This window comes from Rhodoferax sp. OV413 (assembly GCF_945881795.1).
Lineage (GTDB): Bacteria > Pseudomonadota > Gammaproteobacteria > Burkholderiales > Burkholderiaceae_C > Allorhodoferax.
The window spans coordinates 1-57,075 of sequence record NZ_CAMCVG010000003.1 but is presented as its reverse complement, the minus strand read 5'-3'; the positions used below and the strand labels follow the sequence as shown (position 1 = coordinate 57,075).

Annotated in this window: 51 protein-coding genes and 1 pseudogene; 24 read left to right on the top strand and 28 right to left on the bottom strand. The window is 61.2% G+C overall.

Annotated features, from left to right (window positions below; translation table 11 throughout):
• From Q0O05_RS00950 to Q0O05_RS00935, 4 genes are all read right to left on the bottom strand, one after another.
• The coding region (locus Q0O05_RS00950) for a MoxR family ATPase (protein ID WP_293659906.1) at positions 1-612 on the bottom strand (612 nt) is incomplete at its 3' end.
• Between the two features lie 113 nt (positions 613-725).
• On the bottom strand, positions 726-1,517 hold the full coding sequence (locus Q0O05_RS00945) for a xanthine dehydrogenase family protein subunit M (protein WP_293659901.1): 792 nt from the start codon (positions 1,515-1,517) through the stop codon (positions 726-728).
• 18 nt (positions 1,518-1,535) lie between these two features.
• Positions 1,536-3,908: a xanthine dehydrogenase family protein molybdopterin-binding subunit gene (locus Q0O05_RS00940; RefSeq protein ID WP_293659900.1), complete on the bottom strand. Its 2,373-nt coding sequence runs from the start codon at positions 3,906-3,908 to the stop codon at positions 1,536-1,538.
• A 12-nt stretch (positions 3,909-3,920) separates the two neighbouring features.
• Positions 3,921-4,391, bottom strand: a complete 471-nt coding sequence (locus Q0O05_RS00935; protein ID WP_293659899.1) for a (2Fe-2S)-binding protein — start codon at positions 4,389-4,391, stop codon at positions 3,921-3,923.
• A 208-nt stretch (positions 4,392-4,599) separates the two neighbouring features.
• Between Q0O05_RS00935 and Q0O05_RS00930 the strand changes: the two genes are divergently transcribed.
• Positions 4,600-5,718, top strand: a complete 1,119-nt coding sequence (locus tag Q0O05_RS00930) for a helix-turn-helix domain-containing protein (protein ID WP_293659898.1) — start codon at positions 4,600-4,602, stop codon at positions 5,716-5,718.
• On the opposite strand, the gene Q0O05_RS00925 is transcribed toward Q0O05_RS00930, so the two are convergent.
• The 17 genes from Q0O05_RS00925 to Q0O05_RS00845 form a co-directional block, all read right to left on the bottom strand.
• Positions 5,715-6,116, bottom strand: a complete 402-nt coding sequence (locus Q0O05_RS00925) for a group II truncated hemoglobin (RefSeq protein ID WP_293659897.1) — start codon at positions 6,114-6,116, stop codon at positions 5,715-5,717. The genes Q0O05_RS00930 and Q0O05_RS00925 overlap by 4 nt on opposite strands.
• A 12-nt stretch (positions 6,117-6,128) precedes the next feature.
• Positions 6,129-6,629, bottom strand: a complete 501-nt coding sequence (locus tag Q0O05_RS00920) for a PilZ domain-containing protein (RefSeq protein WP_293659896.1) — start codon at positions 6,627-6,629, stop codon at positions 6,129-6,131.
• A 23-nt stretch (positions 6,630-6,652) separates the two neighbouring features.
• Positions 6,653-9,169, bottom strand: coding sequence for an FtsX-like permease family protein (locus Q0O05_RS00915; protein ID WP_293659895.1), 2,517 nt, complete (start codon positions 9,167-9,169; stop codon positions 6,653-6,655).
• A gap of 91 nt (positions 9,170-9,260) precedes the next feature.
• Positions 9,261-10,526, bottom strand: coding sequence for a gephyrin-like molybdotransferase Glp (gene glp, locus Q0O05_RS00910; RefSeq protein ID WP_293659894.1), 1,266 nt, complete (start codon positions 10,524-10,526; stop codon positions 9,261-9,263).
• A 99-nt stretch (positions 10,527-10,625) separates the two neighbouring features.
• Positions 10,626-11,474 (bottom strand): formate dehydrogenase accessory sulfurtransferase FdhD, encoded by an 849-nt coding sequence (locus tag Q0O05_RS00905; RefSeq protein ID WP_293659904.1) that lies wholly within the window; start codon positions 11,472-11,474, stop codon positions 10,626-10,628.
• A 26-nt stretch (positions 11,475-11,500) separates the two neighbouring features.
• Positions 11,501-11,857 carry a hypothetical protein gene (locus Q0O05_RS00900; protein WP_293659893.1) on the bottom strand — a complete coding sequence of 119 codons (357 nt, stop codon included), beginning with the start codon at positions 11,855-11,857 and terminating at the stop codon, positions 11,501-11,503.
• A gap of 24 nt (positions 11,858-11,881) precedes the next feature.
• On the bottom strand, positions 11,882-12,982 hold the full coding sequence (locus Q0O05_RS00895) for a formate dehydrogenase subunit gamma (protein ID WP_293659903.1): 1,101 nt from the start codon (positions 12,980-12,982) through the stop codon (positions 11,882-11,884).
• Positions 12,983-13,029: 47 nt separating this feature from the next.
• Positions 13,030-13,251 (bottom strand): hypothetical protein, encoded by a 222-nt coding sequence (locus tag Q0O05_RS00890; protein WP_293659892.1) that lies wholly within the window; start codon positions 13,249-13,251, stop codon positions 13,030-13,032.
• Complete coding sequence (gene fdh3B / locus Q0O05_RS00885; RefSeq protein ID WP_293659891.1) at positions 13,248-13,880, bottom strand: formate dehydrogenase FDH3 subunit beta; 633 nt, start codon at positions 13,878-13,880, stop codon at positions 13,248-13,250. The genes Q0O05_RS00890 and fdh3B overlap by 4 nt, the downstream gene beginning before the upstream one ends.
• A 10-nt stretch (positions 13,881-13,890) precedes the next feature.
• Positions 13,891-16,854, bottom strand: coding sequence for a formate dehydrogenase subunit alpha (locus Q0O05_RS00880; protein ID WP_293659890.1), 2,964 nt, complete (start codon positions 16,852-16,854; stop codon positions 13,891-13,893).
• 11 nt (positions 16,855-16,865) lie between these two features.
• Complete coding sequence (locus Q0O05_RS00875; protein WP_293659889.1) at positions 16,866-17,096, bottom strand: formate dehydrogenase; 231 nt, start codon at positions 17,094-17,096, stop codon at positions 16,866-16,868.
• 188 nt (positions 17,097-17,284) lie between these two features.
• Positions 17,285-17,902: a molecular chaperone TorD family protein gene (locus tag Q0O05_RS00870; protein WP_293659888.1), complete on the bottom strand. Its 618-nt coding sequence runs from the start codon at positions 17,900-17,902 to the stop codon at positions 17,285-17,287.
• Positions 17,903-17,910: 8 nt separating this feature from the next.
• A complete protein-coding gene (locus tag Q0O05_RS00865; RefSeq protein ID WP_293659887.1) occupies positions 17,911-20,010 on the bottom strand; it encodes a 4Fe-4S binding protein in 2,100 nt (699 codons plus the stop codon).
• The gene (locus tag Q0O05_RS00860; RefSeq protein WP_293659886.1) at positions 19,937-20,563 is read right to left on the bottom strand and encodes a DUF3306 domain-containing protein; all 627 of its coding nucleotides are present in this window, start codon (positions 20,561-20,563) and stop codon (positions 19,937-19,939) included. The genes Q0O05_RS00865 and Q0O05_RS00860 overlap by 74 nt, the downstream gene beginning before the upstream one ends.
• Complete coding sequence (locus Q0O05_RS00855) at positions 20,553-21,143, bottom strand: DUF3305 domain-containing protein (RefSeq protein WP_293659885.1); 591 nt, start codon at positions 21,141-21,143, stop codon at positions 20,553-20,555. Before Q0O05_RS00855 ends, Q0O05_RS00860 begins: the two co-directional genes overlap by 11 nt.
• 7 nt (positions 21,144-21,150) lie before the next feature.
• Complete coding sequence (gene apbC / locus Q0O05_RS00850; protein WP_293659884.1) at positions 21,151-22,242, bottom strand: iron-sulfur cluster carrier protein ApbC; 1,092 nt, start codon at positions 22,240-22,242, stop codon at positions 21,151-21,153.
• A 109-nt stretch (positions 22,243-22,351) separates the two neighbouring features.
• Complete coding sequence (locus tag Q0O05_RS00845) at positions 22,352-23,452, bottom strand: substrate-binding domain-containing protein (RefSeq protein ID WP_293659883.1); 1,101 nt, start codon at positions 23,450-23,452, stop codon at positions 22,352-22,354.
• Positions 23,453-23,511: 59 nt separating this feature from the next.
• Here Q0O05_RS00845 and Q0O05_RS00840 point away from each other — a divergent pair, with 59 nt between their 5' ends.
• The 7 genes from Q0O05_RS00840 (at position 23,512) to Q0O05_RS00810 (ending at position 29,036) form a co-directional block, all read left to right on the top strand.
• Complete coding sequence (locus Q0O05_RS00840) at positions 23,512-24,252, top strand: ABC transporter permease (protein WP_293659882.1); 741 nt, start codon at positions 23,512-23,514, stop codon at positions 24,250-24,252.
• Positions 24,249-24,962 carry an ATP-binding cassette domain-containing protein gene (locus Q0O05_RS00835; RefSeq protein ID WP_293659881.1) on the top strand — a complete coding sequence of 238 codons (714 nt, stop codon included), beginning with the start codon at positions 24,249-24,251 and terminating at the stop codon, positions 24,960-24,962. Before Q0O05_RS00840 ends, Q0O05_RS00835 begins: the two co-directional genes overlap by 4 nt.
• Positions 24,959-25,792: a substrate-binding domain-containing protein gene (locus Q0O05_RS00830; protein WP_293659880.1), complete on the top strand. Its 834-nt coding sequence runs from the start codon at positions 24,959-24,961 to the stop codon at positions 25,790-25,792. The genes Q0O05_RS00835 and Q0O05_RS00830 overlap by 4 nt, the downstream gene beginning before the upstream one ends.
• A gap of 4 nt (positions 25,793-25,796) precedes the next feature.
• Positions 25,797-26,648, top strand: a complete 852-nt coding sequence (locus tag Q0O05_RS00825; RefSeq protein WP_293659879.1) for a molybdate ABC transporter substrate-binding protein — start codon at positions 25,797-25,799, stop codon at positions 26,646-26,648.
• Complete coding sequence (locus Q0O05_RS00820; RefSeq protein ID WP_293659878.1) at positions 26,620-27,144, top strand: molybdopterin-dependent oxidoreductase; 525 nt, start codon at positions 26,620-26,622, stop codon at positions 27,142-27,144. The genes Q0O05_RS00825 and Q0O05_RS00820 overlap by 29 nt, the downstream gene beginning before the upstream one ends.
• 184 nt (positions 27,145-27,328) lie before the next feature.
• The gene (gene mobA, locus Q0O05_RS00815) at positions 27,329-27,967 is read left to right on the top strand and encodes a molybdenum cofactor guanylyltransferase MobA (protein ID WP_293659877.1); all 639 of its coding nucleotides are present in this window, start codon (positions 27,329-27,331) and stop codon (positions 27,965-27,967) included.
• Positions 27,968-28,016: 49 nt separating this feature from the next.
• The gene (locus Q0O05_RS00810) at positions 28,017-29,036 is read left to right on the top strand and encodes a DUF6352 family protein (protein WP_293659876.1); all 1,020 of its coding nucleotides are present in this window, start codon (positions 28,017-28,019) and stop codon (positions 29,034-29,036) included.
• On the opposite strand, the gene fdhF is transcribed toward Q0O05_RS00810, so the two are convergent.
• A complete protein-coding gene (gene fdhF / locus Q0O05_RS00805; protein ID WP_293659875.1) occupies positions 29,031-31,937 on the bottom strand; it encodes a formate dehydrogenase subunit alpha in 2,907 nt (968 codons plus the stop codon). The two genes, Q0O05_RS00810 and fdhF, sit on opposite strands and share 6 nt — an antisense overlap.
• Before the next feature lies 1 nt (position 31,938).
• A complete protein-coding gene (locus Q0O05_RS00800) occupies positions 31,939-33,741 on the bottom strand; it encodes an NAD(P)H-dependent oxidoreductase subunit E (protein WP_293659874.1) in 1,803 nt (600 codons plus the stop codon).
• 256 nt (positions 33,742-33,997) lie between these two features.
• Between Q0O05_RS00800 and Q0O05_RS00795 the strand changes: the two genes are divergently transcribed.
• The 12 genes from Q0O05_RS00795 (at position 33,998) to Q0O05_RS00740 (ending at position 49,998) form a co-directional block, all read left to right on the top strand.
• Complete coding sequence (locus Q0O05_RS00795; protein WP_293659873.1) at positions 33,998-35,248, top strand: patatin-like phospholipase family protein; 1,251 nt, start codon at positions 33,998-34,000, stop codon at positions 35,246-35,248.
• Between the two features lie 47 nt (positions 35,249-35,295).
• A complete protein-coding gene (metG, locus tag Q0O05_RS00790; protein ID WP_293659872.1) occupies positions 35,296-37,476 on the top strand; it encodes a methionine--tRNA ligase in 2,181 nt (726 codons plus the stop codon).
• Between the two features lie 27 nt (positions 37,477-37,503).
• A complete protein-coding gene (locus tag Q0O05_RS00785) occupies positions 37,504-39,177 on the top strand; it encodes a SulP family inorganic anion transporter (RefSeq protein WP_293659871.1) in 1,674 nt (557 codons plus the stop codon).
• 55 nt (positions 39,178-39,232) lie between these two features.
• Entirely contained in the window at positions 39,233-40,855 is a 1,623-nt protein-coding gene (gene nadB / locus Q0O05_RS00780; RefSeq protein ID WP_293659870.1) for an L-aspartate oxidase, read from the top strand.
• 40 nt (positions 40,856-40,895) lie between these two features.
• Positions 40,896-42,266 carry a chromate efflux transporter gene (gene chrA, locus Q0O05_RS00775; protein ID WP_293659869.1) on the top strand — a complete coding sequence of 457 codons (1,371 nt, stop codon included), beginning with the start codon at positions 40,896-40,898 and terminating at the stop codon, positions 42,264-42,266.
• A gap of 332 nt (positions 42,267-42,598) precedes the next feature.
• Positions 42,599-44,938: an ATP-binding protein gene (locus tag Q0O05_RS00770; RefSeq protein WP_293659868.1), complete on the top strand. Its 2,340-nt coding sequence runs from the start codon at positions 42,599-42,601 to the stop codon at positions 44,936-44,938.
• 92 nt (positions 44,939-45,030) lie between these two features.
• Positions 45,031-45,693, top strand: coding sequence for a methyl-accepting chemotaxis protein (locus tag Q0O05_RS00765; RefSeq protein WP_293659867.1), 663 nt, complete (start codon positions 45,031-45,033; stop codon positions 45,691-45,693).
• 16 nt (positions 45,694-45,709) lie between these two features.
• Positions 45,710-46,237 (top strand): hypothetical protein, encoded by a 528-nt coding sequence (locus Q0O05_RS00760; RefSeq protein WP_293659866.1) that lies wholly within the window; start codon positions 45,710-45,712, stop codon positions 46,235-46,237.
• A gap of 17 nt (positions 46,238-46,254) precedes the next feature.
• Positions 46,255-47,229 (top strand): chemotaxis protein CheX, encoded by a 975-nt coding sequence (locus Q0O05_RS00755; protein ID WP_293659865.1) that lies wholly within the window; start codon positions 46,255-46,257, stop codon positions 47,227-47,229.
• 20 nt (positions 47,230-47,249) lie between these two features.
• Positions 47,250-47,615, top strand: coding sequence for a response regulator (locus Q0O05_RS00750; RefSeq protein ID WP_293659863.1), 366 nt, complete (start codon positions 47,250-47,252; stop codon positions 47,613-47,615).
• A gap of 211 nt (positions 47,616-47,826) precedes the next feature.
• Positions 47,827-49,443 carry a methyl-accepting chemotaxis protein gene (locus Q0O05_RS00745; RefSeq protein ID WP_293659862.1) on the top strand — a complete coding sequence of 539 codons (1,617 nt, stop codon included), beginning with the start codon at positions 47,827-47,829 and terminating at the stop codon, positions 49,441-49,443.
• Between the two features lie 54 nt (positions 49,444-49,497).
• Positions 49,498-49,998 carry a protein tyrosine phosphatase gene (locus tag Q0O05_RS00740; protein ID WP_293659861.1) on the top strand — a complete coding sequence of 167 codons (501 nt, stop codon included), beginning with the start codon at positions 49,498-49,500 and terminating at the stop codon, positions 49,996-49,998.
• A gap of 80 nt (positions 49,999-50,078) precedes the next feature.
• On the opposite strand, the gene nadA is transcribed toward Q0O05_RS00740, so the two are convergent.
• Both nadA and nadC read right to left on the bottom strand, forming a co-directional pair.
• Positions 50,079-51,182, bottom strand: a complete 1,104-nt coding sequence (nadA, locus tag Q0O05_RS00735) for a quinolinate synthase NadA (RefSeq protein ID WP_293659859.1) — start codon at positions 51,180-51,182, stop codon at positions 50,079-50,081.
• Complete coding sequence (gene nadC, locus Q0O05_RS00730; protein WP_293659858.1) at positions 51,182-52,051, bottom strand: carboxylating nicotinate-nucleotide diphosphorylase; 870 nt, start codon at positions 52,049-52,051, stop codon at positions 51,182-51,184. Before nadC ends, nadA begins: the two co-directional genes overlap by 1 nt.
• Before the next feature lie 113 nt (positions 52,052-52,164).
• Here nadC and Q0O05_RS00725 point away from each other — a divergent pair, with 113 nt between their 5' ends.
• The 4 genes from Q0O05_RS00725 (at position 52,165) to panC (ending at position 55,119) form a co-directional block, all read left to right on the top strand.
• Complete coding sequence (locus tag Q0O05_RS00725; RefSeq protein ID WP_293659856.1) at positions 52,165-52,371, top strand: DUF3460 family protein; 207 nt, start codon at positions 52,165-52,167, stop codon at positions 52,369-52,371.
• Positions 52,372-52,493: 122 nt separating this feature from the next.
• The gene (locus Q0O05_RS00720; RefSeq protein WP_293659902.1) at positions 52,494-53,291 is read left to right on the top strand and encodes a ScpA family protein; all 798 of its coding nucleotides are present in this window, start codon (positions 52,494-52,496) and stop codon (positions 53,289-53,291) included.
• A 90-nt stretch (positions 53,292-53,381) separates the two neighbouring features.
• Positions 53,382-54,281, top strand: a complete 900-nt coding sequence (gene panB / locus Q0O05_RS00715) for a 3-methyl-2-oxobutanoate hydroxymethyltransferase (protein ID WP_293659855.1) — start codon at positions 53,382-53,384, stop codon at positions 54,279-54,281.
• A gap of 13 nt (positions 54,282-54,294) precedes the next feature.
• Positions 54,295-55,119 carry a pantoate--beta-alanine ligase gene (gene panC, locus Q0O05_RS00710; protein ID WP_293659854.1) on the top strand — a complete coding sequence of 275 codons (825 nt, stop codon included), beginning with the start codon at positions 54,295-54,297 and terminating at the stop codon, positions 55,117-55,119.
• Positions 55,120-55,228: 109 nt separating this feature from the next.
• On the opposite strand, the gene Q0O05_RS00705 is transcribed toward panC, so the two are convergent.
• The 3 genes and pseudogenes from Q0O05_RS00705 to Q0O05_RS00695 all read right to left on the bottom strand — a co-directional run.
• Positions 55,229-56,200 carry a porin gene (locus Q0O05_RS00705; RefSeq protein WP_293659853.1) on the bottom strand — a complete coding sequence of 324 codons (972 nt, stop codon included), beginning with the start codon at positions 56,198-56,200 and terminating at the stop codon, positions 55,229-55,231.
• Positions 56,201-56,341: 141 nt separating this feature from the next.
• Positions 56,342-56,833 carry a DUF1854 domain-containing protein gene (locus Q0O05_RS00700; RefSeq protein ID WP_293659852.1) on the bottom strand — a complete coding sequence of 164 codons (492 nt, stop codon included), beginning with the start codon at positions 56,831-56,833 and terminating at the stop codon, positions 56,342-56,344.
• Positions 56,830-57,075: pseudogene (locus Q0O05_RS00695) on the bottom strand (ABC transporter); the annotation flags it as partial. The gene Q0O05_RS00700 and the pseudogene Q0O05_RS00695, both read right to left, overlap by 4 nt.

Below are 57,075 nucleotides of genomic sequence, written 5' to 3'. Positions count from 1 at the left end.
CTCACGCTCGGGGTAGTCCAGCCAGTGGTAGAGGCAGCGGCGCTTGACCGCGTCGTTGAGTTCGCGGGTGCGGTTGCTGGTGAGCAGGGTCACCGGCGGAACCTGGGCACGCACCGTGCCCATTTCGGGAATGCTGATCTGGTATTCGCCCAGGTATTCGAGCAAGAAGGCCTCAAAGGGCTCGTCGGCACGGTCTACCTCATCAATCAACAGCACGGCGCCGGGCGCGGGGGCCTGCAGCGCCTGCAGCAAGGGGCGGCGTATGAGGTAGCGGTCCTGGTACACCTCGCGCTCCACGTCGGCCACGCCGGTGCCGCTCTTGGGGGCCAACTCTGCGGCGCGCATGTGCAGCAGCTGGGCCGCATAGTTCCACTCATACAGGGCCTCGCGCTGCTCCAGCCCGTCGTAGCACTGCAGGCGGATGAGGGCGCGCTTAAGCGCGGTGGCCAGCGCCTTGGCAAGCTCGGTTTTTCCCACGCCGGGCTCGCCTTCGAGCAACAGCGGGCGTTGCAATTTGAGGGCCAGAAACACGGCGGTAGCCAAGCGGCGGTCTGCGTAGTAACCCGCGGCCCGCAGCGCGTCGATCAGCGCGTCGACCGAAGAAAACACCATCATGGAAGCCTTGTTGCTATATTTTTAGGAGCTGCTGGCGCAGTATCCACCAGCGAAAAGGGCAAAAAAAGCCCCGCGTCCAGAGGACTGCGGGGCTTTATTGCGTACCGGCTTTAGCCCAGGAGCTTTGCCACAGCGCGCTGGGTTTGCACGCTGATCAGGTTGGCGCGGTAGGCGGCCGTTGCGTGGATGTCGGCGTTGAGTTCGCTGTCATCGATCTTCACCGACGCGGCGGACTCCACACTGAAGCTCTTGTTCAGAGCGTCTTCCAGGCCCTTGTGGCGAAACACGCAGGTAGCGGCGGCGGTCACTGCGACACGCACGCCGTTGCCGGTTTGCGCCAGATACACGCCCACCAAGGCAAAGCGGGAGGCAGGCTGGTTGAACTTCATGTACACGCTGCGCTGCGGGATGGGGAAGCTGATCGCGGTGATCAGTTCGCCGTCCTGCAGGGCGGTGGTGAACATGCCGACAAAGAAGTCGTCTGCAGCGATGGTGCGCTTGTTGGTGTGGATCGTGGCGCCCAAAGCCAGCACCGCGCTGGGGTAGCAGGCAGCGGGGTCGCTGTTAGCCACCGAGCCGCCCAGAGTGCCCATGGCGCGAACTTGCTTGTCCCCGATGTGGGCGGCCAGTTCAGCCAGGCCGGGGATGGAGGCCTTGACCTCGGCGCTGTTGGCCACGTCGATGTGACGGGTCATGGCACCGATGACGATGGCATTGCCTTCCTTCTTGATGCCAGCCAGCTCGGGGATGCCGCTCAGGTCGGCCACCGCGCCGGGCTGCGACAGGCGCAGCTTCATGGAAGCGAGCATGGTTTGCCCGCCGGCCAGCACCTTGGCTCCGCCCGCAGCCAGCTCAGCGGCTGCCTGCACGGTCGAGGGACGCTCGAGAGTAAATGCGTACATGGTCTTGTTCTCCTGTGCTTATGCCTTGGCGGCTTGAATGGCTTCCCACACGCGGTGCGGGGATGCGGGCATGTCGAAATCGCTCACGCCGACTTCGCGCAGTGCGTCCAGCACCGCGTTGATGACGGCCGGTGGCGAGCCGATTGCGCCCGCTTCTCCGCAGCCCTTGGTGCCCAGAGGGTTGTGGGTGCAAGGGGTGCAGATGTTTTCGATCTTGAATTCGGGGAAGTCATCCGCGCGGGGCATGGTGTAGTCCATGAAGGAGCCGGTCAGCAGCTGGCCGGTTTCCTTGTCGTAGACGCAGTTCTCGAGCAGCGCCTGACCGATACCTTGCACCAGACCGCCGTGAACCTGGCCTTCCACAATCATCGGGTTGATGATGGTGCCGAAGTCGTCGACCGCGGTGAACTTGTCCACACGGGTCTTGCCGGTCATGGGGTCAATTTCCACTTCGCAGATGTAGGTTCCGCTGGGGAAAGTGAAGTTGGTGGGGTCGTAGAACGCGGTTTCGTTCAGGCCGGGCTCCAGCTTGTCGAGCGGATAGTTGTGGGGCACATAGGCGGTAAGCGCCACCTGACCAAAGGTCACCTTCTTATCGGTGCCCTTGACAGTGAACTCACCATTGGCGAACTCCACGTCAGCGTCGCTGGCTTCCATCAGGTGGGCTGCAATTTTCTTGGCCTTGGTCTCGATTTTGTCGAGCGCTTTCATGATGGCCGCACCGCCCACCGAGATGGAGCGTGAGCCGTAAGTGCCCATGCCGAAGGGAACGCGGCCGGTGTCTCCGTGCACCACGTCCACTGAATCCACCGCAATGCCCAGGCGTGCTGCCACAACCTGCGCAAAGGTGGTTTCGTGGCCTTGGCCATGGCTGTGCGAACCGGTAAACACGGTCACGCTGCCGGTGGGGTGCACGCGAACTTCGCCGCACTCAAACAAACCGGCACGTGCTCCCAAAGCGCCAGCGATGTTGCTGGGGGCCAAACCGCAAGCTTCGATGTAGCTCGAGTAGCCGATGCCGCGCAGCATGCCCTTGGACTTGCTGGCCGCCTTGCGGGCTTCGAAGCCGGCGGTGTCGCCCAGCGTTTGCGCCTTGGTCAGGCAGCCGAGGTAGTCGCCGGCGTCGTATGTCAGGGCCACAGGGGTCTGGTAGGGCCAGCTGTTGATGAAGTTGCGCTTGCGGATCTCGTCTTGCGACAAGCCCAGCTCCCAGCCGCAGCGGGTCACCAGACGCTCGACCAGGTAGGTCGCCTCGGGGCGACCGGCGCCACGGTAGGCATCCACGGGTGCAGTGTTGGTGAACCAGGCGTCCACTTCGACATGGATCAGCGGGCAGGTGTACTGGCCGGCGAGCAATGTGGCGTAGAGGATGGTGGGAACCGCGGTGGCAAAGGTGGACAGATAGGCGCCGAGGTTGGCGTCGGTCTGCACCCGCATGGCCAGGAACTTGCCGTCCTTGTCCATGGCCATTTCGGCGTGGCTCACGTGGTCGCGGCCGTGGGCATCGGTCAGGAAGGATTCGCTGCGCTCGCAGGTCCACTTGATGCTGCGGTTGGTTTGCTTGGAGGCCCAGGTCAGTGCGACGTCTTCTGCGTACAGGTAGATTTTGGAGCCGAAGCCGCCACCCACATCGGGCGCAATCACGCGCACTTTGTGCTCGGGCAGGCCCAACACAAAGGCGGTCATGAGCAAGCGCTCTACGTGCGGGTTCTGGTTGGAGACGTGGAGCACGTACTCTTCCGTGGCGCGGTTGTAGGTGCCGATGGCTGCGCGCGGCTCCATGGCGTTGGGCACCAGGCGGTTGTTGGTCAGGTCGAGCTTGGTGATGTGGGCAGCGCTTGCAAACGCTGCGTCCACAGCAGCCTTGTCGCCCAGGCCCCACTTGTAGCAGTGGTTGTTGGGCGCTTGCTCATGCAGCTGGGGGCCGGCGGCTGCATCACGCACGTCCACCACGGCTGGCAGCGGGTCGTAATCAACCTCCACGGCTTCGGCCGCGTTCTTGGCTTCTTCGAGCGAATCCGCAATAACCATGGCTACCTGATCGCCCACGTGGCGGGCCCTGCCCAGCGCCAGCACGGGGTGGGGCGGCTCTTTCATGGGTTGGCCGTTCACGTCGGTGATCAGCCAGCCGCAGGGCAGTCCGCCCATCTTGCCTTCGAGGTCTTTGCCGATAAACACTTCCACCACACCGGGCATGGCCTTGGCGGCAGCAACGTCGATGCTCTTGATGATGGCGTGGGCGTGCGGGCTGCGGACGAACACCGCATAGGCCTGACGGTCCATGGTGATGTCGTCGGTGTATTGACCGGCGCCGGTGAGGAAACGGTAGTCTTCCTTGCGGCGGACGGACTCACCGATATGCGGAAGCTTGGAAAAATCTGATGCACCCATGGCATTGTCTCCTTAAGAATTGGCCATAGCAGCTTGACCCTGCTGCACGGCTTTGACGATGTTTTGGTAACCGGTGCAGCGGCAGATGTTGCCCTCCAACAGTTCGCGGATTTCGCCGGCATCGGCTTTGGGATGGTGGTTGCACAGGTCCACTGCGCTCATCACCATGCCGGTGGTGCAATAACCGCACTGCAGGCCGTGGCACTCTTTGAATGCGGCTTGCATCGGGTGCATGGTGCCGTCGGGTTGGGCCAGACCTTCAATGGTGGTGATCTCCGACCCGTTGGCCTGCGCGGCCAACACGTGGCAGGACTTGATGCTGCGGCCGTCTTTGATGACGGTGCAGGCACCGCACTGGGCCGTGTCGCAACCCACATGGGTGCCGGTGAGGTGGAGGTGTTCGCGCAGCAACTGCACGAGCAATGTGTGGGGAGCAACATCCACCGAAGTGGGCTTGCCGTTGACCTTGAGCTGAACCTGCATGGAATAAGTCTCCGTTGTGATGGATGTAGGGTACCGAAGCAAATTATTGAAGTGGCGCCCCGGATACGACTCAGGAGAAACCCTTGATCACTTGCCACTTCTGCTAGAAATTCTCAAAATGAAACACTTGCTTTGAAACACTCGCGGCATTCCCCTGTGAGCCATCGGCGCATTCCAACCCTCCCTATTGCCTCTTCAGATTCTCCCTATGCGCCCACCGCCCTCCAGCAGCTCTGAACAGCGCCTGAGCCACATCGGAGCGGCGCGGCAAGCCATGCTGGTGGAGGGCCGGGCGCTGAATGCGCCGCTGTCGGCCCCGTGGATACAGGGCAGCTGGCAACGCTGCCTGACCATGGGATTTCGTCCCCAGGAACACCCGAGCTTTGACATGGTGGCCAAAGAGGCACTGCAACGCATTGAAGAGGCCAACCACACCCTGTTGAGCGTGGCAAGGCCCTTGCTCGGGCGGCTGGGGCAGGCGATTGCTGACACGCGGTATTTCGCCATCCTGACCAATGCAGAAGGCATCGTGGTCGATGTGAGCGGCAATATTGACCGCAGCGACCCGCGCGCCGACGTGATTGCGCGGGTGGGGGTCGACCTGTCCGAGCGGCGTGTGGGCACCACCGCCATTGGCGCGGCGCTGACCGAGCTGCGGCCGGTGTGGCTGCACCGCGGGGAACACTTTTTTGACGCCAATTCGGCCTACAGCTGCGCTGGCGCCCCGCTCTTCGGACCGGATGGTGCCTGTGTCGGCATGCTCGACCTGACCGGGGTAGACGCGATGGAGCGGCCCGAGCTGCGGCATCTGGTAGCGCGCACCGCCAGCAAGATCGAGAACGCCCTAGTGATGGCCAAGCCGCATTGCCTGCTGGTACGGCTGAACTGGCCAGGTTACGCCCTGGGCAGCGAGGGGGACGGCATGCTCTGTCTGGACGGCGATGGTTGGGTCACCGCCGCCAACACGACTGCCACGACCATGCTGGCGAACCCTGCTTCCCTGCGGGACATGCCGCTGCATGCAAACGATGTGTTCGGCTTTAGCCACCACCTGCTGTTTGACGCCGCCAAGCGGGCAGAAACACTGCCCGACGTGCCCCTGCGCAGCGGCCTGCATGTGCAGGCGATGCCGGTGTACAGCGCCGATGAGTTGCTGACCTCGAGCGCGCGTAGTAACCGCGCAGGCACTCCGCTGGCTTTGAAGGATATGGAAACCGCGTTGATCCGCAAGGCGGTGGAGCAGAGCCGCGGCAACGTGTCGGTGGCTGCCAAGAGCCTGGGCATCAGCCGCGCCACGGTATACCGCAAGCTGGGCCGGCCGTCTTAAGCGGCGACGTTGCGCATCCAGTCGGCAGTCTGGAAGAATGAAGTGTTCAGCCGCTCGCGCAGTGCAGCATCCACACCGGTGTCGGCCATGGCCTGGTCCATGCAGGCCAGCCACTGATCGCGCTCCAGAATGCCGATTTTGAATGGCATGTGCCGCGCGCGCAGGCGCGGGTGGCCGAAGCGCTCCACAAAATAGTCAGGGCCACCCATCCAGCCACATAGAAACCAGAACAGGTGGTCGCGCGCCTTGTCCAGGTCGCTTCCGTGCACGGCTCGAAGCGCCGCAAATCCGGGCTCCAGGTCCATCAGGTCGTAAAACTTGTCCACCACCGCGCGAAGCCTGGGCTCGCCGCCGATCCAGGCAAAGGGTGTGGCGGAGGATGGCTCGGTGGGCTCCATGGATGCGGTCGTTCAAGTCCGCAGTAGCGCTTCGATTTTGGCGGCCACCTCGTGGCTGTGGGGGCCGAACCGTAGGCCGATTTTGAAGCCCTTGCCGCTGACCAGCGTGCTGTAGACGGTAGCGACTTCGAGGCTGAAAAGGTACCGCTTTCCTTCGTAAAAAATGTCGCATTCCAGCGTCGCCGACTTGCCGCCGGACACCATGTTGTCCATCAACACGCAGGCGCCGCTGGAAGAAATATCAACCATCTTGCCGGCGCTCACCGGCAAACCTCTGATGCCCAGTTTGGCCCGGCCCGAGACGATGCGGCGCTCGGCCGAACGCGCCTCGGCAACGCTGCTGATATTCCCTTCCTCGCGGGGCTCGCCGCGCTGGCGCAAGGTGGAAATGGGCGCGTCAACATCCAGGGTCTGCCCCTCAAGAATCAACTGCTTGCGGAATGCCCTGGCAGCCTCGCTGCCACCGGCGCTTTCCGTCAACAGGCTGTTCAAATCCTCAAAGTCGTTTGACACCTTAACCTCCGTCTACGTTATTGTCAGGCCGACGCCCGGCGCAAGGTTTCGACCACCGGGCGACGCAAAACATCGCGCAGGCCCCACCAACCGGCCGCCAGCGCCAACACGGCACCTGCCAGCGCACCCGCCAGGGGAACCCAGAGCTGCACCGTCCACTCGAATTCAAACACAAAACGCGCCAGCGCCCAACCCACGCCTGCCGCCACCACCGAGGCCAGAAACCCCGCCAGCAAGCCGACTCCGGCCAATTCAGCGCGCTGCACCTGGCGCAACAGGCCGCTGCCTGCACCCACCGCCCGCATGATGGCAAATTCGCGTACCCTGTCTTCGCGGGTGGCAGACACCGCCGCAAACAGCACCACCAGCCCGGCCGCGAGGGTGAAACCAAACAAAAACTCCACGGCGCGTATCACCTGGTCGAGCACGCGTTGCACTTGGCCGATGGTGCTGCTCATGTCCACATTGGTGATGTTGGGGAACTGGCGCACCAGCGCATTGTCAAAACCAGTGGCCTCGGGCGCTTTGAAGGCTGCAAGGTAAGTCCCCGGCACGCCGGGCAGGCTGCTGACCGGGTAAATCGCGAAGAAATTGGCCCGCATGGAGCCCCAATCCACCTTGCGCAGCGAGGTGATGGTGGATTCGGTTTGCACACCGCCAATCTCAAACCGCAAGGTATCGCCCAACTTGAGGTCGAGGGTCTTGGCAATGCCCTCCTCCATGCTGATGGCGCCTGGCTCTTCTTCTTGCCAGCTGCCGGCAGTCACCAGGTTGTTCTCTGGGCGCTTGGACGCAAAAGAGAGGTTGAACTCGCGGTCAACCAGGCGCTTGGCCCGCTCATCGGTGTAGTTTTCGGGAGAAACAGGCTTACCGTTCACCGTGAGAAGGCGTCCGCGCACCATCGGATACCAGTCAAAGCGCGCCACACCTTTATCGGTCAGGGCCGCGCGAAATGATTCACCTTGCTCGGGCATGATGTTGAGGACGATACGGTTGGGCGCATCGGGCGGCGTGGCCTTGCGCCAGCTGCTGATGAGGTCGGTGCGCAGCAGCACCAGCAAGACCAGCGCCAACAGACCCACCGACAAGGCGCTTACCTGCACCACGGTGTAGGCAGGCCGCGCTGAAATTTGCCTGGTGGCCAGCACCAGCCATCGGGGCGCGGTGTTCTCGTTGACGCTGCGGCGCAGCAGCTTGACCGCCGCCCAGCTCAGTGCTGCAAACACCAACACCGCTCCGGCAAAGCCGCCCACCGCAATCAGGCCCAGGGTGAGATCGCTGCTGACTGCCAGCAACAAGGCGGCAAAGCCGGCCACCCCCACCGCCAACACTCCCAGTGACGCCGGCCGCAAATTACCTACGTCGCGTCTGATGACCCGCAGCGCCGGCACCTGCGCCAGCTGCAGCACCGGCGGCAGTCCGAAGGCCATCAGCAGGGTCAGGCCCATGCCCAAGCCCAAAAACGCCGGCCACAGCGAAGCCGCAGGCAAAGCGGAATCAACCAGCCCCGCCAGCAGCGCCACAAACAGGTAATGCACGCCAAAGCCCAGCGCCACCCCCAGCCCACTGGCAAACAATCCCACAAGCGCAAACTCCAGAGCGTAAGCCCCTGCAATCGAACGCTGCGACAGGCCCAGCACCCGCAGCATCGCGCAGTCGTCCAGATGATTGGCCGCAAACGCACGCGCTGCCAGCGCCACCGCAACCGCACTCAGCAAGGCGGCCAGCAAGGCCACCAGACTCAGGAACTTGTTGGCACGGTCCAGTGTCTGGCTCATCTCGGGGCGGCCGCTCTGCAAGGATTCCACCCGCAACCCGCGCAAGCCGGCCTTGGTCTTCGCCTCGGCCCACTGCACGTAGCCCTGGTACGCCGCATCCGGACCCGCTACCGCCAAACGGTAATTGATGCGGCTGGCCGGCTGAATCAGCCCGGTGGCTGCGACATCCGACTGGTGGATCATGACCCGTGGTGCGAAATTCATGAAGCCGCCACCACGGTCAGGCTCGACCAGCAAAATCGCGCTCACAACAAAGGTCCGGTTGCCTAGAAGCAGCGAGTCGCCCAAAGCGATGCCGAGCGCCTCCAGTAGCGGTGCGTCTACCCAGGCCTGCCCTGGCTCCGGCACCGCACGGGTGCGGACGCCGGGCGCATCTGCCGCGCTGCGGATGGTCAGATTTCCCCTCAGAGGGTAGCCGGCCTCGACAGCCTTCAGGGCGACCAACTTGGTCTGACCACCCTGCGCGTCAGTGGCGCGCGCCATGGTCGGAAAACCCAGGGTACGCGCCACCTGCAGGCCGCGCGCGCGCGCTTCGGCAACAAACTCGGCAGGCGCCGGATTGTCGCTGCTGATGACCGCATCACCACCCAGGAGTTGGCGCGCATCGCGCTGCAGGCCGCCCTGCAGCCGGTCCGCAAAAAAACCGACCGCGGTCAGGGCTGCCACTGCCAGAGTGACCGCCACGATCAGCAAACGCAGTTCGCCGGAGCGCAGGTCGCGCCACAAAGTACGCCAACCTAGGCGCAAGAAAGAATGACTCATGGCCGAACCTTAGCAGCTTGGAATAACCCCCAGACGGCATGACCGGAATGGGGAGAGGGACTTCATCGGCCCCTCCGCTTTCACCGCCGTATCAGAGCGCCCCGTCGAACATCATCACGCTCACCATATCCCCCACTTCCACGTCGCCCTGGTCATGGCTCAACACGATGAGACCGTTGGCCTGCACCATGGAGCTGAGCACGCCCGAGCCCTGGTTGCCGGTGGTGCGAACCTGAAGTCGCCCTTGGGGGCCGATGCTCACGACGCCCCGCTGGTATTCGGTGCGGCCTGCCTTTTTGCGCATGGGCTCCTCGCTGTGGGCCTGTAACAAGGGCAGCGCTTTGGGGGTGGCGCCCATCATCTGCAGCAGTGCGGGGCGCACCAGCGACAAAAAGGTCACCATCACAGCCACCGGGTTGCCCGGCAGGCCGAACAGCACCGTGGTGCCGATGCGACCCAGGGCAAACGGCCTCCCCGGGCGCATAGCGATGCGCCAAAACGCCACATCACCCAACTTAGCCATCATGCCCTTGGTGAAATCAGCCTCTCCCACGCTCACGCCGCCGCTGCTGATGATCACGTCCGCCTGCGCCGCTGCAGCGCGGAAGGCCGCCTCCAGCGCCACCGGCTCGTCGCGTACCACGCCCATCTCCAACACCTCGCAGCCCAGGCGGTCGAGCAGGCTGGTGACGGTGTAGCGGTTGCTGTCAAAGACGGCACCCTCGCGCAACAACTCGCCGGGGGATTGCACTTCATCTCCGGTCGACAAATACGCCACCTTGAGGCGGCGCATCACCGGCAGCATTTTCAGACCCAAACTAGCCGCCATGCCAATAGCAGCGGGCGCAAGCAGCTCTCCTTTTGATAGCGCAATTGCGCCCGACTGCAGGTCTTCGCCGCGCAGCCGGCGGTTGTCTCCGGAACGCAGGCGGTCTGCGGGAATGTGCACCGTGTCGCCGTCGAGTCGCACCATCTCATGCGGCACGACCGTGTCCAAGCCTGCCGGCAATATGGCGCCAGTCATCACCCGCAAGCACTCGCCCGCACCGACGCTCCCGGACCAGGCCTTGCCGGCCAATGCAGTCCCGACCACGTGCAGACACAAGGTGGTTTGCCCCGACAGGGCGGCGCCATGGAATGCGTATCCATCCATGGCGGAGTTGTCGTTGGCGGGCACTGCCATGCCGGAGATCACGTCTTGCGCCAACACCCGCCCCGCGCACTGCCTCAGGGGCAGCGTCTCGGTGCCTTGCACCGGAGCCACGAGTTCGGAAATGAACGCATTGGCATCGGCCATGCGCAGGGCCTGTGGGTCGTAGCCCTGCAAGGACCGGGCAATGTCGTCCAGCGTTTTCATGAGGCGTCGAACTGCTGAAGCTCGTCCGGGTTGTTGGGATTGGAGAAAGCTTACTACGCCCGCTGGGCAGGGTCTGGACGGGAATCCCCGCCAAGCCGCCTAAACGTCAGCTTCTACCGGCGCTGGTTCGAGCAGCAGGCGGTGCGCGCCGCTGAAGCACAAGAAGCGTGTGTTCAGCGCGCGACCTATGGCACAGAGGCCGAGGTCGCTGGCCATGGCGTGGCCCATTTGCGTCATGCCGCTGCGCGAGATCAACACCGCGACCCCCATCTGCGCAGCTTTCATGACCATTTCGCTGGTGAGGCGCCCGGTGGTGTAAAACACCAGGCCATTGGCATCCAGTGGCGCCTCTCCCAAGGCCTGCAGGGCCTTCCAGCCCGCAATGGTGTCAATAGCGTTATGGCGGCCCACGTCTTCTACGAACAAGAGCCGCTCGTGGCCTCGGAAGAGTGCACAGCCATGCACCGAACCGGCGGACTTGTAGGTACTGTCTTGCAAGCGGATGGTGTTGACGATGGACAGGACCTGAGCCTGCGTCACCACGGTCGGAGGCAGCGCAATTTCCTCGATATGGGCCATGACCTCGCCAAACAAACTGCCCTGCCCGCAGCCGGTAGTAACTACGCGCTTGGCAGTTTTGGCTTCCACATCGGCAATACCCTGACGGGTTTTAACGGCGGCAGCGCCCACTTCCCAATCCACCGTGATGGACTCTACGTCTTGCGCACCCGCAATCAATCGCTGGTTCATCAGGTAACCCAAGACCAGCCACTCGGGCCTTTCGCCAAGGGTCATCAAGGTAACTAACTCACGCTTGTCTACGTAAACGGTGAGCGGACGCTCGGCCGGAATGTCCAGCACCTGCTGCTCACCGTGCTGGTTCAACACCTCAATGCGGTGCGTCAGTGGCGCACGCGCCTCAGTGAGCCGGGGCGGTTCAGCGTGCATCCAGTGCGGTGAATTCAACGTGGGGCTTACTTTTTAGCAGGAGCCACTGCCACTGCGGGCGCAGGTGCGGGAGCCGCAGGTGCAGGTGCAGCTGCAGCGACGGCAGGCGCTGCTTCCGGGGGCGTGTACACAAACTTGCCAGGATCAGCACAGGGCGGGGTAGTCACCGGCTTGCCCGCTTGAGCCTTGTTGGTCTTTTGCACATGGGCCGCGACCTTGTCCTGCGACTTGCACAGCAAGTAGGCATCTACCTTGCCTGTGTGGGCAGTTTTCGCTTTGGCTTCTTCGGCTTTGGCTTTGGCCTCATCGTTGAGCGGCGGCAGCTTGGCAAATACAGCAGCGCTAGCGGCAGTCAATACCAATGCAATCAGAGCTTTATTCATAGTCATTCTCCAGTGACAGCCCGCTCAAGCGCGCGCTGGGTTGCCCGAGCTTTCGGTGCGGTGGGCGGGAATCTTTCCGGCCTTGATGTCGTCGTGCCAGAGTTCGTGGTGCTCTTTGGCCCAAGTTTCATCAACATAGCCTGTACGCATGGCTTTGTAGGCGCCTTCCATACCGACTGTTCCCATGTAGATGTGACCGATGAACATGGCCATCATCAACAAGGTCGCCACGCCGTGAATCATGTGCGCAATCTGCATGGTGCCGCGTTCGTAGATAAGGAAGGGCACGATTTTGTCGAGCACAAACCCTGAAGCCACCACCACCAAACCGAGGCCAAACACGCCACCCCAGAAAACCACTTTTTCACCAGCATTGAAGCGATGAGAAGGAACTTCGGAACCACCAAACAATCCACCGGCTTTGATGATCCAAGTCCAATCTTCTTTGCTGGGCCAGTTGTCTTTGAGGAAAGTGAAAAACACTACCGCCAAGGACACTGCAAACAGCGGGCCCACGAAGTTGTGAACGTTTTTCAGCAAATAAGTCAGCCATCCAAACAGCGTGCCGCCAAGAATCGGCTGCATGAAATAGGTGCCGAACGCCATCACCGTGCCAGAGATGGCCAGAGTCACAAACGCGATGGCGTTGGTCCAGTGAGCCGACCGCTCAAACGGTGTGAATCGCTCAATCACGACGCCGGAGGGCTTTCCATGCAACATGATCATGCCCTTGCGCCAGTAGAAAATGCCCACAGCTCCTAAAGCGATCAACAGCAAGGCACCGCCGTAAGGAATGATCCAGTTGTTGCGCACTTGTCGCCAGGCTTCTCCCGCTGTCGTCAGGCGTGAACCGGGGTACTGCACAAAGGGTTGAATCAGCACTCCAGCCTCAGGCGCCTCCGACTTTGGCAGGCTGTTATAGCCCTCGGCGCCCGCGCCCACAGCACGCCACACGGGCGCGTTGTTGCCTGGCTGAACTTTGCCGCGTTCGGCGTTGGTTTGCGCGGCGTAGCCGGGAGCATCGCTCGCGTCAGGCTTGACGTCTTGGATGTTGACGCTCTGCACGGCCGGAGCCGCCGCAGGCGCTTTGTCTTGCGCTACAGCCGACAGTGCGAAGACCGTCATCGCTGCACACAACACCGATTGAAAAGAGCGGTACATGGTGTGCCCCTTTATTTCGGTGCACGACTGTGGTCGTCTTGGCCGTATTGGCCACGTGCACGCAGGTGTTGTTCCCAGCTTGTTTTGTTGCCGGCAGTCCAACCTGCCTCGACAAAGCTGTTGGTGGCACCGCTGTAAGCGGTGGCGTCGTTTTTGGTGCCGAGGCCTTGTGCTCTTTCACCACAAGCAGTCAGGGCGACCACGCTCAGTACGATGAGTGAAAAACGTTTCATGACTTCTTCGCTCCTTCGACATTGGCAGGTGCTTGACCGGCTTGCTTGGAACCATAAGCTGTTCCCCAGCCCCACACCTCAGCACCCTTGCTGCGCTTGAGCACGCGGTGGCGGAAGATGTCGGCCACCATGTCGCCATCGCCAGCGAGCAGAGCCTTGGTTGAGCACATTTCGGCGCAAGCCGGCAACTTACCTTCGGCCAAACGGTTGCGGCCGTATTTTTCAAACTCGGCCTGGGTGCCGTTGGCTTCGGGACCGCCGGCGCAGAAGGTGCACTTGTCCATTTTGCCGCGCACACCGAAGGTGCCTTGGCTCGGGAACTGAGGCGCACCGAATGGGCAAGCATAAGAGCAGTAGCCGCAGCCAATGCAAATGTCCTTGTCGTGCAAAACCACGCCCTCGTCGGTCTTGTAGAAGCAGTTCACCGGGCAAACGGCCATGCAAGGCGCGTCAGAACAATGCATACACGCGACAGAGATGGATCTCTCGCCGGGAACGCCATCATTCAGGGTGACCACACGGCGGCGGTTCACACCCCATGGGACTTCATGTTCATTTTTACAAGCGGTAACGCAACCGTTGCACTCGATACAGCGCTCTGAGTCGCAAATAAATTTCATGCGTGCCATTTAATTCTCCTTAGGCGCGTTCGATGTCGCAAACTGTGGTTTTGGACTCTTGCATCATGGTGACGCTGTCGTATCCGTACGTAGTAGCGGTGTTGACTGCTTCACCACGCACCACGGGGGCTGCACCCTTGGGGTAGTACTTCAGCATATCTTCACCCTGCCAGCGTCCTGAGAAGTGGAAAGGCATCCAGACGGTCTCTGAATCCACACGCTCGGTCACCAGGGCCTGAACATTCAAACGCGCACCTGTAGGGCTCTTCAGCCATACGCGCTCGCCGTTGCGAATGCCACGGCTGGCAGCGGTCTTGGGGTTGATTTCAACATAGGCTTCTTGTTGCAACTCGGCCAGCCAAGGGTTGGAACGGGTTTCTTCGCCGCCACCTTCGTACTCGACCAAACGGCCGGAGGTAAGGATGAGCGGGAACTTCTCGTGCACCTTGTCGGCAAGGTTCTTGTCCTGGATAGTTTTGAACAAGGTAGGAAGACGCCAGAACGCTTTTCTGTCGGCGTGCGAAGGATACTTCTCCATCAAGTCAGGGCGGGTGCCATACAAAGGCTCACGGTGCTGCGGAATCGGATCCGGAAAGTTCCACACCACGGCGCGCGCTTTCGCGTTACCAAAGGGATGGCAGCCATGGTTTTGCATGAACACTCGAATCATGCCGCCCGAGTTGTCGGTCTTCCAGTTTTTGCCTTCGGCCAATGGTTTTTCGGCATCAGTGAGCTCATCCCACCAGCCAAGTTTCTTGAGCAAAACGTGGTCGAGCTCAGGATAACCCGTGGTGATGTCGGCGCCCTTGGAGTGCGAACCATCTTCTGCCAACAGACTCTTTCCGTCTCGTTCGACGCCGAAGTTGGCTCGGAAGTTACCGCCGCCTTCCATGACATGCTTGGAGGTGTCGTACAGGTTGGGGGAGCCTGGGTGCTTGAGTTCGGGCGTGCCATAGCAAGGCCAAGGAAGGCCGAAGTAGTCGCCACCAAAGTCGTAACCGGTTTCTTTGTCTTTGCCGCCCTTGGACTTCAGAGTCTTCACATCGAACAAGTGCATGTTCTTCATGTGAGCCTTCAAGCGCTCTGGGCTTTGGCCGGTGTAACCGATGGTCCAGACCGATTTATTGATTTCGCGCAGGATGTCTTCGACCATGGGTTCATCCATGCCTTTGACTTTGTGCAGCTTGTAGTTCTTCACAAGCTCAGGACCGAAGCCCAGCTTTTGCGCCAACTGATACATGATCATGTGGTCAGAACGGCTTTCCCACAATGGCTCGATAACCTTTTCGCGCCACTGCAGCGAACGGTTCGATGCAGTGCAGGAGCCACTGGTTTCAAACTGCGTGGCAGCAGGCAGCAAGTAGACCGCGCGGTTAGGGTTTAGGTCTTCGGCTTTGCCTGGCATCGCAGCCATAGCGGCTGTAGCCGATGGATAAGGATCGACCACCACCAGCAAATCGAGCTTATCCATGGCACGCTTCATCTCCAAACCACGGGTTTGAGAGTTCGGTGCATGACCCCAATAGAACACGGCCTTGAGGTTACTGTCTTGGTCGATGAGTTCGTTGTTCTCCATCACGCCGTCAATCCAGCGTGACAGGGTAATTCCCGGCTTGCTCATCATGGCTGGCGACGCAAAGCGGCCTTTGATCCAATCGAACTCTACGCCCCATGCTTTGGCGAAGTGCTTCCAAGAGCCTTCCACCAAGCCGTAATAGCCAGGCAGCGAATCGGGGTTAGGGCCGACGTCGGTCGCGCCTTGCACGTTGTCGTGTCCGCGGAAGATGTTGGTGCCGCCGCCGGTCTTGCCGACGTTACCCAGGGCCAACTGCAGAAGACAAGAGGCACGCACGATGGCGTTACCCGTGGTGTGCTGGGTTTGGCCCATGCACCAAACAATGGTGCCGGGGTTGTTTTCATGCAGCATCTTGGCGACGAGCGTGACTTGTTCAGGCGACACACCGCAGACCTCCTCGACCTTGTCGAGCGTCCACTTGGCCATGACTTCTTCTTTGACCTTGTCCATGCCGAACACGCGGTCGTTGATGTACTTTTTGTCTTCCCAGCCATTTTTGAAGATGACATGCATCAGGCCGAACAAGAAAGCGATGTCAGAGCCGGAACGGATACGAACGTACTCGTCAGCCCTGGCGGCTGTGCGGGTGAAGCGCGGGTCGACCACGATCATCTTGCAGCCGTTTTCTTTGGCGTTGAGCATGTGCAGCATCGACACGGGGTGGGCTTCCGCGGCGTTGGAGCCGATGTACATGGCGACCTTGCTGTTTTGCATGTCGTTGTACGAGTTGGTCATCGCACCGTATCCCCAGGTGTTGGCTACACCGGCCACCGTGGTGGAGTGGCAAATACGGGCCTGGTGGTCGCAGTTGTTGCTACCGAAATAGCTCACGAACTTGCGGAGCAAGTAGGCTTGTTCGTTGTTGCTCTTCGAGGAGCCAATCCAATACACGCTGTCCGGGCCCGATGTCTTGCGCAACTCAATCAGCCTGGCGCTGATTTCGTCCAAGGCCGTGTCCCAGCTGATGCGCTCATATTTTCCGTTGACCAGCTTCATGGGGTAACGCAGGCGGAACTCGCCATGACCGTGCTCGCGCAGAGCGGCACCCTTGGCGCAATGCGCGCCGAGGTTGATGGGGGAGTCAAACACGGCTTCTTGGCGCACCCACACGCCGTTTTCAACCACAGCGTCCACAGCGCAACCTACGGAGCAGTGGGTACACACGGTGCGCTTGACCTCAATTTTTCCGGTGCCACCGGCAGAGGCTGCGCCAGCAGCATTGGCCTTCTTGACCAAGCTCAGTTGCGTGGCGGCCAAGCCGACGCCAATGCCCAAACCGGACCGGCGCAAAAATCCCCGGCGATCAATGGTGGGCAATGCATGCGACAGGCCGCGTTGCAAGCGGCCGACAAATGCGGAGCTGCCGTTAGCGTGGGCAGCAGTGTCAGTTTTACGTGTCAACAGCATGGTGTGCTCCTTCAGACGCGGGCGGTCTCGTAGTAACGCTTGACGTGCTCGCTCAAGCTGTAGCCGCCACCGTTTTCAGGCGCGGGGGGAAGTAGGTTTGCTTCAGCGGCTGGGACGCTGAGGCCGGGCAATGCCGTGACGGCTGCGGCAGCAGCGCCTGCGGCGGCAGCGCCCATGAAAAAGCCCCGGCGCGACGGTGTAGCGTCGCTGTTGGCTTGGTCTTTGACTTGTGCTTTTTGCATATGTGGGTCCTCAGGATGCCGTGGATATGCACGACTTTGCATAATGTACTCACCTAAAAGGCAGGCCTCCTCAGTAGAACTACTGATTGCGCAAAGATTCGTACAAAAAGGTACTTTTAAAACCAATCTCTTGACGCCTATGCGACAGGCAAATGCGCCAAGAAAAGAAGCGTGTTGCGAAACGGGCCCTAAGCCAGCATGTCAAAGCCTTGCGCTTCGACGTTGACAAACGCGCGGGTCAGCTCGGCCAAGGCGGCATAAAAGCGCGCACGCGGCGTGGCTTGCACCGCGTCGCAAAACGCGGGTAGCCAGGTTTGCACGTGCGCGGCAAAGAACTTGGCCTGTTGCGTAAGGTTGGACACGGCTACGTCCTCACCTGCCACCAAAAAGCGCATCACCTCGAAGACATAAGACACATGGTCCTCGGTCTCAGACATGGTGGTCTCGTCACGGCCCAAACCCAACGCAGCCAGGTCGGTACGCATCTGGGCCAAAGGCTTTTCGTTCAAGAAGCCGGTCAAGAAGTGCGAGGCAAACGCATACACCTCGGGCTTGCCCACACCGCCAAACAGGGCGTCGTGCTCGTTTTGAATGCTGCGGTCGTCCATCTCGCGGGCAACGCCCACCAGCTGGCGCCAAGGCTCTTCCAAGAAGCCACCTGCGGCGGGCGCTTCGGTGGCGGCCACGCGCAATTGCTCAAGCAGCTCGGGGCGCGCGGGCGCGTAGAACAACTCGGAAATTAAACCGTACAACTCGGCGCGTGCGGTTTCTTCGTCGAGGGCGGAGGACAAATGGGGTTGGGTCATACAAATGCTTAAACGATTTTCTGCTCGTCGCCAGCAGAGTAAATGTCAATCACACGGCAGTCGCCGCACATCTTGAGGCGCTCCAGCGCCTGGCCTTGGAACATCGAGTGACCGGACAACTTGCCAATCATGGCCTCGATGCCTTTGAGCGTGCCGAAGGGTTTGCGGCAGCGCACGCAGCCGTAGGGCTGGGTTTCGGTGAGCACACGCACTTCTTTGCGCTGGGGCGTGAGCAACAAGCGCGGCACCAGGCTGAGCGCCTTTTCGGGGCAGGTGCTCACGCACAAGCCGCATTGCACGCAGTTCTTTTCGAAGAAACGCAGTTGCGGTGCTTGCTGGTTGTCTTGCAGCGCGTTGGCAGGGCACGCACTGACGCAGCTCATGCACAAAGTACAGCTGTCTTTGTTGACCTCCACCGTGCCGAACGGCGAACCGTCTTTTGGGAGCGCCAATGCTTCGGGTGCCGTGGCGCCTTTCAATACCGGCGCGTGTTCCAGCAAGTGGTCCATCACCATGCTCAGCGTGCTGCGCTTTTCTGCCATCACGGCAAAGGTGGCTGCCGGCACGGTGGTGCTCAGGCGCTGTTTGCCTGTGGTAATGCGTTGCAGTCCAGCATCGAGTTCAGAGGCTTGGGTAGCGTGCAAGAGCTGCACAGGCATCTGGCCGGGTTTGGCGTAGCCCAGTCCTTCGAGAATGGCTTGCGCCTGCGCCATCTGCGCTTGTAATCCGGCCGTGTACTGCGGCGCCTCCTCGGCAGTGTGGAGCACCAACACTTGCGCTGCGCCATAGGCTAAGGCGGTGAGCCACACGTCCAAGCCAAGACTAGCGGTGTGCCACAGAGACACCGGAATCACATGGGCTGGCAAACCCTTTGCCGCTTTGAGTTGGGCCGCACGGCCCAGCTCGTTGACCAAGGAAAGGCCCCCCTCTTGGCTGTGCAGCAGGATGACGGCGTCTTTACCGCCTGCTTTTTGGTAGGTGTTCAGCAAGGTTTTGAGCTTGCTGCCCTGGTCACTGGCTCGCGGGTAGGCGTAGCTCAGAGCCCCAGTAGGGCACACCGTGGTGCAGGCACCGCAGCCCACGCACAGGTTGGGATTGACCTTGATTTGCTGGCGCGACTTGTCAGAGCTCACCGCTTCGGCAGAGCAAATGTCCACGCAAGCATTGCAGCCGACCTGCTCATTGCGGCTGTGCGCGCACAGCTTTTGCTTGTAGTCAAAGAATTTGGGCTTTTCGAACTCGCCCACCAGGTCCCGCAAACGCAGCAAATGAGCGGCGCTTGCACCTCGGAAGTAGCCTTGTGGCAGCGCGTGGCGATCGAAGGCGGCTTGTTCGCGCAAATCGAGCACCACATCGAAATCGGCAGTTTCCTCGGCGGCCGCGCGTTGGAAGTTGATGGCCCCCACCGCGCCGCATGCCTTCACGCAATCGCGGTGCGAGCTGCACTTGCTGAGGTCGATCTGGTAGTCCAACCCAATGGCTTGCTCGGGGCAAGCGGCCACGCAGGCGTTACAGCGTGTGCACAGGTCCAGGTCGATCGGGTTGTTGTTTTGCCAACTCAGCTTGAACGCGCCCAACCAGCCGTCCACGCGCAGCAACTGGCCACCCAACACAGGAAAACGGCGGCTTTGTGCGCCCCCTGCAGCGCCTGCACCTTGGGTGAAGATGGTCACGTTCAGGGTGTCGGCCACCAAGGCAGCAGCTTGTTCGGCTTCGTCGATGGTTCCAATAATGAGCAGGCGCCCCGCACTTTTAAAGGTGACCGTGGGCACCGGCTCAGGGTCGGGCATGTGCGCGGCCGCCAACAGCGCAGCAATTTTGGGCGAAGCGTTTTTGGCGTCAGCACTCCAGCCACCGGTTTCGCGGATGTTGACGAACTTGATGACAGACGCTTTGGCTTGCGCCTCCACCGCCAAATCGCCGAACAGACGTTGCTCTTGGGTGCAAGCCACCACCACCTCGTCGGTGCCTCGTACGGCTTGGATGAAAGCGCCGGCTTCACGACGGCACAACGCGGTGTGCAGCGTGAGCGGCTCAGACAGGCTTTGGCTCAGCGCCTTCGAATCCAGGGGTTGTGTCTGGTTGCAGTCGCAAATCAGCGTGGTCATGCGTGTTGGCCTCGGGGTTAGAGGGTATTTCGGCGGGGGGAGACTGTGCCACGACTTTGGCATCGTCGGGCTCGTCCTCGAACAAATTCAAGGCTTTAGCACTGGTCATTTGGCGCAGCATAGCCAAGGGCAAGGGGTCGGGGATTCCGTAGTCATCGATGTAAATGTCCAAACGGTCCATCACATTGAAGTGGGGGTCGGCGAACAGCTTTTTCATGGCTGCGTTTTTCACGTCGGGCGCGACCCCCCGGACCATGAAGCCGGTAAAGTCAGACTCAGGGGTGAGCTGCTGCGTATCGGCCAGAGTCGGGGCCGGCTTGACAGCCTGGGCCTCCGCCACAGGACTTGGCGCCGCAGATTTCAGGCCCCGCGCCGTAGTAGCTGACACGGCGCCTGCTGGTTGATCCTCGGCGCGTAAAGTCGGGGGCGAATTTTTTCCGTCTGCCACCGCCGCAGATTGGGGATCATCCAGCGGACGCCCCTGGCGGATGTCAATTTTTCGGCGCGACCAGCGGCTTAAAAAGTCGGCGGGGCTGTCATCGTCATTGGCCATCGCCGCCTCCGTTGTGCTGGCCGCCGCCACGATTTTTTTCAGTGCTTACCGAGGCTGGGTTGCCGAAGCGGTCCTGCAAAGTTCTGAAGCTCTCAGGGCGACGACGGCGCTTGGCTTCGACGACCAAGTGTTCGTCAATGAACGCCTTCATCCAAGCCACCACCTCGGCGGGGGCAGGTACCTGGTCCACATTTTCCTGGGCGTCCAGCCAGCGGCCGGCGTCGTGGTAACTCAGGCTCACCATAGTCGGCACGGCCATCCGCTCAGAGCTGATGCCAGGCTCTTCTTCCATGCGCCACAGCACAAACCAGCACGGTGCGGGTGACGAGGCATTCAGCTCGTAGCCCTCGGCGTCGTCTTTAAAGAGCTCCACCGTGAAACCCGGGTGCAGCCACATTTGCTCGTCGTCGGTTTGGCGCATGCAGCGCGGCACGCTGCCGAAGTGCTCCGCATGCGGCAGCACGTCGTGGCCTGTGACGTCGTGGAGCACCCAGCGCCACGGCTGCCAGCGGCTCATGTCGCCGGGCACGCGCTCACGGCGCATGACCACTGCGACTTGCAAACTTGGGCGTTGCGTCATACGGGGATTAGGTATCTTTAGAGATCTTGATGCTCGGGAACTTGCTCGAGAAATCCTTGGCCTTGGCCGCAATCTTCACCGCCACCTGGCGGGCTACCGCCTTGTAGATGCCGGCCACTTCGCCGTCCGGGTCGGACACCACAGTGGGCTTGCCGCTGTCGGCCTGCAGGCGGATCTGCATGTTGAGGGGTAAAGAGCCGAGGTAATCCATGCCATATTGAGCGGCCATTTTCTTGCCGCCGTCTGCGCCGAAGATGTGTTCAATGTGGCCGCAGTTGGTACAAATGTGAACGGCCATGTTTTCCACCAGACCGAGGATGGGAACGCCCACTTTCTCAAACATCTTGATGCCTTTTTTGGCATCGAGCAGGGCAATGTCCTGCGGCGTGGTGACGATGACCGCGCCGGTCATCGGCACGCGCTGGCTGAGCGTGAGCTGGATGTCGCCGGTGCCGGGCGGCATGTCGACGATCAAATAATCCAGTGCTTTCCAATTGGTTTGGCGCAGCAGCTGCTCCAGCGCCTGGGTGGCCATCGGGCCGCGCCAGATCATGGCTTCGTCCTGGTCTACCAGGAAACCGATGGACATGACCTGCACGCCATAGTTCTCCATCGGGTCCATGGTTTGGCCGTCGCTACTCTCGGGCCGCCCCTCAATGCCCATCATCATGGGCTGACTGGGGCCGTAAATGTCGGCGTCCAGCAGACCTACGCTTGCACCCTCGGCCGCCAAGGCCAGGGCCAGATTGACAGCGGTGGTGCTTTTTCCCACGCCGCCCTTGCCTGAGGCCACAGCAATGATATTTTTGACCTGCGGAAGCAAAGCCACGCCGCGCTGCGCAGCGTGAGCCACGATGTTCATGCTGATGTTGGCAGACACATTGCTCACCCCTTCGACACTTTTGGCGGCGGCTATCAAGTCCTTGCGGAAGCCCGCAATTTGGCTCTTGGCGGGGTAGCCCAGTACCACGTCAAACGACACCTCGCTGCCGTTGATCTGCAGGTTTCTCAGGGCTTTGGTGCTGACGAAGTCTTTACCCGTGTTGGGGTCAATCACGGTTTGCAGGGCAGCGTGGAGGGCTTGTTCGGTCAGGGCCATAAGAATGCTTTTACATAGGGAGAGAGGGTGGCAAGTCTAGCGCGGGGCTCACCCTCGTTCGGGGGAGTCGGCATTTTGTCCCCCTTTCGCTCCTGTGCGAATTGGTTTTTCAGGTGCGAAATTGCCACCAGGGCAGTGTTTGCCGCAGCGACAAAACCTGGCCACTGACCGGCGTGGTGTCGAGTTGGTAGCCCGGCAGCTTGCGTAGCTCTTCATGCCAGAGCGTGCTTTGAAGCACCGCACAAAGCGCCTGCACTGCGGGCTCGTTCAAAGCAGATTTCAGGCACACCAGGTGGTAGTCCTCCACAACGAGCGGAACAAAATCCAGCCCGCGCGCGCGCGCCGCCGCTTCAATACCCATGCCGGTCATGGCCTGACCGCTGGCCACCGCGTGCGCCACCGCCAAATGCGAGGGCTCGGCCTGGTCGTAGCCCACCAGGTCGTGTGGCAGCAGACCTTCCTCGGCCAGCAAATCATCGAGCAGAACACGGGTGCCCGTGCCCAGGGCCCGGTTCACATAGACAGCACGCTTGCGCACCACATCGGCAAGGCTGGTGAACCCGAGCGGATTCCCCTGGGGCACCATCAGACCCTGGGTCCGCTTGGCAAAGCCAATGATTTTGTGCAGGCCGGGTTTGAGCAGGGGTTTGTACGTGGTTTGGGCGATGGAGCCGGTCACGGGTTGGCTCAAGGTATGAAAACCCGCCATCACACAGCGCCCCTCGTTCAGCGCCCGGATGGCATCCACACTGCCGGTAAACCGGATGTCGAGTTGCAGCGCGTGCTCTGCGGCGGCGAATTGGCGCAGTGCGGACAGGGCATCGTCATGGCTGGCCATCAGCGTGAGCACGTGCACCTGGTCATCGAAGGCAAGGGCAAACGCGCGCGCCAGATCAGCTTGCAATGTCTCAATCTGGGGGGACAGCCTGGCCTGCACCTGACGCTCGGCCCACAGGAGCTTGTTGCCGAATTCGCTCAAGCGCGCAGACTGGCCTTTCTCCCAGACGAGCAGCTCATTGCCAAGCTCGTTTTCCCAGCGTTTGAGCTCGCCCCAGACATGCCGGTAAGAGAGATCCAGGGTCCGTGACGCGCCCGAGATGGAGCCCGATGTTTGCACCGCGTACAGCAAATCGATCAAGGAATTGCGGATCCGACCTGTGTGGCCGGGGAGTTCCCGGTCAAAGGTGTAGTGAAGCTGGGGCCTATGCACAGGGGTTCATATCGCAGGTGATTATTCGGATGCATACGATACCCGACATAGTTTTTGCCATGCAGACATTCACCGACAGCGTCCACACCGCGCTGCAACTCATCACCTCCCTGGAACCCGCCTTGCTCAGCATTGTGGGGCGCTCGCTCTCCGTCAGCGCCACGGCCTGCGCTCTGGCGTGCGGGCTGGGTCTGGTGTTGGGCGCCTGGCTGGGTGTGGCGCGTTTTGCCGGACGTGATGCCGTACTCACCGTGCTGAACACGCTTTTGGCGGTGCCCTCGGTGGTGGTCGGCTTGGTGGTGTACCTGCTGCTGTCGCGCACGGGCCCTTTGGGTCACCTGGGCTGGTTGTTCAGCTTCAAGGCCATGGTTCTGGCCCAGGCCTTGCTGGTGCTGCCGGTGGTGACCGCGCTGACCCGCCAGGCCGTCGAAGACGCTGAGCGCTCCAACGGCGAACAGTTGCGCTCTCTGGGCGCCAGCCCCCTCTTTCGCAGTCTCTTGCTGGCCTGGGATGAGCGGTATGCGCTGCTGACCGTCTTGATTGCCTCCTTCGGGCGGGCGATTTCCGAGGTCGGCGCGGTCATGGTGGTGGGCGGCAATATCGACGGATTCACCCGAGTCATGACCACCGCTATCGCACTGGAGACCAGCAAGGGCGACTTGCCGTTAGCCCTGGCACTGGGACTGATTTTGCTGGGCGTGGTGCTGCTGCTCAATGCGGTTGTGTCCCTGCTCAAACGCTGGCGTGAGCGGGCCGACGGAAATGTGGGCATTCAATTGCCGCTGCAGGGGGCGCTGTGAGTCCCCTCTTTGAGTTGCACCAGGCTCAGGTGAACTTTGGCGCCCTCAAGGCCCTGAAGGACATCAATCTCTCCATCGAGCCGGGTGAGTCGGTCGCGCTGGTGGGGTCCAACGGCTCGGGCAAAAGCACCCTGCTGCGCCTGCTGCACGGTCTTTTGCGCGTCAGTGCCGGCACCCTGCGCACCGACCTCAGGGCTCGTCAGGCCATGCTGTTCCAGCGCCCCTACCTGATGCGCGCATCCGTCTTGCGCAATGTCGCTTTAGGTTTGTGGCTGCGAGGCGTGCCTTGGGCCCGGGCCTGCGTCAAGGCCCAGGAAGCGCTGGTGCGCGTGGAACTGGCCGATCTGGCCCAACGCAATGCCCGGCAACTCTCGGGCGGGCAGCAGCAGCGCCTTGCCATGGCCCGCGCCTGGGCGCAGAGCCCTGACGTGCTGTTTCTGGATGAACCTACCGCCAGTCTGGACCCCCACGCCAAACGCGAGGTGGAACAGCTCATGGCCGACTTTTCCACGGGGACTGGTGCGCGGCCCATGACCCTGATTTTTGCAAGCCACAACCTCGGGCAGGTCAAGCGCCTCGCCCGACGGGTGGTTTATCTGGAGCAAGGCAGGGTGGAGGCTGACTTGCCGGTGAAAGAATTTTTCGATGCCCAACGGCTGCAGGCTGTGTCCCCAGCTGCCCACTTTTTTGTCCAAGGAGAACTTATATGAACCGTTTGAATTTTGTGACTTTTAAGCCTTTTTCCCTTATCCGGTATGCGCTCGTTGCTTCTATTTCGATAGCAAGCATGACCTCTTTCGCGCAGTCGATTGTGATGGCGTCGACCACCTCCACCGAGCAATCCGGGCTGTTTGCTCATCTGCTGCCGGCGTTTAAGGCGGCCTCGGGCGTCGATGTGAAGGTCGTGGCGCTGGGTACCGGACAGGCGCTGGACATGGCGCGCCGCGGTGATGCCGATGTGGTGTTTGTGCACGACCAGGAAGCCGAGGACAAATTTGTGGCCGATGGCTTTGGCATCAAACGCCTGCCCGTCATGTACAACGACTTTGTGCTGATCGGCCCGGCGGCAGACCCCTTGAAGCTCAAAGGCAACGACATCGTGGAGGCCTTCAAAAAACTGTCTGCCGGCAATGGCAACTTTGTCTCCCGCGGTGACAAGAGCGGCACCCACGCCGCCGAGTTGCGCCACTGGAATACAGCCGCATTGGCCGACAAGAAAGGCAGCGGCTACAAGGAATGCGGTTGCGGCATGGGCCCGGCGCTGAACATTGCCGCCAGCAGCGGCGCGTATGTGCTGGCCGACCGTGGCACCTGGCTCAACTTCAAGAACCGGGCCGACCTGACCATCTTGGTCGAAGGTGACAAGCGACTGTTCAACCAATACGGCGTGATGGGCGTCAACCCAGCTAAACATGGCCATGTGAAGGTCGCCGATGCACAGAAATTTGTCGACTGGATCATCTCTGCCCCCGGACAGGCCGTAATCGCCGGCTACAAAATCGGCGGAGAGCAGCTGTTTTTCCCGAACGCTGGCAAGTAACCCGATGGCCCACGTCAACCACACGGCGAAGCACAGTGCCAGGCGCTCAGGCGATGTCTACAAACAGGTGCTCCGGGTTCTGGTCGCCGGCTGCTGCATGAGCAGTGCTTACGCACAGACCGGATCCGGCGCGCTGGAGGTTTTCGCAGCCGGCAGTTTGCGCGAGGTGATGACCGAGATCGCCGCCCAAAGCCAAACCCAGGGCGGGACCAAAATCAACCTGACCTTCGGCGCATCCGGCCTGCTTCGGGAACGCATTGAGCAGGGCGCTCCCGCCCAGGTGTTTGCCTCAGCAGATACCAACCATCCTGAGCGTTTGGCGAAGAACGCCGACTGGAAAAAGCCAGTGGTCTTTGTGCGCAATGCCTTGTGTTTGCTCACCCAAGCTGAGGTGTCAGTCCAGCCCGGCGGCTTGCTGGAGACGCTTTTGAGACCTGATATCCGGCTTGGGACCTCCACACCCGTGGCCGACCCCTCGGGCGATTACGCCTGGGCGCTTTTTCGCAAAGCAGAGATCGTCAAGCCAGGCGCATTCGCGCTACTCGATGCCAAAGCGCTCAAACTCACGGGCGGCGCCGACTCGCCCAAACCGCCAGCTGGACGAGGCACTTATGCCTGGGTCATGGACCAGCGCCAGGCAGATGTGTTTTTGACTTACTGCACCAACGCAGTGGCCTCACAGCGTGAAGTTCCCAGCCTCAAAGTTGTTCAGATTCCGCCGGAGCTTCAGGTCGGCGCTGCCTATGGGCTGACGGTCCGCAGTGGTGCAGATGGAGCGGCGCAGAAGTTCGCCGACTACCTCTTGTCACCGCCGGCGCAGACGGTTTTTGAGCGCTTTGGTTTTGGTAAGCCTTAAGTCGCTGCTACTCGGCCTTGCCGCTCTGGGCTGCCAGCTCACCTGCGCCCAAACCGCACCCGCGGTGTTGCTACAGGTCACGGGCGAGGTCCACACGGTCTTGTCGTTGACGCGGCACGATCTATCTGCTTTGCCCCGCAAGGACTTTGCAGAAAACCGGACCGTGGTACAAGACGGCAAGGACGTCACCCTCTCGATCCGCTACCAGGGCGTGCCCCTGCGCCAACTGCTCGATCAGGCTGGCCTGAAACCAGATCGGCGTGCGATTCGTCGGGCCATGGTCATCGCTACGGCCCAGGACGGTTACAAGGCCAGCTTTTCTTGGGGTGAACTGTTTAACAGCCATCTGGGTGACGGCGTGATTGTTGTGCTGCGTGAGGGCAGTGATGACTTGCTGGAAAAAGATGGTTTTCCCGCATTGCGATCACTGCAAGACACCCGCTCCGGGCCCCGTCATGTGCGCTGGCTGCAAAGCCTTGAGGTCGTTTTGCCTTGAAAACCATCGCTTTGACGACGCTTGTGACAGAACGGCAGTTGTAGGTTCGGAAGCGGCTAGGCGGCCGCCAGCGTCTTGAGGGCAAGTTGGAGGCGTGTTTCGAAGCCCATGGCCCGTGCCATACTTGGCTGCAACTGCCCGAATTTCCAAGCCGTGTTGACTCTCTGTTTTCAAAGCCATTGCCATGACCGAAGCCATTGACCCACAAGACATCACCGGCCTGATCCTGGCCGGCGGACGCGGAAGCCGCATGGGCGGTGTAGACAAAGGTCTGCAAAACTTCAACGGCATGCCGCTCGCATTGCACGCATTGATGCGCCTGGGCCCCCAGGTCGGCACGGTGATGGTCAACGCAAACCGCAACCTGTCTGCCTATGAGTCCTTCGGCGCATCGGTTTGGCCCGACGCCTCGACCGACTTTGCCGGGCCCTTATCCGGTTTTTTGGTGGGCTTGGAGCGTTGCGAAACACCTTATCTGCTGACCGTTCCATGCGACACACCACGGTTGCCGCTGGACCTGGCCGGGCGCCTGGCACAAGCCTTGTTGCGCGAAGACGCCGACATGGCGATGGCGGCGGCGCCTGAAATCAACCCGGACGGAACCACTGAGCTGCGCAGCCAGCCGGTGTTTTGCCTTTTAAAGGTCGGCCTGATGGAGAGCCTGGTGCGTTTCACCAATGGCGGTGGCCGCAAGATTGACGCCTGGACCAGCCAACACTCGACCGTGATGGTGCCTTTTGATACCGCCCAGGACGACACCTTCGCCTTTGCCAACGTCAACACCTTGCAAGAGCTGCAGGCCCTCGAATCCCAGCCCGTTTGACAAGCCACAGCGTCGGCACTTGTCGGGCGACCCACCCATGCGACTGAAGATGACACAAACCTTTTGGCCCACCTGTGGCTACACCTTGCTGACCCGCAACGACGCCGGCCACCTGGTGGTGACCGACGACTTTTTGCGCTTTCTTTTGGAGCGCCCGGAATTGGCCCCCATCGCCACTTCCTGTGCCGCCGAAGTAGCTTTGCACGACAGCCTGGTAGAGCAGCCGCGCCGTGAGGTGCCGGCGCACGAGCTGTCACAGCTGCAGGACAAGGACGCCGTTGACAACTACGCCGTGTGGCTGCGCTTTCGCCAGCGCATCACCATGCTGCCGACGTTGGAGGCCAGCTACCTCGCCCTGTTCCAAGGCGGGGGCGTGGACGTGCCGCCGCTGCTCGTGCAGAACATCACGCACATCATGCTGCGCCATGTGTTGGGCGAAGCGCCCACCTCCATGCAAGTCCGTGCAGCGGAGATGCTGATGCGCACCCAGAAAGTGACCGTGCTCGAGGACGGCTCGGTCATGGCGGCTGACGACGAAACCGTCGAGCGCCATGCCACGCAAAGCGGCTTTGGCTCGATTGGCGAGCTGCTCAAGCAAGGCGGCATCAAGCTGCGCAGCGTGGACCTGGATGTACTCAATGAGGACAACCAAGACGCCTATTGGCCCCGCAGCGAGAGTTTTGACTGGGTGGTTAGCCTGAACCGCGGTCAGCCTGCATTGAACGCACTGTGCGAGGTCATGGCCAAATGGGTGCAGCACTTTCTGGGCGTGCAGGTGCGCATTCAAACCGAGCGCGAAATCAACGACGACCACTGGGTGTGGCATGTGGGTCTGGACGCACAGGCCAGCGGCGTGTTGAACGACCTCTACCAAGGCAAAGAGGTGGACACCGATCGTATGGAGCGTCTGCTGTGCCTGTTCAAGCTAGAGTTTGTGGAGCCCACCGACATGCTCGCCGAAGTCCGCGGCAAGCCGGTGTATTTGGCCATGGCAGTGGACGCCCATCAACGCTTGAAACTCAAGCCGCAAAACCTGTTGCTCAATCTGCCGCTCGCCCAACGGTCATAGCGAAGCCGGCGCCGGGTTCGTGCCGTAGCCGCTCATGGCAGCCGGGGTGCCTCCTTTGCGGACAGCCACCGCGCAGTACTTGAATTCCGGAATCTTGCCGAAAGGGTCCAGCGCCGCGTTGGTCATCAGATTTGCCGCGGCCTCGTAATAGGCGAAGGGCACAAACACCGCGCCCCGTGGCGTGCCATCGTCGCGACGGGCGTGAATGGCCACATTGCCGCGGCGGGAAGCGATGGTGATCACATCCCCGGGCTGCAAGCCCAGAGCCTGCAAGTCGGCACCGCACAGGGAGGCGGTTGCCATAGGCTCAATCGCATCGAGCACGGTGGCACGGCGGGTCATGCTGCCGGTGTGCCAATGTTCGAGTTGGCGCCCGGTGATCAACACAAACGGGAACTTAGCATCTGGACGCTCATTGGCAGGAATGATGTCGGCCGGCACCAGGTGCACGCGGCCGTCATCGGTCGGAAATCTCTCGATGAACACGGTGGGCGAGCCCGGGTCTTCCGCGCTGAGGCAGGGGTAGGTGACGCTAGATTCGCGCTGCAGCCGCTCCCAAGTGATGCCGGAGATGGCGGCATGCATGGCCTGGCGCATTTCCTCAAACACCGCGGCCACACCGTCGCTATCGCCGGGGTAGTCCCAGTTCAGGCCCATGCCCTTGGCGATTTGCTGAAGAATCCACATATCGGGCTTGGCCTGGCCGGGCGGGTTCACCGCTTTCTTGCCAAGCTGCACCATGCGGTCAGTGTTGCTGACGGTGCCGTCCTTCTCCGGCCAGGCGGTAGCGGGCAACACAACATCGGCCAGCCAGGCGGTCTCGGTCATGAAAATATCCTGCACCACCAAGTGCTCCAAGGACGCCAGCGCGTGGCGTGCGTGGTTCAGGTCGGGGTCGCTCATCGCGGGGTTTTCACCCATGATGTACATGCCGCGCACCTTATGGGGATCGCTGTCGTCAGCCAGCGCCTTGTGCATGATTTCAACCACGGTGTAACCGGGCTTGTCATCGAGCTTGGTGTTCCAGAAATTCTCGAACCAGGCGTGCGCCGCGGTATTGGTGACGCGCTGGTAGTTGGGGAACATCATGGGAATCAGGCCCGCGTCGGACGCGCCCTGCACGTTGTTCTGGCCGCGCAGAGGGTGCAGGCCCGAGCCTGGCTTGCCGATCTGGCCGGTTACCGTCACCAAGGCAATCAGGCAACGGGCGTTGTCGGTGCCGTGCACGTGCTGGCTGATGCCCATGCCCCACAAAATCATGGCACCGCGGGCTTTGGCGAATTCGCGGGCGACTTCGCGCAGGGTTTGCGCAGGCACGCCGCAAATCGGCTCCATGGCTTCAGGGCTATAGCCCTTCACGTTCTCACGCAAGGCCTCGTAGTTGCTGGCGCGCCTGGCAATGAAGTCCTGGTCGGCCAGACCTTCTTCGATGACCACGTGGATGAGGGCGTTGAGCATGGCCACATCGGTGTCGGCCTTGAACTGCAGGGTGCGCCAGGCGTGTTTACCGATGTCGGTCACGCGCGGGTCGGCCAGCACAATCTTGGCGCCCTTTTTGGCAGCGTTCTTCATCCAGGTGGCAGCCACCGGATGGTTGGATGCGGGATTGGAGCCGATCACAAAGATCAGATCCGAGTGCTCTACGTCGTTGACCTGGTTGCTCACCGCGCCGGAGCCCACACCTTCGAGCAGCGCAGCCACGCTGGAGGCGTGGCACAGACGGGTGCAGTGGTCGACGTTGTTGCTGCCAAATCCGGTACGCACCAGCTTCTGGAACAGGTAGGCTTCTTCATTGCTGCCCTTGGCGGAGCCAAAGCCCGCCAAGGCCTTGTTGCCGAAAGTGTCGCGCAGGCCGCGCAGTTTGCCGGTCGAGAGTGCCAGCGCTTCTTCCCAGGTGGCTTCGCGGAACACCTCGGACCAATCGGCTCCACCCTCTGAAAAACGGCGGTTGAGCGCGTCGAGCTGCTCGGGGTCTTTCGGCACGCCTTCCTTGCGGATGAGCGGGACCGTCAAGCGCTGAGGGCTGTGGGCGTAATCAAAGCCGAAGCGGCCCTTCACGCACAAGCGGTTGTGGTTGGCGGGGCCATCACGCCCGTCCACACTCACGATGACATTGTCTTTGACGTTGTAGATGACCAGGCAGCCCACGCCGCAGAACGGGCACACCGAGTCCACCTTTTTGTCCACCACCTGGGTGCCAACACGCGACTTGGGCATCAAAGCGCCGGTGGGGCAAGCCTGCACACACTCGCCGCAGGCCACGCAGGTGCTGTCTCCCATCGGGTCGCTCAAGTCGAACACGATCTCAGAATGCGCACCGCGATTCGCGTAGCCAATCACGTCATTCACCTGCTCTTCGCGGCAGGCACGCACACAGCGGTTGCACTGGATGCAGGCGTCCAGATGGACGTCCATGGCAGGGTGCGAAATGTCAGCGGAAGGCTGTTCGCGCCGCAGGGCCTTGAGCTCCGGGCGGACGACCACGCCCATGCGCGCGGCCCAGTCACTCAGCTCGCCGTGTTGCTGGCTGGAGTCCGGGGCGGCGCAGCCCTCGTCGTTCCATTTGTAGCCGAGGTCCGGCATGTCGGAGAGCAGCATCTCCAGCACCATCTTCTGGCTCTTGATGGCCCGCTCGCTCTTGGCCTGGACTTCCATTCCGGCGGTAGCGCTACGGCAGCAGCTCGGCGCGAGGGTGCGCTCACCTTTGATTTCGACCACGCAGGCGCGGCAGTTGCCGTCGGCGCGCAGGCCATCTTTGTAGCAAAGGTGGGGAATATCGATTCCGTGTCGCTTGGCGGCCTTGAGAATGGTCTCTCCTTCAAACGCGACGATGGTTTGCTGGTCAAGTTTGAATTCAACGGTTTGCGGCATCAGCTCAGCGGGCTTGGCAATGGCATTCATCTCAGGCAACCTCGTGGGCAAAATACTTCTGGACACAGCGAACAGGGTTGGGTGCAGCCTGGCCCAGCCCGCAAATCGAGGCATCGGTCATGACGACGTTCAGGTCCTCCAGAGTCTCGTTGTCCCACTGGGGGGCTTCCATCAGCGTGGCGGCCTTGGCGGTGCCCACCCGGCAGGGGGTGCACTGGCCACAGCTCTCGTGGGCATAGAAGCGCATCATGTTCAGGGCCGCATCGCGCGCCTTGTCGTGCTGGCTCAACACGATCACCGCCGCTGAACCAATGAAGCCGCCGTGCGGCTGCAAGGTGTCAAAGTCCAAGGGCACATGGGACAGGCTGGCCGGAAAAATACCGCCTGATGCGCCACCGGGCAGGTAGGCGTAAAGCGTGTGGCCATCGAGCATGCCGCCGCAGTACTCGTCAATCAGCTCAGCCACAGAAATGCCCGCAGGAGCCAGCTTCACACCGGGGAACCTGACGCGACCACTCACGCTGAATGAGCGCAGGCCTTTGCGACCGTTGCGGCCGAAACTGCTGAACCAGGAAGCGCCCTTCTCCACAATATCGCGCACCCAGTACAGGGTCTCGAAGTTGTGTTCCAAGGTCGGTCGGCCAAACAGGCCCACCTGGGCGATGTAGGGCGGGCGCATACGGGGCTCGCCCCGCTTGCCCTCGATGCTCTCAATCATGGCCGACTCTTCACCGCAGATGTAGGCGCCTGCCCCGCGGCGTAGCTCTATGGTGGGGAGTGGGCAGGGCGGATTGGCTTGCAGCTTGGCGATTTCGGTTTCCAAAATCGCGCGGCAACCGTGGTATTCATCTCGCAGGTAGATGTAGCAGGTCTCGGTGCCCACCACTTGCGCAGCCACCAGCATGCCCTCCAGGAAACGGTGAGGATCGCGCTCCAGGTAGGTGCGGTCTTTGAAGGTTCCAGGCTCGCCTTCGTCGATGTTGACGGCCATCAGGCGGGGCGCGGGCTGGTCGCGCACGATGCGCCACTTGCGCCCGGCCGGAAAACCGGCGCCACCCAAACCGCGCAGGCCGGAGTCTTCCATGGCCTTCACGACGGATTCTGCGTCGTGGGTGCCCTGGCTCAGGGCTGCTGCGAGAGCGTATCCGCCTTTGGCTTTGTAGGTGTCGAATCCGGTGTAGCCAGGGGCTACTTCCACCGCATGGGGTTCCGGGGACACTGCGCGTTCCGCATAATCGGACGCTATAAATTCAGTAGCTACTTCCGCAGACGGGTGGCCGCCTTTGGCGTCTTTCACCAGTTGCGCGATGGACTCCAAGGTCGCCCGCGGCACAGGATGCTGATGCACCACCGCAGCAGGCGCCTGTTCGCAGCGGCCGATACACGGCGCCGGAATCACGCGAACATCGTCATCACCCAAAATCGCAGGCAGGCACGTAAGCAGATCCTGCGCGCCTGCCATTTCACAGCTCAGCCCATCACACACCCGCACCGTCAGCTGCGGCACCGTCTCGTCACCCCGAACCACCTCAAAGTGGTGGTAGAAGGTCGCGACCTCAAACACCTCCGCCATGGGAACATTCATTTCTTTGGCAAGCGCCACCAGATGCCTGTCGTGCAGGCAGCGGAAGGCGTCGTTGAGCTTGTGCAGGTGCTCGATTAACAGATCACGCCGGTGAGGCGCTGCGCCCACCAAGGCCCGGACCTCTTGCACCGCCGCGTCATCGGCCTGCCGGCCTTTGAGTTTGCTTTTGCGTCGGATGCGGTCCCGCATATCGTCCACCGTGGCGAATGCCACTTCGGTGGGTTGCGGGACGAGGGTGCTGGTTGTCATGGTGGTCTTCCCCTTGCTGCAAGGGTCGCAAAAGTAGAAACCTTACCCAGCCCTGGCCAGCGGCTCCGATTGGGCTTTGTGTTCATGCATCATGCGTTGCGCCGGCTTCGGTAAATGGCATCCGGGTTGCTAGTCTACCGACTCTACCCAAGCAACCGGGCCCTCTGCGCCCGCCAGCGCCATGCGTGGCGCCAGCCAAGGGTTTACCCCATCGATTTAGCGATTTGCAGGTCCCTGCCCCTTTTAATATCAGCTGATGCTTGCCGACACGCCTGCGACCCCCATGACCGGCCTGCTGCTGACCGGCGGCGGTGCGCGTGCGGCCTACCAGGTGGGGGTGCTGGAGGCGATTGCCGATATCCGGCTGGCCTGCGGCGCCGGCGCGCAAGGCAACCCCTTCCCCATCATCGCCGGCACATCGGCAGGCGCCATCAACGCCTCGGCGCTCGCTTGCGGGGCCGACGACTTTGACGGGACGGTGCGAACCATTGCCCGCACCTGGAAGAACTTCCACGCCCACGATGTGTACCGCGCCGACCACCTCGGCATGCTGCGATCTGGAGCCACCTGGCTCACCCTGCTGTCGCTGGGCTGGGTGCTTGCCAAATGGCGGCGGGTGAAGCCCCGCTCGCTGCTCGACAACACCCCCTTGCGTGAACTCTTGCACAGCCTCGTTCCGCTGGAGCGGCTGCCTCTCTTGGTGCGCCAAGGCCACCTGCAGGCTTTGGCCGTAACGGCGTCGAGCTACAGCACCGGCGACCACGTGACTTTTTTTGAAGGCGATAAGCGCCTCATGCCCTGGGTGCGCAGCCAGCGCTTTGCGGTGCGCGACCGCATTACCCACGACCACCTGCTGGCTTCCAGCGCTATTCCTTTTGTCTTTCCTTCCCAGGCACTGCACATCAACGGGCGGGAAGAATACTTTGGCGATGGCTCGATGCGTCAGAGCGCGCCTGTGGCTCCCGCCATTCATTTAGGAGCGGAGCGCATTCTTGTGATCGGCGCAGGCCGTATGCACGAGCCCAAAGGCGAAGCCCACCTGCACACCACCAACACCTACCCCAGCATTGCGCAGATTGCGGGGCATGCGCTGTCCAACATCTTTCTGGACGCGCTGGCGGTCGACGTGGAGCGCGTGCAGCGCATCAACAACACCATGCGGCTGATACCCGCGGACGTGCGCAAGGAGAGCGCGCTGCGCCCGGTGGAGCTTTTGGTGATTGCGCCCAGCCAGCGGCTCGATGCGGTGGCAGCCCGCCATGTGGGCGACCTGCCCCATGCGGTGCGAACCATGCTGGGCGGCGTGGGGGTGTCGTCGGCCAAGGCCGATGTCAAAGGGGCGGCGCTGGCCAGCTATTTGTTGTTTGAGAGCGGCTACACCAGCGAGCTGATGGCGCTGGGCTACGCGGACGCGCAAAAGCAGCGCGCCGAGGTGGTCGACTTCTTCGGCTGGTACGAAGCCCCCGCCGGGCAACAGCCCCGAGCCAGCGCAGCACTGGCCGACTGAGGGGCGCGACTAAAATCGCGTCCCTGTCTGTGAAAGTCCCCTTCCCCATGCCGCGCCAACTGTTCGTTACCACCGCCCTGCCCTATGCCAACGGAAACTTCCATATCGGCCACATCATGGAATACATCCAGGCCGACATCTGGGTGCGCTTCCAGCGCATGCAGGGCCACGCAGTGAATTTCTGCGGCGCGGACGACACCCACGGCGCACCCATCATGATTGCCGCCGAAAAGGTCGGCCAGACTCCGGAGCAGTTCGTGGCAGGCATTGCCGCCGGGCGCAAGCAGTATCTGGACGGCTTTCACATCAGCTTCGATAACTGGCACAGCACCCACTCGAGCGAAAACACCGAGCTGGCCCAGAGCATTTACCGCGCACTGCGCGACCGCGCGGATGGCTCGCTGATAGAGGTGCGCACCATCGAGCAGTTCTTTGATCCTGAGAAGAACATGTTCCTCCCCGACCGCTACATCAAAGGCGAGTGCCCCAAGTGCCACGCCAAAGACCAGTACGGCGATAACTGCGAGGTCTGCGGCACGGTGTATGCGCCCACCGACCTGATCAACCCCTTCTCGGCCTTGTCCGGCGCCAAGCCGGAGCTGAAGCACTCCGAACACTATTTCTTCAGATTGTCGGATCCGCGCTGCGTCGAGTTTCTGGAGCGCTGGACCCAGGACGGCAAGTTGCAGCCCGAGGTAGCCAACAAGATCAAAGAGTGGTTCAGCGTGCGCACCAACCCGGACGGCAGCACCAGCGAAGGGCTGGGCGACTGGGACATCTCTCGCGACGCGCCCTACTTTGGCATCGAGATTCCGGACGCGCCGGGCAAATATTTCTATGTGTGGCTGGACGCTCCGGTGGGCTACCTTGCTTCGCTCAAGAACTGGTTCGCCCAATCGGCCACCGGCGGCGGCCCCAAGGCCAAGCATGGCGACACGCGCAGCTTCGACGAGTACATGGCCGCACCCGACACCGAGCAGTACCATTTCATCGGAAAAGACATCGTCACCTTCCACACCCTGTTCTGGCCGGCCATGCTGAAGTTCAGCGGCCGCAAGACGCCGGACAACGTGTTTGTGCACGGCTTCCTGACGGTAAACAACGGAGAAAAGATGAGCAAGAGCCGCGGCACCGGCCTGGACCCGCTGAAATACCTGAGCCTGGGCATGAACGCCGAGTGGCTGCGCTACTACCTGGCTGCCAAACTCTCCAACCGCAATGAAGACATCGACTTCAACGCCGACGACTTCATGGCCCGGGTCAACAGCGACCTGATCGGCAAGTACGTGAACATCGCGTCCCGCGCGGCTGGCTTCATCACCAAGCGATTTGACGGCAAGCTCACCAGCGACTTCGGCGCCGCCGGCGCGGCACTCGTGGCCGAGATTCGCGGCGCAGGCGACGCATTGGCGCAGATGTACGAGGCCCGCGACACCGGCCGCGCCACCCGCGAAATCATGTTGCTGGCCGACAAGGTGAACGCCTATGTCGACCAGAACAAACCCTGGGACCTGGCCAAGGACGTGGCCAACAACGCGGCGCTGCACCGGGTGTGCTCGGTGCTGATCAACGCGTTTGCCAGCCTGACGCGTTATCTGGCTCCGGTGCTGCCGGAGCTCGCCCGGTCGGTGCAGGCGTTTGTGGGGGCCGATATGCAACGCTGGAGCGTGGCGGGCGACGTGCAAGCCATCGCACCCTACCAGCACCTGATGCAGCGGGTCACGCCCGAGCAACTGGACGCACTTTTTGAGCCAAAAGAGCCTCTCGCGCCCGCGGAGTCTGCGCCAATAGCTCCTAAAAAAGTAGCAAAATCCGCACCTGCAGCCGTACCCGCAGACCCCGATGCCCCCGGCGGCGAGGCGCTTGCCGCCACCATTGGCATCGACGATTTCGCAAAAATCGATCTGCGGATTGCAAAAATCGTGAACTGCGAAGCCGTTGAAGGCTCCACAAAACTGCTGCGCCTCACCCTCGATGTGGGCGAGAAAAACGTCGAAGGCCAGCCCACCACCCGCAATGTGTTCAGCGGCATTGCCAGCATGTACCAACCTGAGCAGCTGGTGGGCCAGCTCACTGTGCTGGTGGCCAACCTGGCACCGCGCAAGATGAAGTTCGGCGTGTCCGAGGGCATGGTGCTTGCCGCCAGCCATGCCGACGAGGCCGCACACCCCGGCATCCACATCCTGCACCCATGGCCCGGCGCGCAGCCTGGCATGCGGATTCACTAAGCACGAGCCCGCCGCCCCGCAAAGCCGATGCAAGTCTCCCTGGAATTTCGCCCCAAACTCTTGCAGACTCTGCGGGGCTACTCCCGCGAAAAATTCTGGGGCGATGTCGGCGCGGGACTCACGGTAGGCGTGGTGGCGCTGCCGCTGGCCATGGCCTTTGCCATTGCCAGCGGGCTCAAACCCGAGGCGGGCTTGTTTACCGCCATCATTGCCGGCTTCCTAATCTCTTTGCTGGGTGGCAGCCGGGTGCAAATCGGCGGGCCGGCGGGGGCGTTCATCGTCATCGTCTACGGCATCGTTGAGCGCTACGGCTACGCCAATCTGGTGATTGCCACCGCCATGTCGGGCGTGATGCTGTTTGCCTTTGGTTTCTTCAGGCTGGGCACGCTGGTGCGCTTTATTCCGATTGCGGTGGTCATCGGATTTACCAACGGTATTGCGGTCTTGATTGCGCTGTCGCAGGTGAAAGACTTTTTGGGCCTGACCACCGGCCCCATGCCGGGGAGCTTTTTCGGCATCCTGAACACCCTGGGCGGAGCGATGCGCACGATCAACCTGCACGCCGCAGCGCTGGCGCTGGGCAGCCTGGTGCTGATCGTGGTTTGGCAGCATGGTTGGGCGCGCTTGGCGACCAAGCAGCCCTGGGCCGCCCGCTGTGCGCTGGTGCCGGGGGCTGTGGTGGCTCTGGTGGCGGCCACCGGGTTGGTCAGCCTCACCGACCTGCCGGTGGAGACCATTGGCAGCCGTTTTGGCGGTGTGCCGTCCAGCCTGCCCGGGCTGGTGTGGCCCGATTTCAGCTGGGAGACCGTGCGCTTTCTGCTGATTCCGGCCAGCACACTGGCGATGCTGGGGGCCATTGAATCTCTCTTGTGTGCCCGGGTGGCCGACGGCATGATTGGCGACCGGCACGACCCCAACCAGGAACTGATGGCGCAGGGCGTGGCCAACTTCGTCACGCCGTTTTTCGGCGGTATGCCCGCCACCGGCACCATCGCCCGCACCGTCACCAACATCAAGAGCGGCGCCAACAGCCCTGTGGCCGGCATCGTCCATGCCTTCACCTTGCTCCTGGTGGTTCTGGTGGCGGCGCCCTTGGCCAAAAACATTCCGCTGGCAGCCATGGCAGCCATCCTGGTGTTTGTGGCATGGAACATGGGCGAGTGGCGCGCTTTTGTGCAGCTGCGGCAGTACCGGCTGCCCTACCGCGCCACTTTGCTGGCGGTTTTCTTGCTGACCGTTGTGCTGGACCTGACCGTGGCGGTGGAAGTCGGTCTGGTCGCCGCCTGCCTGACCTTCATCTACCGCATCTCCAGCCTGTCCCGCTGTGAGCCTGTGAGCGGCGCAGACGCAAGCGCACTGTCCGGCCTGGCGGGGCACACTTCAGCTTACCGGCTCTATGGCGCCCTGTTCTTTGGCGCGGTGAAGCTGGTGGAAAATCTGGAGGACTCGCTGCCAAGCCATGTGCTGGTGCTGGACCTCAAGAACGTGATGTACATCGACTCCTCCGGAGCAGACACCGTGATGGACCTGGTGCGCACCTGCCACAAACGCGGGGTGCGTTTGATTGTTTGCGGCCTCGCATTCCAGCCGCTCGATATATTGACGCGCTGCGGCGTGGTCGGGGCTCTGGGCCCCGCCAACCGAAGCTCTGACCTGGCAAGCGCCCTGCGGCTCGCCCTGCAAGACGCGCAGGCCAGCTGAGGCAGCAGCCCCACCCCTGCGCCCCTAACAACGAAAGCCGCCTAGACTCCACCGCATGAAGAAAACCACTAAAACCAAGCCGCTGCACTTTGACGTGCTGATCGTGGGCAGCGGGCTGGCCGGCCTGAGTGCGGCCCTGCTGCTGTCGCAGCAATACCGGGTTGCCGTCCTCACCAAGCGGGCGGTGCGCGAAGGCAGCAGCGGCTGGGCGCAAGGGGGAATTGCGGCCGTTTGGGACAAAGATGACAGCTTTGCCGCCCACGTGGACGACACGCTGATTGCAGGCGCGGGCCTGTGCGACCTGGCGGCCACCCAGTTTGTCGTCGAAAACGCGCCCCATTCGATTGCCTGGCTGCAAAAGCTTGGCGTGCCTTTCACCGAGGAGACCGGCCACTCGGGGCAGCTGCACCTCACCCGGGAGGGCGGCCACAGCGCGCGCCGCATTGTCCACGTGACCGACGCCACCGGCGCTGCCGTGCAGCAAACGCTGATTGAGAGGGTAAAAGCCAGCGCCAACGTCACACTGTTCGAGCACCACACCCTGGTCGACCTGATCACCACCGACAAGCTCAACCGCCCCTCCAAAGCCGCCGGGCCCAACCGCTGCGTCGGCCTGTACGCGCTGGACAACGACACCGATGAGGTTCTTACCTTCCAGGCTTCCCACACCATTCTGGCCACCGGCGGCGCGGGCAAGGTCTACCTCTACACCACCAACCCCGACACCGCCACCGGCGACGGCATTGCCGCCGCCTGGCGCGCCGGCTGCCGCGTGCAGAACATGGAGTTCATCCAGTTCCACCCCACCTGCCTGTTTCACCCGCACGCCAAGAGCTTCCTGATTACGGAAGCCGTGCGCGGCGAGGGCGGACGCCTGCTGCTACCCACCGGCGAGCGGTTCATGACACGTCACGACAAGCGCGCCGAACTCGCCCCGCGCGACGTGGTCGCCCGCGCTATCGACTTCGAGATGAAAAAAGGCGGCTTTGACTGCGTCTACCTCGACATCTCGCACCAGCCCCTGAGCTTCATCCAGGAGCACTTTCCCAACATCTATGCCCGCTGCCTGGAGCTTGGTATCGACATGGCCAAGCAGCCCATCCCCGTGGTGCCGGCGGCCCACTACACCTGCGGCGGCGTACTCACAGACCTGTCGGCACGCACCGATGTAGAGGGCCTTTTTGCCGTGGGAGAGACCGCCTGCACCGGCCTGCACGGGGCCAACCGTTTGGCATCGAATTCGCTGGTGGAGTGCATGGTGTTTGCGCGGTCAGCTACTGCTTTGATAGCAGAGCAGCTGGCCTTGCAGTCCAGCGCGGCTCTCTTGCGGTTACCCGCCTGGGACGACAGCCGCGTGACCGACGCCGATGAAAGCGTCGTCATCTCCCATAACTGGGACGAGCTGCGCCGCTTCATGTGGGACTATGTCGGCATCGTACGCACCAACAAACGGCTGGAGCGCGCCGCCCACCGGATCGCGCTGTTGCAAGGCGAGATTGCCGAGTTTTATACGCACTTTCACATCACCCGCGACCTGCTGGAGCTGCGCAACCTGGTGCAGGTGGCGGACCTGGTCGTCAGGAGCGCCCAAGCCCGCCACGAGAGCCGCGGCCTTCATTTCAGCCGAGACTACCCCGACACGCTGGCGCAGGCCCTGCCGACGACCCTCGCACCCTGACGGGTACGGGCGAAGCGCGAGTTTGCATTCCTGACGCGCCATGCCCCAGCAGCCCTTACCCTCCGATGCTGAACGCACGTCCGGCGAAGCAGCACCGCCGGAAGTGAGCCGCAGGCAGGCCTTCCTCTTCTGGCTGAAGCTGGGCTGCGTCAGCTTCGGCGGGCCTGCAGGCCAAATCGCCCTGATGCACCAGGAACTGGTGGAGCGCCGCCGCTGGATTTCCGAAAAGCGCTTTTTGCATGCCCTGAACTACTGCATGCTGCTGCCCGGCCCGGAGGCGCAGCAACTCGCGACCTACATCGGCTGGCTGATGCACCGCAGCTGGGGCGGCATAGTGGCCGGCGCGTTGTTTGTGCTGCCGTCCTTCTTCTTGTTAGTGGCGCTGTCGTGGGTTTACGTCACGTTTGGTGATGTGGTGTGGGTCGCAGGTCTTTTTTATGGCATCAAACCTGCGGTCGCGGCCATCGTCTTGCAGGCCGCGCACCGCATGGGCGCGCGCACCCTCAAGAACAGGTGGCTCTGGGGCATCGCTGCGGTGTCTTTTGTGGTCATGTCCGGTCTACAGCTGCCTTTTCCACTCATTGTTGGCGCAGCTGCCCTGGCGGGTCTGGTGGGTGGCCGTATTGCGCCCGCAGCGTTCGCGCTGGGAGGCGGGCACCGCGCGGGGCAGGCCTCGTATGGCCCTGCACTGATTGACGACCGGACCCCGACCCCTGAACACGCCCGCTTCCGCTGGCCCCGGCTGGCCCGGGTGATGGCCTTTGGCGCCCTTTTGTGGGCGGCACCCATGGGCCTGCTGGCGGTGTACTGCGGCTGGGACCACACCCTGACCCAGATGGCCTGGTTTTTCACCAAGGCGGCCTTATTGACCTTTGGCGGCGCCTATGCGGTGCTGCCCTACGTGTTTCAAGGGGCTGTCAGGCATTACGGCTGGCTCAGCCCCGCGCAAATGATGGACGGCTTGGCGCTGGGCGAAAGCACCCCCGGTCCGCTGATCATGGTGGTGGCATTTGTGGGTTTTGTCGGAGGCTACGTCACAGCTGTTTTCGGGCCTGACCAGATGTTTCTTGCAGGAGTCGCGGCCGCTGCATTGGTAACCTGGTTCACCTTTCTTCCGTCATTTTTGTTCATCTTGGCAGGCGGCCCGGTGGTGGAAAGTACGCACAACCAACTTCAGTTCACTGCGCCTCTGACCGCCATTACCGCTGCGGTTGTGGGCGTGATCCTGAACCTGGCCCTGTTTTTCGGCCAGCACGTCCTATGGCCGCTGGGCCCGGATGGACCCATGGACCTCATGGCCATCGCCATCGCCCTGAGCGCAGCCGTGGCGCTTTTCGTGTGGAAGCGCAGTGTCATACAGGTCATCGCCGGCGCGGCTCTGACGGGGCTTGTGGTGCGCCTGTTGGCATGAATGAGTGCTCCCGGGAATTGCGAAATTCATGAAAATCGCAGCTGCATTTTCGGGACTGGAGAGTCCTTCTGAGCGCGCTCTGGATTTAGGGCGAGGCGCCCAGTTTTTTTCTTTTTTATTTTCATAGCACTCGCCGCAATACTGGCAAGCCCTGCGGCCGCATACCTGGCTATATTGCAGCGCAGCAAACCAAGAGTTCACGCCCCCTTCAAGGACTTGAAATATTTTTGCAACAATTTAATTTAATCATTCGATTTGAAACTTTTTCGCCTTTGCTTGCCTTGCGGCCACAGCAACCCATTGACACACTGCGCTCCACGCGCCCGTACGAAATGAACATCCGTCAACGAATCCTTCTGCTCATCGCCCTCAGTTTCGCGGCCTTGATCTTCACCGGTGGTTTTGCAGTGTTTCAAAACACCAGCAGCAGCAAGGAAGTGAAGATGGTGACCGAAGGCGTGGTGCCCAGCAGCTTGAAATCAGTTGCCTTGATGGGGCAACTGAAAGACGTGCAAATCGCAACGCTGGCCATGGTGAACGCGCCAGACAAAGACGCCATCAGCAAGACCCACGAAGAAGTGAAGCTCAAGAAAGCCGAGCTGCAGAACGCACTGGCCGACCAGATGGCCACCGCGGACAGCGATGCGCAGCGCGGCCTCATCAAGCAGGCCGAGGAAAGCCTGCTGAATTACTTCGGTGGCATTGATGACACCGCCAACTTCATGCTCCAAGGTCAAAAGCCAATGGCCGAAGCCACCATGGCCGCCACAGTGGACCAGTACCTGCGTGAACAAATCAGCGTGATTGAGACCGTGCAAGTGGAAAAACGCCGTAGCAAGGACGATGCGATTTCCACCGTGAACTCCAACCTGCGCGCCACGACCAGCACATTGGCCGTTGTGACTTTGGCTGCTGTGCTGGGCTTGGGCTTCATGGGATTGCTGTTGTACCGGCAGGTGATTCACCCCATCGGCGACATGGAAGCCAAGATGACGGAAATCGCCACCAGCCAGGACTTTTCGCACCGGGTGCCGGTGACCCGCATGGATGAAATCGGCCGGTCAGTGGTCGCGTTTAACGCGATGATCGAGAAAATTCAACAAAGCACCGAAGAAGTCAAGCAAAAGACCGCCGACATTCACGCGATGTTGCATTACATCCCCCAAGGCATCTTGACTCTGGAAACCGGCGGCTTGATTCACCCCGAATACTCCGACCATTTGCGCACCGTCCTGGTGTCTGACGAAATTGCCGGCAAAGACGTGATGAATGTGGTGTTCGACGAAACCGGTCTGGGCGTTGACATCTTGAATCAGATGGAAACCGCCATCAGCGCCTGTATCGGCGAGAGCGACATGAACTTCGAGTTCAACGCGCACTTGCTGCCCCAGGAAATCTCCAAGACCATGCCTGATGGCACGATCAAGGTCCTGGACCTGAACTGGTCACCCATCACCGACGAAAACGGCACCACCTTGCGCCTGCTGCTGTGCTTGCGGGACGTGACAGAACTGCGAGCCCTGGCCCGCGCGGCCGATGCCCAGAAAAAAGAGCTGGCCATCATTGGCGAAATCTTGGCAGTGCGTCAGGAAAAGTTCCAGGAATTCATTTCCAGCGCGCAACAGTTCTTGCAAGAAAACGAAAAGCTGATCGACGCAGCCGCAGCCATGGACGCGGCCGCACGCAAGGAGTCCATCGGCGTGCTGTTCCGCAACATGCACACCATCAAGGGCAACGCCCGCACCTACGGCCTCCTGAACCTGACCAACGTCGTTCACCAGGCCGAAGAAACCTACGACGGCATCCGCCACGGCAACCGCGAGTGGGACACCGAATTGCTCAAAGCGGAGCTCAAGCAAACCGTGGAAGCTGTCGAGTACTACGCACACATCAACGAAACCAAGCTCGGCCGCAAGGGTGCCGGCCGCCGCGTCAACAGTGAAAGCGTGTTGATGGTGCCGCAGGAATCTGTGAAGGGCTTGATTGAACAGCTGGACGCTGCAGCAAACAGCAATGACGCCAAAAAGCAAGCTGAAGCACTGCAAGCTGCGCGTAACGCTCTGCAGCGCCTGGGCTGCGAACCCCTGTCGCGGATTCTGAGCGGCGTGACCGAATCTATCCCCTCTCTGGCACAAGAGTTGGGCAAGCCTTCGCCCAAGATCGTCATGGAGCAAGGCGGCATTCTGGTCCGTTCGCAGTTGGCCGACACTCTGCGCAATGTGTTTATGCACCTGTATCGCAACGCCATGGACCACGGTCTGGAAACGGCTGCTGAGCGCGCACAAGCCGGCAAGCTCGAAACAGGAACTATCGAGTTGACCATTAGCCTCGACTCTGAGCACCTCAACATTCGCCTGAAGGACGACGGCCGTGGTCTTCCCCTGCAACGCATCCGTGCAAAAGCAGTGGAACAAGGCATCCTGGTCGAAGGCGAAGAAAAATCTGCCAGCGACATCGCTCAGTTGATTTTTGCTTCCGGTTTCTCTACCGCCAGCCAGGTAACCGAGGTCTCGGGCCGGGGCGTGGGAATGGATGCGGTGCGGGGCTTTATCGAAGCCGAGGGCGGAAAGATTGCCCTCGCGCTGACATCCGATGACACGACATCTACCTATTGCCCGTTCGAGACAGTCATTACCCTTCCGGCAAAATTTGCAGTAGCAACCTCAGCCTGAGCGGGGCGGTGACAACGATGGCAGAACTATTGATTGCATTTGTTGCCGGACTGGGGATCGGTGGGGGCATTTGGGCGGGGTTCAATCGCGGCTTGAAGCGCCAATTGGCCACCATGGTGCCCGCGTCCGAAGCACAGGCGCAGTCCGACGAACAGCAAGCAACCATCGAAAACCTGCAAAGCGAGTTGGACTCACTGGCCGAATCGCTTCGCAACGCCCAGGCCGACTTGGAGCTGCAGCGCCAAGAGCTAGATCGCAGCCACCAGAGTGCTTTTCATCAGCTGCTCAGCCAGACCCAGGGCATGCAGGGCGAGGCCTATCAACAAAGCGGAGTCTTGGCTAAGTCCATTACTGAGCTTCTGGGCATCAGCAAGACCTTCGACCGCTGGCACGCGGACATGAGCATTCTGCTGACCCACAACCAGGGCATGCACTCCAAGAACGATGATTTCGCACGCATCGTGCAGCAGATGATCATCGTGACACTGAACGCCTCCATCGAAGCCGCACGTGCCGGGGAGATGGGGCGCGGTTTTGCGGTGGTGGCAGAGGAAATGCGAAGCCTTGCCAGCCGCGCCGAGGCCTTGTCAAAGGAATACCGCCGAGCCCTGTACGAAAACGATCTCATCACCACCGCGACCTTCCAGGACATGCAGGCCGGCGGGAAGATGATCATTGGTGCTGTCACAGGTCTTGACCTGATCAACCGCAAGACCCAAGCCACTCTTTCCATGCCGAACCAGCATGATCAGTGAGCGCGCAAAATCGTTGATGAACTCCATGCTCATTCAGGGCATGCGCAGCGCCTTGTTGCGGCCGGAGGATGAAGTCGTAAGCTTGGGTGAAGTGGCGAACATTGAACCGGTCTTTGAAAAAGAGATGGTGATGCTGTCCGTTGCCTCGTACGAATTCCGGCTGCTGATCATGATTTATTTCGATCGCGACCCCGCCACCTTGGCTCACTTTGCCGGCAAGACCCGATTGAGTGCGGAGGCCATGGACAACCGAATGTTTGACGATGCCATCTCGGAATGCGGGAACCTCTGCTGTGGCACGTTCAACCGTGAACTGGGGCGCGCATTTACACACATCGGCATGTCAACCCCCAACATTATTGACAGCCGTTGTGCGGAGCACCTGACGCTGCTGAAGTATGGGCACTTGCAGCATTTTGAACTTCTGCTGCAGTCCGGCGTTCGCTTCCGCTTGAGTATGTGTGTGTGTGAATACAAAGACCTCGACTTTGAGCTAGACACGCCAGCCGTCGCCGAAACCACCGGCGAACTTGAATTTTTATAACCTTTAGGGTCCTCACTATGTCCGACGACAAATCCCTGGTAAGTAAAGTGTTGGTGCTTGATAACAGCGCCGAAAGCCGTAGGCACATCCGCGCTTTTTGCGAATCCAACAACCTGAAGGCGCTGAAAGTGCTGGAAGGGAACCTGCTGTCTGTTTTGCGCTCCAATGTTGACTTGGGCGGCATCATGATTGCCGAAGACCTGGGCGAAAGGCGCGGTGAGGGACTGCAAATCGGATTGCAGATACACCGCATCCGCCCAGAGCTGCCGATCTTTCTGCGCCGGGAATCGAAAACCACTGCTGATGACCTGAACGCGTTCGAGCGTGAAGCCTTTGCCGGTATCTACACCAACGACACCATCGACACCCTCAGGGAAGTCATCGAAACCAGCATCTTCAGCCTGGTTTACCCGCCTAAGCTGGTGCGCGGTATCGCAGAGATGACTCAGGCATCTCTGGAGAGCCAATTCAAGGGCTTGAGCGTGCAGATTGATACGCCCTACATCGTGCGCGACCGTCTGATCTTCGGTGAGATCTTCACACTGATCCCCATCGAGAGCGACTGGTGCCGCGGTTACATGACGCTGCAAGCCGAAGAAGGCCCGCTGCTGACCCTGGTCAAGGCTAACAAGACCCACATCACCTCGGTCGAGGGAGATGACTTCCGCAACCTGAACGGCATCTTGGGCGAAATCACCAACCTGATCTGGGGCGCGTTCAAAAACCGCTACAGCGCATTCAAGCCGGTGCAAACGCATTTGGCGCAGGTGCCCATCGTGATCAACCACATGCACCGTTACATTTCGTTCGGATCCATCAATCCGCAGCTGTGTTTCAAATGTGTCTTAACAGATAGAGATAATCCGGCCGTTCCGCCTTTTGTCATCTATCAACGTTTTGTGTTCAATCTGAACTGGTCGCCGGAAGATTTCCACGAAAACGATCAATCTTTGGATACGCTGGTAGCCTCGGGCGAACTTGAACTCTTCTAGTATTTTGAAAGGAAAATAACATGGCACAAATTCTTGTGGTTGACGACTCCAGCACCGTACGCAACGAAGTTGGCGATTTCTTGAAGAGCAACGACTTCGAAGTTTCGTTTGCAGTGGACGGCCGCGACGGCCTGGCCAAGCTGAAGGCGGACCCCTCCATCAAGCTGATCGTGTGCGACGTGAACATGCCCAACATGGACGGCCTGACCATGGCTGAAAAAGTGCGTGGCGAGTTGGGTAATGCGGCGGTCAACATCGTGATGCTCACCACCGAAAACTCTCCCGCCATGAAAGAGCGCGGCAAGGCTGCCGGCATCAAGGGCTGGATCGTGAAGCCATTCAACGGCGCAGCGGTCTTGGCCTCGTTCAAAAAGCTGGTCGGCTGATTTGCCCCTGTGTGTTCCCCGACGTCAGCTCGGGGAACCCGCAGTGTCTTTTGGGGCAGTGAGTTCTTCACGGCGCCCTCCCCATTTTTTTCGCAAAACGTTTACAAATTTCATGCCTTTGACAGGCTAAGAATTTGTCATCAAAACGTCACCTCAAATAAATACAGTGAGATATCTCTATTTATATCAATTTTAACAAATTGGGGTGTTCATGCGTATATCGACCCGACTTCTGATTCTGATTGCAGCATTGGCCACGTTGCTGGTGCTCATCGGTGGTTTCGGGGTCTACGGCGCCCGTCAATCGAACCTCTCGCTGGAAGTCGTGTACCAGCAACGGACCGTGCCCGCCGTCGAGTTGGGGCAAATTGATGCACTCACCATCAGCTCGCGCATGCATGTGGCGCAGGCCTTGTCGAATCCGGTGCCGGATGTAGTTACTTTCAGTGTGAAAGCCATCGCCGCCAATCAACAAGAAATCGCGCAGCGCTGGAAGAATTTCCGTAGTATTCCTCTGGCAGCATCCGAGTCAGCGCAAGCCGACAGCTGGGAAAAGATGTACGCCGAATTCAACGACAAGGGCATTCAGGTGGCCGTCGAGGCCCTGAAGGCCAACGACATCACCGAAGCGCAAGCGGCCATGATCAACAAGATGACGCCCCTGGCGCAGCCGATGAAGACGGGCATCGATGCCCTCAAGCAACTGCAGATTGACGGCGCACGGGCGGCCTTTGAAAACGCCTCTGCCCGCTACCAGACGCTGCTGTGGACCAGCATCGGCCTGATTGTGGCGGGCTTGGGGTTTGCGGTGGTGTTTGGGACTGGCACAGTGCGCACCATCACAGGGCAGCTCGGTGGCGAACCCCAAGAGGCTAAAGAAGTCGCGCAGCGTGTGGGCGCGGGCGATCTGAGTGCGGCAATTTCCATCGGCTACGGCGACGCAAGCAGCATGATGGGGCAGCTGCAACAAATGCAGCAGAGTCTGGCCGATGTGGTGCGCGGGGTGCGGCAGGCCTCGGTCGCAGTGGCGAACGCCAGCTCCGAAATCGCATCGGGCAATCAGAGCCTATCGGAACGCACCGAACAGCAAGCCAGCGCTTTGCAGGAAACGGCCGCCTCTATGCTGGACCTAGGTGGCACCGTGCGGGTCAACGCAGAGCGGGCCATGAGCGCGGACGATCTGGCGCGCGACGCCTCGCACGCGGCGGCGCACAGCGGCGAAGTGGTGGCCGAGGTGGTGCAGACCATGCACGACATTCATGAAAGCTCGCGCCGGATCGTGGAAATCATTAGCGTGATCGACGGTATTGCCTTCCAAACTAATATTTTGGCGCTCAATGCCGCCGTGGAGGCGGCGCGCGCGGGCGAACAGGGCCGGGGTTTTGCGGTGGTAGCCTCGGAGGTGCGGTCGCTCGCCGGCCGCTCAGCGCAGGCCGCCAAGGAAATCAAGTCCCTCATCGGCACCAGCGTGGAGCGCGTCGAGCGCGGCAACGAACTGGTTAGCAGGGCCGGCGACTCCATGACCACGGTGGTGGCTTCCATCCAGCAGGTCACGCGGGTGATTAGTGAGATCAGCGCGGCCAGCAAGACCCAGGCGCACAGCGTAGAACAGGTGGGGCACGCGATCTCGCGTATGGATCAATCCACCCAGCAGAACGCGGCGATGGTGGAAGAGATTGCCGCTGCGGCCGGCAGCCTCAAGCACGAAGCCGATCAGCTTGTGGCCTCGGTCGCCACCTTCAAGCTCGCACAGGACGGGCACAGCCCACAACGCGCATCCATCCCCGGCCTCGCGCAGTCGCGATTTCCCGCTTTGCAATCCAGCTGACGGGCGGCGCGCCGTGTGTGCGCGTCAGGGTTCGGTGGAATCTAGAATGACTGCATGCAAAAATCACTCACACGGGTCTTGTTTGTCTCAAAAAGCGGCGCAGCCCGCGCGTTGCTGGCACAGGCCTGCTTAGGGCAGTTGGGTGCGGCCACCTTTCAGGTTTACTCCTGCGGTGAACCTGGCAGCATTGCCCCCAAGGCGGACAGCACAACGATGGCCGCGCTGAGCACCGCAGGCTTCAAAACCAACGAGCTTGCGCCCAAAGACTGGAAAGAATTCAGCCGCTCGGGCGCCAAGCCCATGGACATCGTCATCGCACTGGATGCGCAGAGCGCCGAGGAGCACCCCATCTGGCCCGGGCAGCCAGAGACCGCGTTATGGGACTACGCCCCGCTGGACAAGCGCAAAGGCGAGAGTGAGAGCGCGCATGACCTGCGGGTCATCCAGGCGCTGCACTCCCTGCGCCGCCGGATTGAGCTGCTGATCAGCCTGCGGAACAAGGTCAAGCACCACTCCGAACTGCGCCACGATCTGCGCGACATGGCGCACCTCTAAAAACGCGTACCTGATTGCTATCAAATAAATAGCTGCTCGCGCTTATGCAGCGGGCGCGAAGCTGCAAAAAGGCGATAAATTCAAGCCGCTCCGATGCCCTGCACCAACCCGCCCACCGGCTGCCCGTTTTTCAGGGCCGCGGTAAAGGCAAGCATGCGGTCAATCGGCACGCGCGCACGGTCGATGAGGCGGCTGTCCACCCGAATCTCGTTCAGCCCGTGCTCCAGCACCCGCGCCACGCCCGCCAAGCCGTTCATCGCCATCCAGGGGCAATGGGCGCAGCTTTTGCAGGTAGCGCTGTTGCCGGCGGTAGGCGCTTCGATGAAGGTCTTGCCGGGATTCAGGCTGCGCAACTTGTGCAGCATTCCGCTGTCAGTGGCGACGATGAAAGTGTCGGCATCCAGGGTTTGCGCCGCTTTCAGGATGGCGCTGGTGGAGCCCACCGCATCGGCCAGTGCCACCACATCCTGCGGCGACTCGGGGTGCACCAGCACCTTGGCCTTCGGATGCTGGGCCATGAGCGCCTCGAGCTCAAAAGCCTTGAACTCGTCGTGCACGATGCAGGCGCCCTCCCAGAACACCATGTCCGCGCCGGTTTCGCGCTGGATATAGCCGCCCAGGTGCTTATCCGGCGCCCACAAAATTTTCTGCCCCTGGTCCTTGAGCGCACGCACGATGTCCAGCGCGCAGCTGCTGGTCACCAGCCAGTCGGCGCGGGCCTTCACGGCGGCGCTGGTGTTGGCATAGACAACCACCGAGCGGTCGGGGTGCTGATCGCAGAAGGCGCTGAACTCGCGGATCGGGCAGCCCAGATCGAGCGAGCAGGTCGCGTCCAGGTCTGGCATCAGAACGGTTTTGTGGGGCGACAAAATCTTGCTGGTCTCCCCCATGAACTTCACGCCGGAGACCACCAGCGTCTGCGCGCTGTGGTCGCGCCCGAAGCGGGCCATCTCCAGCGAGTCGCTCACCAGGCCGCCGGTTTCCTCGGCCAGATCCTGCAAGTCGGGGTGCACGTAATAGTGCGACACCATGACCGCGTTCTTTTCTTGGAGCAGACGGCGGATTTTGTCTTTCAGTGCGGCTCTCTCGGCCGGCGCGGGCTCCACTGGAACACGGGCCCAGGCGTGCTGGGTCGAGCAGGCGGGCTGCTCGTATTCGACGTCAATCACATCGCTGGCGCTCATTACAGTTCCTCAAAACGCATAGAGAAGTCGGTGGCCTTCACGTCTTTGGTCAGCGCGCCAATCGAAATGCGGTCCACGCCGGTGGCGGCGATGGCACACACCGTATCCAGATTGACTCCGCCGGACACTTCCAGAATTGCCCGGCCCGCGTTCAGAGCCACCGCTTGCTCCAGCTGTGCCGGCGTCATGTTGTCCAGCAACACCATGCGCGCGCCACACTCCAGCGCCTCCCGCAGCTGGTCCAGCGTTTCGACCTCGACTTCAATAAAGGCGGCGCTGGAGGCAAAACGGGCAGCGCGTTGCAAGGCAGCGGTCACGCCGCCTGAGGCCGCTATGTGGTTTTCCTTGATAAGCACTGCGTCGTGCAGGCCGATGCGGTGGTTGGTGCCACCGCCGGTTTTGACCGCGTATTTTTGCGCCAGCCGCAAGCCGGGAATCGTCTTGCGGGTGTCCACAATGGCGGCGCGGTTGCCGGGCACGCCGTTGACCGCGTCAACGAAGGTGGCGGTTTTGGTAGCCACGGCGCTCAGCAACTGCAAAAAATTCAGCGCGGTGCGCTCGGCGGTCAGCAGCGCCTGGGCGAAGCCCTCGATTTCCAGCACCACCTGGTCGGGCGCACAACGATGCCCCTCGCCCACAAGCCAGTGCATGGTGGCTGATGGATCCAGCGCCAGCACCGCCGCAGTGGCCCAGGGCTCCCCGCAAATGACCGCCGACTCGCGCGCCAGCACCCGCGCACGGGCGCGGCGGCTCGAATCAACCAGCGAGGCTGTCAGGTCGCCGGCACCAACGTCCTCCGCCAAGGCGCGCGCCACATCGGCGCGGGCGAGTTCGGCCACAGCAGCAGTAGAAAAGTCAAAAACTGTCATAAGCAGAAGGATAACCCGCCCAAAGCGCCCGGCAAGCTGCAAATCGGCGGCAAATCAGCTGGAGGTCAGCTGCAAAAAGCGGACGCTAAAATGCCTGCAAACAGGACATCGCCATGAACATCTTCCGCCGCCCCGACTACCGCTCCGACGCGACCCAGTTCATCGACCAGCTCAAGGTCGCTAAGCCGACTTTGGAAGCCGAGCAGCGCCGGGGCCGCTCCTTGCTGTGGGACAAGGTGGTGGACCGCATGGCCTGGCGAGGCTTTCGCAGCGCGCAGGTTGCGCAAAAGCCCTACGTCTATCAGACCAAGAGCAATTGAGCATCGTTTCGGGCTTTTGCGCACGCCAAACCTGCGCAAGCAGCTCCTGATTTCATAGCACCATGACTCCCAGCATCCTGGGCCAAGCCCCCGGAGTGGCGGCGATCAGTGAGATCGGCCGAATGCCCGAGGTGGTCGATCAGGTCGCGCTGGCGCGGCTCTATGGCGAGCCGCTGTTTGCCATGCCGCAGGACCTCTACATCCCGCCGGATGCGCTGGAGGTGTTCCTCGAGGCATTCGAAGGTCCGCTGGATTTGCTGCTCTACCTGATCCGCAAGCAGAACTTCAACATCCTCGACATCCCCATGCTCAGCGTGACCAAGCAATACTTGGTCTATGTGGACCAGATCCGCGACCGTAATCTGGAGCTGGCGGCTGAGTACCTGCTCATGGCGGCCATGCTGATCGAGATCAAATCGCGCATGCTGCTGCCACCTAAAAAAGTGGCCGGCGGCGAAGAAGCCGAGGACCCGCGCGCCGAGCTAGTGCGCCGCCTGCTGGAGTACGAGCAGATGAAGCTGGCCGCAGCGCGGCTCAACGCCATGCCCCAATACGGACGCGACTTCCTGAAGGCCAACGTTTACATAGAGCAAAGCCTCAAGCCGCGATTTCCGGACGTCTCGGTGGACGAGCTGCAAAGCGCCTGGCGCGACATCCTCAAGCGGGCCAAGCTGGTGCAGCACCACAAAATCAGCCGCGAGGAACTCTCGGTCCGCGAGCACATGAGCATCGTGCTCAAAAAACTGCAGGGCCAGCGGTTTGTGGGATTTGAAGATTTGTTTGACACCCGGCGCGGCACGCCGGTGCTGGTGGTGACCTTTATTGCCCTGCTGGAGCTGGCCAAGGAAACCCTGATTGAGATCACGCAGGCCGAGGCTTTTGCACCGATCTACGTGCGCCTGGCCTACGCACCCAGCTAAAGCGCGCTGCGTTTGGGGCGGGCTGCCAATCCGGTTAGTATTCGCCCCACTCTCGCCAGCCCCTGCAAATCCCGTTTTTTGGAGTCCCCCATGGCCCTGAACCCGACCGGTGAACAAGCCGCCAGCGCGACCAACGCGACTCCCTACGGCACGCTGCCGCCGGTGTCGCCCCCGTCCAACCGCAAACCCATCAGCCTGCCCCGCCTGCAGGAGATGCACACCCGCGGCGAGAAAATCACCATGCTCACCGCCTACGACGCGACCTTTGCCGCGGTGGCCGATGCGGCCGGCGTTGAATGCATTCTGGTGGGTGACTCGCTGGGCATGGTCTGCCAAGGCCGTCACAGCACAGTGGGCGTCAATCTGGAGAACATGGCTTACCACACCGAAAGCGTGGCGCGCGGGCTTCGCCGCTCTCAGGCCACTGCCTGGTTGATTGGCGATTTGCCCTTCGGGAGCTACCAGGAATCCAAAGAACAGGCTATCCGCAGCGCTGCTGTGCTGATGCAGGCCGGCGCCCACATGGTCAAGTTGGAGGGCGGTGGCTGGACCACCGAGGTGGTGCATTTTCTGGTGGAGCGCGGCATTCCGGTCTGCGCCCACCTCGGCCTGACCCCGCAGACCGTACACGCGCTGGGCGGCTACCGGGTACAAGGCCGAGGCGATGCCGCCGAGGTGATGAAGCAGCAAGCCCAAGCGCTGCAGCAGGCGGGTGCGGCCATGCTGGTGCTGGAGATGGTGCCGGCGCCTTTGTCGGCGGAGCTCACCCAGGCGCTGCCGCACTGCGCCACCATTGGAATTGGTGCGGGCAAGGGCACGGCGGGGCAGGTGCTGGTCTTGCACGACATGCTGGGCGTGAACCTGGGCAAGAACCCCAAGTTTGTGCGTAACTTCATGCTGGACGCCAGCAGCATCCGCGGCGCCATGGAAGCCTACGTGGCCGCTGTCAAAAGCGGCAGCTTTCCTGACGACGCCATCCACGCCTGGTGACACCCCACCTTTCATGCAACTGATTCACACGATCGACGCGCTGCGCGAAGCGCTGAACAAGTTCCGCCACCCCGCCGTCGTGCCCACCATGGGCAACCTGCACGCAGGACACCTGGCGCTGGTACGTCAGGCCAAGCCTTTGGGCGATGTAACGATCTCGACCATCTTTGTGAACCGGCTGCAATTTGCCCCGCACGAAGACTTTGACACCTACCCCCGCACGCTGGAGGCCGATTGCCAACAGCTCGAGGCCGCGGGTTGTGACATCGTCTTCGCACCCAAAGAGTCGGTGCTGTATCCGCAGGCGCAAACCTTCAAGGTCCACCCGCCCACCGAGCTGGCCGACATTCTGGAGGGGCACTTCCGGCCCGGCTTTTTCATCGGCGTGTGCACCGTGGTGATGAAGCTGCTGGCCGTGACGCAAGCCCGTACCGCGCTGTTTGGCAAAAAGGATTACCAGCAACTCATGGTGATTCGCAACATGGTCAAACAGTTTGCGCTTCCCATTGAGGTGATCGGCGGCGAAACCCAGCGCAACGCGGCGGGCCTGGCGCTGAGCAGCCGCAATGGCTACCTGACGCCCGCACAAAGAGAAGAAGCCCTGCTGTTGTCAGGCGTGCTGCGCCGTATGGTGGACGCGGTGCGCTCCGGCGCAACCGACTTTGTACAGCTCGAGCAAGAGGGCATGCAGGCCCTGCGTGCGGCAGGCTGGGTGCCGGACTATGTAGCAGTGCGCCGCCAGTCGGACCTGCAAGTCCCGCAGGCGCAAGACGCCAAAGTAGTCCTCGCGGCAGCGCGGCTGGGCAGCACGCGCTTGATTGACAACATGGAAATCTAAGAAAGGTCGCAAGGTGAGAGCGGAGCCCCCGACGTCGCCCCAGCAGCGACTCAGCAAAAAAAAGCCCGGGCAAGCCCGGGCATAAAAACTTTGGAATACCGCTTACAAATTAAAACGTGTACTTGAAACCGAGTTCGGCGACGTCTTTTTCACCGTTGGTTTTGCCGAGGCCAGCGAAGTCGAGATAGACCTGCATATTCTTGAATGGTGTGTAGCCGAAGCCGAGGGCCCATTCGTTGGTCGCTTTTGCGGTACCCACTTGAACAGTTTGCATCGCCACACCGATGTCATATTGGCCCATCACGTAAGTCAAAGCAGCACCACCATAGGTTGTCTTCACTTTGGAAGTGTCCTCTGTTTCCGCGGCCAAGGCACGGAGACCGACATTGCCCATTTGGTAGGACAAGGCCAAACCGATAGCGTATTTGTCGGTGTTGAGAGCACCCTGTGTCTTGGAGCTATCAGTCTTGTATTTAGCAAGTTCGCTCCAGCCCAATGCCGCTGTCAGGTCACCCAACTTGTAAGCGGCAGTCACCGCAAAGCCGTTCGAATTTTCTTCATTTGCGGTAGGTCCGATAGCAGATGTGTAATCCACTGCCAATGTCAGATCACCCAGCTTGTGGCTGTATTGCACATGACGGCCTTTGTTGGCAGAAGTTGGTTCAGACATGAAGCCGTTTTCACCGTGGCCAACGCCCAGCACTTCCATCACGTTGTCTTCGAGGTAGCTGTCAAACTGACCAGCAGCGATACGGCCAAACTTCTTGCTTGCGATGCCAATGCGGGTGTCGTCAGAGGTAAAAGCAGAGTTGTCAGCCACTGGGTCATAGTCCACTTCGATTTCGCCGAAGATGGAGATATCGCTGTCGATAGTCCTGGTTGCTTTGATTTCGACTTGGTTCTGGCCCTTACCCAAGACTTGGCTAATTTCGCGACCGGTGGAACTGCGTTGGCTAACGTGGTAAGTCGCAACGTCCACGTTGATTTCGAACTTCATGTCTTTGTCAGTCGCCAGTTCAGCGGCTTGAGCGCCAAGTGCCAGGCTTGCGGCTGCGATAGCAACCAAAGTTTTCTTCATCATTTCAAACTCCAAAAGGATTTACGGAATTGCGCTGTGCCCGAATCGACACAACATGAAGACAATAAAAAACCAGGGCTACGTACCCATGCAAGCCAAATGAAGTTTTGGTGAAATGCTGCTTTTGTGCAACAAATCTCAAGGTTACAGAAAGCGGTCCAGCACCCGCTTGCTGTGGGCGTCAAGGGCAAACTGGTCGCGCACCAGATACTGGATGCCGTGGGCGTCTGCAATCAACAGCGCGTTGCCCTTGCCGATGCGGCGTATGTCTTCATCGCCGCGCAGCACAAACTCGGTGTCACCGCGGTCGGTCTCTACCGCCCAGGTGCAGGGTGTGGAATAGCTGCTGACCGACACAATGCGCGCGATCACCGGCATGAACTCGCGGGTAGCCAGCTCGGCACGGATCAAGTCCTGCGCCGGGTGGGGCACGTCAGACAGGTGGTCCACCCAGGCCACTTCACGGCCCTCGGTGTTGACCAGCGAAATACCGTCCTCCGGCGACTGGATCGGGAACGCCCGCACCGGCACCACGCCCTCAAATCGTTCGCCCCCTGCGCTGGTCAATACCAGCTTGCCGAAGGGCGTGCTCTCGAGCTCGAATCGGCTGGCGGTCACGGTGTAGAGCGCGCTCATGCGGCCTCCTCGATGAGGTTGTTGCGGGCCTGGGCCTGGTACAGGTTGAAGTACGCGCCCTCGCTGGCCATCAGCGCGTCGTGGGTGCCCTCTTCCACCACCCGCCCGCGGTCCAGCACCACCAGACGGTCGGCCCGGTGCAGGGTCGAGAGACGGTGCGCAATTGCAATCGTGGTGCGGCCTTGCACCAGGTTCTCCAGCGCCTTCTGGATTTCTTTTTCGGTTTCCGAATCCACCGACGA

Bases quoted from the DNA above. Each gene is read 5' to 3' on its own strand.
- Q0O05_RS00895 (WP_293659903.1), bottom strand. From the start codon at position 12,982: ATGACGGTCTTCGCACTGTCGGCTGTAGCGCAAGACAAAGCGCCTGCG.
- Q0O05_RS00930 (WP_293659898.1), top strand. From the start codon at position 4,600: ATGCGCCCACCGCCCTCCAGCAGCTCTGAACAGCGCCTGAGCCACATC.
- Q0O05_RS00810 (WP_293659876.1), top strand. From the start codon at position 28,017: ATGACACAAACCTTTTGGCCCACCTGTGGCTACACCTTGCTGACCCGC.
- Q0O05_RS00740 (WP_293659861.1), top strand. From the start codon at position 49,498: ATGCAAAAATCACTCACACGGGTCTTGTTTGTCTCAAAAAGCGGCGCA.
- Q0O05_RS00855 (WP_293659885.1), bottom strand. From the start codon at position 21,143: ATGACGCAACGCCCAAGTTTGCAAGTCGCAGTGGTCATGCGCCGTGAG.
- metG (WP_293659872.1), top strand. From the start codon at position 35,296: ATGCCGCGCCAACTGTTCGTTACCACCGCCCTGCCCTATGCCAACGGA.
- Q0O05_RS00795 (WP_293659873.1), top strand. From the start codon at position 33,998: ATGCTTGCCGACACGCCTGCGACCCCCATGACCGGCCTGCTGCTGACC.
- mobA (WP_293659877.1), top strand. From the start codon at position 27,329: ATGACCGAAGCCATTGACCCACAAGACATCACCGGCCTGATCCTGGCC.
- Q0O05_RS00925 (WP_293659897.1), bottom strand. From the start codon at position 6,116: ATGGAGCCCACCGAGCCATCCTCCGCCACACCCTTTGCCTGGATCGGC.
- Q0O05_RS00900 (WP_293659893.1), bottom strand. From the start codon at position 11,857: ATGAATAAAGCTCTGATTGCATTGGTATTGACTGCCGCTAGCGCTGCT.
- Q0O05_RS00830 (WP_293659880.1), top strand. From the start codon at position 24,959: ATGAACCGTTTGAATTTTGTGACTTTTAAGCCTTTTTCCCTTATCCGG.
- Q0O05_RS00870 (WP_293659888.1), bottom strand. From the start codon at position 17,902: ATGACCCAACCCCATTTGTCCTCCGCCCTCGACGAAGAAACCGCACGC.
- nadC (WP_293659858.1), bottom strand. From the start codon at position 52,051: ATGACAGTTTTTGACTTTTCTACTGCTGCTGTGGCCGAACTCGCCCGC.
- Q0O05_RS00825 (WP_293659879.1), top strand. From the start codon at position 25,797: ATGGCCCACGTCAACCACACGGCGAAGCACAGTGCCAGGCGCTCAGGC.
- nadB (WP_293659870.1), top strand. From the start codon at position 39,233: ATGAAGAAAACCACTAAAACCAAGCCGCTGCACTTTGACGTGCTGATC.
- Q0O05_RS00705 (WP_293659853.1), bottom strand. From the start codon at position 56,200: ATGATGAAGAAAACTTTGGTTGCTATCGCAGCCGCAAGCCTGGCACTT.
- Q0O05_RS00840 (WP_293659882.1), top strand. From the start codon at position 23,512: ATGCAGACATTCACCGACAGCGTCCACACCGCGCTGCAACTCATCACC.
- Q0O05_RS00760 (WP_293659866.1), top strand. From the start codon at position 45,710: ATGAACTCCATGCTCATTCAGGGCATGCGCAGCGCCTTGTTGCGGCCG.
- chrA (WP_293659869.1), top strand. From the start codon at position 40,896: ATGCCCCAGCAGCCCTTACCCTCCGATGCTGAACGCACGTCCGGCGAA.
- Q0O05_RS00750 (WP_293659863.1), top strand. From the start codon at position 47,250: ATGGCACAAATTCTTGTGGTTGACGACTCCAGCACCGTACGCAACGAA.
- nadA (WP_293659859.1), bottom strand. From the start codon at position 51,182: ATGAGCGCCAGCGATGTGATTGACGTCGAATACGAGCAGCCCGCCTGC.
- Q0O05_RS00770 (WP_293659868.1), top strand. From the start codon at position 42,599: ATGAACATCCGTCAACGAATCCTTCTGCTCATCGCCCTCAGTTTCGCG.
- Q0O05_RS00905 (WP_293659904.1), bottom strand. From the start codon at position 11,474: ATGCACGCTGAACCGCCCCGGCTCACTGAGGCGCGTGCGCCACTGACG.
- Q0O05_RS00880 (WP_293659890.1), bottom strand. From the start codon at position 16,854: ATGCTGTTGACACGTAAAACTGACACTGCTGCCCACGCTAACGGCAGC.
- Q0O05_RS00755 (WP_293659865.1), top strand. From the start codon at position 46,255: ATGTCCGACGACAAATCCCTGGTAAGTAAAGTGTTGGTGCTTGATAAC.
- Q0O05_RS00720 (WP_293659902.1), top strand. From the start codon at position 52,494: ATGCCCGAGGTGGTCGATCAGGTCGCGCTGGCGCGGCTCTATGGCGAG.
- Q0O05_RS00915 (WP_293659895.1), bottom strand. From the start codon at position 9,169: ATGAGTCATTCTTTCTTGCGCCTAGGTTGGCGTACTTTGTGGCGCGAC.
- fdh3B (WP_293659891.1), bottom strand. From the start codon at position 13,880: ATGGCACGCATGAAATTTATTTGCGACTCAGAGCGCTGTATCGAGTGC.
- Q0O05_RS00800 (WP_293659874.1), bottom strand. From the start codon at position 33,741: ATGACAACCAGCACCCTCGTCCCGCAACCCACCGAAGTGGCATTCGCC.
- panB (WP_293659855.1), top strand. From the start codon at position 53,382: ATGGCCCTGAACCCGACCGGTGAACAAGCCGCCAGCGCGACCAACGCG.
- Q0O05_RS00865 (WP_293659887.1), bottom strand. From the start codon at position 20,010: ATGACCACGCTGATTTGCGACTGCAACCAGACACAACCCCTGGATTCG.
- glp (WP_293659894.1), bottom strand. From the start codon at position 10,526: ATGAAAACGCTGGACGACATTGCCCGGTCCTTGCAGGGCTACGACCCA.
- panC (WP_293659854.1), top strand. From the start codon at position 54,295: ATGCAACTGATTCACACGATCGACGCGCTGCGCGAAGCGCTGAACAAG.
- Q0O05_RS00785 (WP_293659871.1), top strand. From the start codon at position 37,504: ATGCAAGTCTCCCTGGAATTTCGCCCCAAACTCTTGCAGACTCTGCGG.
- Q0O05_RS00745 (WP_293659862.1), top strand. From the start codon at position 47,827: ATGCGTATATCGACCCGACTTCTGATTCTGATTGCAGCATTGGCCACG.
- Q0O05_RS00875 (WP_293659889.1), bottom strand. From the start codon at position 17,096: ATGCAAAAAGCACAAGTCAAAGACCAAGCCAACAGCGACGCTACACCG.
- apbC (WP_293659884.1), bottom strand. From the start codon at position 22,242: ATGGCCCTGACCGAACAAGCCCTCCACGCTGCCCTGCAAACCGTGATT.
- Q0O05_RS00935 (WP_293659899.1), bottom strand. From the start codon at position 4,391: ATGCAGGTTCAGCTCAAGGTCAACGGCAAGCCCACTTCGGTGGATGTT.
- Q0O05_RS00700 (WP_293659852.1), bottom strand. From the start codon at position 56,833: ATGAGCGCGCTCTACACCGTGACCGCCAGCCGATTCGAGCTCGAGAGC.
- Q0O05_RS00940 (WP_293659900.1), bottom strand. From the start codon at position 3,908: ATGGGTGCATCAGATTTTTCCAAGCTTCCGCATATCGGTGAGTCCGTC.
- Q0O05_RS00725 (WP_293659856.1), top strand. From the start codon at position 52,165: ATGAACATCTTCCGCCGCCCCGACTACCGCTCCGACGCGACCCAGTTC.
- Q0O05_RS00860 (WP_293659886.1), bottom strand. From the start codon at position 20,563: ATGGCCAATGACGATGACAGCCCCGCCGACTTTTTAAGCCGCTGGTCG.
- Q0O05_RS00945 (WP_293659901.1), bottom strand. From the start codon at position 1,517: ATGTACGCATTTACTCTCGAGCGTCCCTCGACCGTGCAGGCAGCCGCT.
- fdhF (WP_293659875.1), bottom strand. From the start codon at position 31,937: ATGAATGCCATTGCCAAGCCCGCTGAGCTGATGCCGCAAACCGTTGAA.
- Q0O05_RS00890 (WP_293659892.1), bottom strand. From the start codon at position 13,251: ATGAAACGTTTTTCACTCATCGTACTGAGCGTGGTCGCCCTGACTGCT.